Here is a 56,951-nt window from a genome sequence, read left to right on the forward strand (position 1 = left end):
CGCGGGGGTACAGGGACCCTTCGGTGATCCCGGCGACCTCACCGCCGCCGACGCCCGCGCCGTCCTCGACGTCAACGTCATCGGCGTCGTCCGCACCACCACCGCGTTCCTGCCACTGCTGCGCCGCTCGGACGACCCCGTGATCATCAACGTCAGCAGCGGCATGGGCTCCCTCGCCTTCACCCACGACCCCGGCCGGTCCGAGTCGCACGTCGTCGCGCCGCTGTACGCCTCCTCGAAGGCGGCGCTGACGATGTTGACCACGCAGTACGCCAAGGGGCTCAAGGGCATTCGCGTCAACGCCGCCGACCCCGGCTACACCGCGACCGACATAAACGGTCACAGCGGCTCCCAGACCCTCACCGAGGGCACGGACGCGATCGTCGCCCTTGCCACCGAGGAGCCCGTCGCCGGCACCGGACGCTTCATCGACCGCCATGGCGAGATCGCCTGGTCCTGACACCGGCGGGGCCGGTTCGCGCTGAGCCACAGGTGGGCGGGCATCACCCGGGCGTGGCTGATGGAGTTCGGGTCGCTGACCTGCTCTTCCCGGGTGTCGGGGTGGAGATCGAATCTGACGTCCCGACACGCTCGCCGAACGACCGGCCTCACCGCTCAACTCACCGATATCGCACTGTTCCTAGGAGGACGGGCCGGAGCCCGGCTCTCGGGACGCCTGGCCATGACCACCTGCAGGGACACCCTGGCCCCGCTTCCTCGCTCGACCGTGCGCCGCGTCACGGACTGGATCATGCGCCGACCCGACCGGCTCGGCGACACCGAACGCAAGTGCCTTGAGGAGCTGTGCGAGCGCAGCCCCGCGCTGGCCACGACCACTGAGTACGCCCGGCGGCTGGCCACCATGGTGCGCGAGCGCCGCAGCGAGCATCTGGCCCTCGACGTCTGGCTCGCCGATGTCCGCCTCGACGGACAACAAGAACTCCGCTCGCTGGCTGGCGGGATCCGACGCGACCGCGCAGCCGTCCTCGCCGCCCTGACCACCACCCTCACCTCAGGAGCGGTGGAGGGCAACGTGACCAGGGTCAAGCTGCTGAAGAGACAGACGTACGGCCGGGCCAACTTTGACCTCCTGCGACGCCGCATCCTCCTGTCACCGTGATCAACAAGGAGGCACCCCTCAAACAGCGACAGAGCCCAGGAGTTGAGCCAGAACCACAACTCGTGAAAAGCCAGGCCGGTAAGCTCCCATTCGATTACCGGTGAGTAGGATTCGGTGTGCGGCGCATTGCGGGGGTTCCTGGCGGGGTCCTCCGTCCGGACGCCTTGGAGGCTTGGGAAGTGGGGGGTGGGCGGGTGACGACGTTCGGCGAGATGTTGCTGGAGTTGCGCCGGGTCGCGGGGCTGACGCAGGAGGAGCTCGCCGAGGCCGCCGGGCTGGCCGCCCGGTCGATCCAGGATCTGGAGCGCGGGCGGCGGGAGCGCCCGCAGCACCGCACGGTGCAGCGGCTGGTGTCGGCGCTGGGGCTCACGGACGCCGACGCGGCCGCGCTGCTGGGGGCCGGCCGCTCGGGCAAGCGAACGGGCCGGAGCACCGATGACATTGCGAGGGGTTCCGGGCTGCTCGATCGCCAGGGCCAGTTGGCGGTGCTGGAGCGTGCGGCCGCTGAGGCCCGGGCGGGCCGGGGCGCCGTGGTACTGGTCCGGGCGGGCGCGGGGATGGGGAAGACCGCGCTGCTGCATGCTTGGGCGGCTGTCCAGCACCCGCGGGAGATGCGGGTGGCGTCCGCGAGTGGGGCGGAACTGGAGCAGGACTTTGCCTTCTCGGTGCTGCGGCAGCTGGTCGAGCCCTTGCTGGCCCGGGCCGGTCATGCCGGGCGGGAGCGGCTGCTGTCGGGGCCGGCGCAGTTGGCGTCGCACGCTCTCGGCGCGCAGGGGGCCGGCGGGGCCGGGGGGTTGTTACCCGAGGCGTCGCTGGGGCTTCTGCACAGTCTGCACTGGCTGATGGTGCATGTCACTGATGACGGGCCGCTCGCCTTGGTGGTCGACGACGCGCACTGGGCGGACCTCCCCTCGCTGCGGTGGCTGGAGTACCTGGCGCGGCGTCTGCACGGTCTGCCGCTGCTGCTGGTGCTGGCGGGCCGGCCCGACTCGGGGCCCCAGGCCGGAGCGCTGCTGGAGCAGATCGCCCGGCAGCCGTACTGCCTGCCGGTCGAGCTGCCGGCACTGGGGGCTGACAGCGTGGCCCATCTGGTGCGGGCGAGCCTGGGGCCTGCCGAACCCGGGTTCACCACTGCCTGTGCGGATGCGGCCCAGGGCAACCCGCTGCTCCTGCGCGAGTTGCTGCGGACCCTGGCGGACGGCGAAGTCAGCCCCTCCGACGATCAGGCACACCTGGTGGAGGAGTTCCGCGGCCGGATCCTGGCCGGCACCGTCGTCCAGCGCCTGACCGGCCAGCCGGAGCCCGTCCTGCGCCTGGTCCGCGCCCTGGCAGTGCTCGGAGACGGGGCCGCCTGGCCCGTCGCGGCCCAGCTGGCGGGACTGGGGGAGGCGCAGGCCCGCCAACTCGGGCGCCGACTGCAGCGCACCGGTGTGCTGGCGCCCGGTCAGGCGGCACGGTTCGACCACCCTCTGGTCCGCGCGGCGGTCGCCGAAGCCGTCCTGGAACCGGCGGGACTGGCCGCAGAACATGCTCGGGCAGCCGAACTGCTCCGGTGCGACGGCGCCGCCGACGATCTGGTGGCAGCCCACCTCCTGCTGACCGAACCGGCCGGTGAAGCCTGGCGCGTGGCCGCCTTGAGGCAGGCAGCGCGGACAACACGCGACCGAGGGGCCCCGGAAACCACCGTGACCTACCTGCGCCGGGCCCTGCGCGAGCCCGTGTGCGCCCAAGAGCGCGGTCCGCTGCTGCTGGAGCTGGGCAAGGACGAGCTGCAAGTCGATGCCGCAGCGGCCAGGCACCACCTGGCCCAGGCCGCGGCCGCGCTGGCCGACCCCTACTCCCGGGCCGAGGCAGCCTACCGGCTCGGTACCTCCCTGTTCCTGGGGCATCAGCACCACAGCGCCGTCGACGTCCTGGCTCGGGCGGTGGAGGACCTGCGGCACACGGACGACGGCACCGGCCTTGCGCGCGAGGTGTCATGGTTCCTGCAGGCGCAGATGGTGCTGATCGGCTACGACCAGCTGTCCACCCTCCCCGCCGCCCGACAGCACGCCCAACGGCTGTGGGAGTACAAGCTGGCCGGCGACACCCCCGGTGAGTGCGCGGTCCTGGCTGCCCTGTCCGCCTCGGCCGTCACCGGGTACGCCAGCGCCCAGGTCACCAACGACCTCTTGGACCGGGCCTTGCGGGGCGGGCTGGCGGGAATCGACGCCTCGCAGATCCTCGTGAGCCTGGCCGGGCTGGCCTTCGTGGCCACCGACCGCCTCGACGACGCGGCCGCGCAATTCGGCCAGATTGCCGACGTGGGCGGTCGGTTCGGCTCCTTCCTGATGGTCTCGGCCGCCATGACCTGGCACCTGCTTGTCCACACCCGCCGAGGTCAACAGCTTCCCCTCACCGCCGATTTCGGGCACCCCGGCACAACGAGCGTAGAGGGCATGGAGTCGGTCCAGCTGGCGATGACTGCCCTACTGGGCGAGTCACTGCTGGAGCGCAGTGACCTGCCCTCGGCGACGGCCGTGCTCGCGCCGGACGCCGGCCACGACAAGGCGGGCTGGGCCTGGCAGGGCCTGGCGCACCTGGCCCGCGCCCGCCTGCACGAGGCGCGCGGCAACCTTGCCGCCGCCCTCGCGGTCCTGCTCGAATACGGCGCGCAGGAGAAGCGCGCACAGGTGGCGAACCTGGCCATGACGCCCTGGCGGTCCCGGGCAGCAGCGCTGCACCTGGCCCTCGGACAGCGCACCGACGCACTCCAACTGGCCACCGAAGAGCTGGAACTGGCACACCGGTGGGGCACCGAACGAGCGATCGGCGTGGCCTCACGAAGCCTCGGCGCCGTCCAGGGCGGCCGGGAAGGACAGGCGCTCCTGCGCGACGCCGTGGACCTGCTCAAGCGCTCCCCCGCACGCCTCGAACTCGCCCGCGCCCAGTACGACCTGGCGACCGCCCTGACCCACACCGGTGAAACCGACCAGGCCCGCCAGATCCTCAGCCAGGCACTCGACCTCGCGGACACCTGCGGCAGCACCCTGCTGGCCGGACAGGCACGCAGCGCACTGACCGCACTCGGCGAACACCCGAAACCGGCACCGGCCCCAATTCCGAGACTCTCCCTGACCGAGCACCGGCTGCTGGAGCTCATCCGCGCCGGCCACACCGACCGCCAGGTCGCCCAGGCCCTGCTCCTGACCCCCCAGGAGGCAACCAGCATGGCCAAGCAAATCAGCCGCAAACTGGGGATGACCAGCAGAGCGGAGCTGACACACCCCGCACAGACCGACCACCCTTGTTGAGCACCACTCAAGAGAGGCCGTCAAAGAACAACACGGTGGTCTGGGTTCGCTCCGGAGGACCGGGTCTTCCTCGCTGCGCTCCTCGCCCCGCTGCCGCGCGATGTCCTGCGGCGACTGCGGCTGTTGGTCCAACCGGACACCGTGCTGCGCTGGCACCGCGACCTGATGAAGCAGCGTCACGCTCGCGCCTGCCGGCCGAAGCGACCAGGGCGCCCGCCCACCGTCCGCTCGATCCGCGTGCTGGTCCTGCGCTTGGTTCGGGAGAACCCGGCGTGGGGGTACCGGCGTGTGCACGGCGAACTCGCCACCCTGGGCATCAAGATCGCCGCGTCCACCGTCTGGGAGATGCTCAAAGCCGAGGGCCTTTACCCGGCACCCGACCGCAGCGCCACCACCTGGGCCGACTCCCTGCGCTCCCAAGCCGACGCCATCCTGGCGTGCGACTGCATCGAGACCGTCACCCTGACCGGCCAACGCCAGTACATCCTCGCGGTCATCGAGCACGCCACCCGCCGCGTCCTCACACTGGGCACCACCGCGCATCCCACCGCCCACTGGGTCGTCCAGGCCGCCCGGAACCTGGCCATGGACCTCGAGGACACCGGAGTCACCGTCAGCTACCTGATCCGCGACCGGGACGCGAAGTTCCCGGCGCTCTTCGACCAGATCCTGGGCGATGCCGGCATCCAGGTCGTGTTCTCCGGCATCCGCATTGCCGCGGATGAACTCCGTCATGGAGCGCTGGGTGCAGACCTGCCGCCATGAGCTGCTGGATCGGACCTTGATCTGGAACGAGCGCCACCTACGCCACGCGCTGCGCGAGTTCGAGCACCACCACAATGCGCACCGGCCCCATCAGGCCATGAACCAGGCGGCGCCCCTACGCGCGGTCCCCGAACCGATCACCGATCCCAGGCGAATCGCCCGCCTGGACATACGCCGCCACGACCGACTCGGCGGAGTGATCCACGAGTACCGGCATGCCGCCTGACCTGGCCGGATGACGTATTCGGCAGGCGCAGGGTTGGTCGTGATGTCGAAGATGCTGGCAAACGGCGACCGGGCCGTCACGCTCACCAACGAGACCACCGCGACGCAGGCCGTCAGCACCACCGCCTCCGCCGTGGGAATCGGAGGTGCCTCCTCCTACACGCTCGAAGACCTGGCTACCTGGCACAACAGCACCAGCAGCGGCAGCATCAGCGCCTCCGTGCCGGCCCACGGCACCGCGACGTACAGGGTCAGCCGCACCTGAGGCAGCACCGTCCCGTCGGCCCGCGAAGCCAACGCCGTACCACCCGATCACCCTCACGGCCCGCACGCAGCCAAACGGACGCACACCCCGCGCTAAAGGCTGTCTCGTAACTTGGCCGGCGATGCGAGGGCATGCGCCCGCCGGGCGCCTGCCTTCTCAGTCGGCGAGGGCGAGGTTGTGCATGCGGGCGATGCCGCTGGCGGCCCAGTAGACGGCCTGGCCCTTGCGGCGGCAGGCGCGGAGGATCTTCCAGTTCTTCCTGCGGGAGATGGCATGTTCGACGCGGGCTCGCACTCGGCGGTGGGAGCGGTTGTCGTCCTTCTGCCAGTCAGCCGGCTCCTGGCCTGGCCGGCGGCGGTGCGGGATGAGCGTGCCGGTGCCGCGATAGGCGCCGTCCGCGAGCACAACGGCGTTGCCGCAACTGGGCCGGGCGCAGCCCGGTGAACACCTCGATCAGCTCACGACGCTCCGCCGACAGCACCTGCACACCCAGACCAACGCGGCCCGGCCTACAGAGTTAAGAGACAGCCTTTGGTCTCTCCTGTGAGGTACGAGTCAAGAGGCTCGGTACTTGATGTTCGACGACGTCAACGCCCCGAGCTACACCGGAGGCCCTGTCTTCATGCGCGCCGCCACCACAGTCACCCGAACGAAAACCCGCCCATATCCCATGTTCGGAAAGCAGTTCCCGCAAGGGCAGCGAGGACGCCGACCACGATCGCGGGCCGGGAGCAGGCCGCGATCGAGTAAGAACGACCCCGCTCCAATTCGCGAAGACAGTCACTGCCACGGCGATCGGGACGGGTGAGAGTTCTTTGTGGGCCTCCTCGGCTCGCCGGAGACCAAGCTGGTGTCAGGATGGTGTCTGGGTATGGGATAGCAGCCAGTCCAGGAGCAGCTCGTTGAGTTGCTCTGGGGCGTCGAGCGGGATCCAGTGGCTTGCGTCGGCAATCACTTCGTGTCGCCACGGTCCGCTGACGAAGTCACCTGACTGCGCCATCCGCTCGCCGTCCAGGTGGTGATCGCCGGTCGACCAGACTCCCATAGTGGGTGCTTTGACCGGCGGCAGTTGTGGAGCGGGGCCCGGCAGGCGCGGGGGAAGATTGGCTCGGGCCCAGTTCAGCGAGGCGGTTAGCGCTCCCGGTCGGGACAGGTCGGCGATGGCTCGATCGAGATCGCCATGGTTGCGGGTGAACCACCGGAGCCAGGCCCAGTTATCTGCCTGGATTGTTGCCTCGGCTATGCCTTCGAACTGGAAGAAGAGTTGGTACCAGAACAGCTCGGACTGCCGCAGCGTGTACGGCGCCAGCGGGTGCGGCACCGACAATGCTGTGAGCGTTCGCACCCGCTCAGGGTGCTTTATCGCGAGCGACCATGCGACGGTGGCGCCCCAGTCGTGCCCCACGACGTGCGCGGTCGGCACGTCGTGGGCGTCGAGCAGCGCAACCATGTCTTCCGTGGGCCGGGCTATCAGGTAATCCTCGACTTCCGTCGGCCGGCTCGATCGGCCGAAGCCACGCTGGTCCGGCACGATCACCCGGAATCCCGCCTGAACGAGGGCCGGGATCTGCCGATTCCACAAGACTCCCGAGTCGGGCCAGCCGTGGATCAGCAGCACAGGAGTCTGATATCGCTGCTCTCCGACGTACTCCGCGACGTACAGTTCGACGGAGCCGGAGGAGACGATCCCGCTGGTCTCTCGATAGGGTTCCCGCCCGGTCAGGCCTCCGTCGTTCATACCGGTACCTCCAGGGTTCCGCAGAGTCTCGTGGATCGATGCTGCTGCCTGGCCAGGTCGGGCGCCATCCGACCGCGATGGTGGGTCAGGGGATGTAATTGAGGGTGTCCGGGTCGGGCCCGGTGCGCGCGTCCCGGTTCAGTCCGGTGATCATGGCCACGTCCTGTCCTGTGAGCTCGAAGTCGAACAGGGAGAAGTTCTCCTTCACCCGCGAGAGCGTGACGGACTTCGGGAAGACGATGTTGCCTCGCTGGATGTGCCAGCGCAGGACGACCTGCGCGGGCGAGCGCCCGATACGGTCCGCGATGGCGTTCACCGTCGAGTCGTCGAGCAGGCGGCCCTGGGCGATCGGGGACCATGCCTCTGTGGCGATTCCGTGCTCGGCGTTGAAGGCGCGCACCGACTCCTGCGTGAGGTAGGGATGCAGCTCGATCTGGTTGACCGCCGGGACTGTCTCGGTTTGATCGATCAGTTTCCGCACGTGGTGGGGGTTGAAGTTGGAGACGCCGATCGCCTTGGCCCGGCCCGATCGGTAGATCTCTTCCAGGGCTCGCCAGGTCTCGACGTAGTCGCCCCGGTCGGGCGTCGGCCAGTGGATCAGGAAGAGGTCCAGGTAGTCGAACCCGAGGTCGTCGAGCGTGCGGTCAAAGGCAACCAGTGCGTCCGCGGGTGCGTGGGCGTCGTTGTCGAGCTTGCTGGTCACGAACACGTCCTCGCGTGCGAGGCCGGACTCGCGCACCGCCTGGCCGACCTCTTTTTCATTGCGGTACAACTGCGCTGTGTCGAGGTGCCGGTATCCGACCTCGAGGGCGTGCAGTGCGGCCTCGACGGTGTCCTCGGGCTTGATCTTGAAAACGCAGAACCCGAGCTGCGGAATCCGCACTCCGTTGTTCAGCGTGATGTCCGGAACTCTGGTCACGGCCCTGCTCCTTCGCATAGTCCGAGATCACTGGCGTCAGGTCCGCTGGCGTGGTGTAAGGCCGCCCGCTCCGGATGGAACGGTCAACTGGGCAGGACTCGCGTGTCGTTCAGACGTCCTCGCTCTGCCGGGCCGTCCGGAGCGGACGCGAAAACGATCTCCTCGCCCGCGGGCACCGCGACGTGATGTTCGGATGGGATCACGTAGGCGCGAGCAAAGGACGTCCCGAGGTAGGCCCGGTGAAGGTGCCCGCCGATCGTCCGGTCCCCTTGAACAGCCATCACGGCATGGATGTGCGGCCTGCCGGCGACGAACTCCCCGGTAGCCGTCATCTCCGCCGGAAGCGCGTATTCGGAATAGGTGTGTGCGGTTGCGTCGGCGGCAGGATTGGTGGAAACGGTGAAGCTGTCGATGGCCCCGATCAGGGCAACGATGGCGGCGTTGGTGATACCGAGCTCGGCGGCTTGCTGCGTGAGCGAGTCCATCAGCTCGGCGTGCCGGACTTCCAGAACGTACATAACCTTGAGCTCTTCAGTAACCTCGGCCAGCGGACGGCGGATTGCCGAGCCAGGGGTGGGCAAGAAGACTCGAATATGTCGACGGCGACGACGCCCTCCGCGGGCGTGCGTCTCGGTCTGGAGTCCCTGCTCCACTCGCGTCCGAATCAATTTTCGAAGACGTTTCAGATCCCCCGAACAGTTATGTTGTAGATACACTACTTCCCTTGATTCGCAGCTGCAACAGGTACGACCCGTTGCGACTCGGTGCATGCTGTCGCTGCCAATACGAATGCCCTGCGCCTCTACGAATCTCTTGGATTCCGCGCCCGTCGGCCCATCGCCTTCACGGTCGCCAAGCCGCCGCAGCAGGCCCTGGTCGCCTGACCATGGCCCCGCACCTCGGCCCGGCGATCAGGGTGCGGGCACATCGTCCGAGCTGCTGCTGCTCGCCAGGCGGCGCCGGCCGCCGGTGTCCGCGTCCGATCGTGCGGGCCGGGCACCGCGTTCATTGCTCCGTGCGGATCGATTTCCCGTCTGTCCTCGCCAGGATTGCGAAGCTGCCTGGTCCAGCCGCTGTTCTAGTGCGCGGGTTCGTCGAAGTATTGCTTGTTGCGTTCGATGAAGGCGGCGACGCTGAGCGGGTCGCGGCCGGTGAGCGTGCGGACGACGTCGTTGGTTCCGGCGAAGATCCCGTTGCGGTAGTCGACGGCGACGTTGGTCAGGTGCTGGATCTGGTGGGCGCCCATGCCACGGTGTTCTAGCTGGGAGCGGAACTCGTCGATCTCGATGGGCACGTACGTGATCTGTCGTCCCAGGGTCTGGGTCATGATTTCGGCCATCTGGCAGTGGTCGAGCTCAGTCGGCCCGCAGAGCGGGTAGGTCATCCCGGCGTGGCGCTGGGGGTCTTCGAGAAGGGCGGCGATCACGCGTCCCTGGTCTTCGCCGGCGATGGGGGCGTGGTGTGCCTTGGCGAACGGCAACCGAAGCTCACCGCTTTTCGGGTCCCAGAAGGTGAGGAGCCATTCGGCGAAGAAGGTGGGCCTGATGTGGGTGACGGCCCCGTTGAAGTGGTCCAGCATGCGTTCGGCGATCCAGTGCTGCCGGGCGGAGTTGCTCACCGCGTCGCGCCGGGCCGAGATCTGCGACATGTTGACCAGTGCGCCGACCCGGTTCTCCTCGGCGGCCTGCAGCATGATGGCGGAGGCTTCCATCAGCCCCGGGCGGATCGGGTAGGCGAAATAGACTCCGTCGATTCCCGCAGCCGCCCGCACCACGGCGTCCAGGTCCAGCATGTCCCCGACGACGATCTCGGCGCCGGCCTCGGCGAGCTGGTCGGAGCGCTCGTCTTTGCGGTGGACCAGGGTGCGTACGCGGTGGCCGTGCTCGAGCAGCGTGGTGGCGGCGCCTGCGCCGGTCTTGCCGGTGGCGCCGGTGATGAGGAAATGGCTTGTCATGACGGGGACCCTTCTTTTGGACATGGGGCGCCCTGGCGGGCCGCCCGGTAGAGGAATGTGCCGACGGTGGTGGTCGGTTCGGGCACGGTCTCGACCGCAGCTAAGACGCGGGGCGGATTATCGAGCCTGCCGTGTGCCCGGCTGCAGTTGTGGCGCGGTCGGCCCGGGTCGGTGATGGCGCTCCCGGCCCCAGGGCGCCGATGACCTGTTCCGTTCGGGCCGGTAACGCCGCACATCGCTGCTCCGCGCCGCTATTCGACGGGTAGCAGGGTCGGCGCGACGACGGTCTCGACTCGCCCGGTGTCGACGTCGTACACGAGGCCTGACACCCAGTACCCGGCGGCCCGGATGTGGGCCAGGACCACGTCGACGTCGACACGGACCGAGCCGATCGGATCACTGACGGACTTGGCGTCGAGCTGGTCGGTCGGGATCTCGAAGTACTCGGCGAGGAGGTCGGGGAAGGCGGCCAGGTCGGTCATGCCGCAATCAGTGTGGTGCAGGATGACCAGGTTCCAGTCCCCGGGTGGGCGGCTCTCCGCGTTGGCTTGGCCGACCTTGGCCAGCATGCCCATCGTGCGCAGCGTGGCGGAGGTTACCCGTCCTCCGACATTGCGGATCACCGCGGCCTCGCCGTTGTTGAGGCCCAGGACGTGCGCGGGGTCGACGCGCGGGTCGACGCAGCCGATGACCATCATGTTGCCGGATGGGCTGAGCCGCAGGTCGGGGTTGTAGGCATCGGCCGCGAACACGGCGTTGCGCTCAATCAGATCGCGCGTGTCGGTCATGAGATTCCTTGTCCGAGGGGGTTGCGGCACTTCGGCCACTAGGCAGCCGCTTCTTCGAAGACCTTGACCATCTCCGCGTCGAGCCTGCCCGGGACGTCTGAGGGGGCGACTTCTGGGAACTTGCTGAAGAACGCGGTGACTTGGTCCAGGTCGATGCGCGTCTGCTCGCCGTCGCGCTGGGAGACGCAGATGCGGACCGGCGCGCCCAGGCCGGCGGCGCCGGAGTATTGGAACAGGCCTCGCGCGATGACGGCGTTGCCGACCAAGTAGAACTTGGACTCGACCGGGATCCCGGCGAGCCTCATCGTCGAGCCCTGCTCGAAGTCCCAGAAGACGGAGAACCCGGTCGGCACCGAGACCTCGTCGACATAGGCCTCGAGCCCCTCGCGGTCCGAGTGCGTGACGTACTCCATCAGCTTCGGGATCGAGAAGCGCTGCAGGCGCGACTCGATGGCCTTGACCACCTCGGAGTACGGCTTGTCGGAACGGATCGTGAGCAGGACGGCGTCGTAAGGAGTCTGCGTGACCTGAGCTGCCATGGGTCTCTCACCACCATTTCATCGGAAGAAGAGCGTTGCCGGTGTCGTCAGCTGCGTGGACCACCGTCGGCTAGCAGAGCTCGAACCGGAGGACAGTGGCTGGGTCGGCCCGCAGCCTCAGGTCTGCGAACGCGCTCACCAGGAACTGCCGCGTGATCCAGGCTCGCTCGGGCGAGGGGCGGGTCGTGAAGCCCCCGTCCGCTGCACGAGCCAGCCGTTGTCGGTGCCATGCTTCGGATTCTCCCGACCCAACGGGCCAATGTGTTGTATATACACTACGTTCGCGGGCCGCAGACATGCAACGGCTGGGGCCAGTCTTCACTCGAGCCGCACGCGAGCCGAGCGCCTCGGTTGCGCCGGCAATCCGGCGCTCGCCAGGGCTCACCCCATCAACGACGACGGTGTGGCCAGTCCGGCCCTTTCTCGGATAGTGACGCCGCTCGTGCGCCCGGCAAGGCTGGTGCGGGAGCGTGATCATCGGGAGTGAGTCTGGGGAACAGGCGCGTGGTCACGCATGCTCAACTTCGCGTGAGCCCTGGCTCGCTCGTGGACGCGCATCGCCGCGTAGTCACTGTCGAACCCCAGGAGCTGATCAAACAGGGAGACATGCCAGAGATTCCCTCAACCAACTGCTGTCGAGGTACCCTTTCGCAGCAGAGATGTAGCTGCAACACCTTGGGCAGTCGGATTCGAGGCAGGCATGGAGCAGTCGGTGATAGCGGTTGACCTCGCGGCGGAGGTGGGCGGCGCTTGCCTGGGCATGCGAGTGGCCCGGCTCCACAGGGTCGTCACGCGCTGCTACGAACAGGCGCTACAGACGGTAGGGCTCAGCCAGCCTCAGATGGAGGTTCTCACCTGCCTCGTCATCGACCCCAAGCCCGTGAGGCCGGGGACGCTGGCCACGCAGCTGATGCTTGAGCGGTCCACTGTGAGCCGGAACCTCGCGCTCATGCAGAAGAACGGCTGGATCGCGGCGGCGGAGACCTCGGCCACCGGACGTGCAATGTCAGTGACAATTACCGAAGCCGGAGTAGCTGCGTTCGCCCGTGCGGGTAGCGCATGGCGCCGCGCGCAGGCCGACGCGGTCAAGATGCTCGGCCCGGACGCGGTCACGACGCTCAACCAGTGGCTCGGCTTGAACACACCATCGCCCGCAAGCGAGAGCGACGTGGATGCCGTTGGCCCGCGAAGCCGAGCATCATCAGGCAAGGACGGCTGAGGGATGTGAGCGTAGCTGTTGCGCTGGGACCGCGCCCCAGCCAGCCACGCCTCCTTGCACGATCCTCTCGATGGCGACCTCCGCAAGTCCCCGTGGTGCAATGGGGCATGTCTTTGGGTGAGCTTCGCGAACTGCTGGAACGGCATGCGCGTCCCGATCCGGCCACGGCCGTCGACGGCGTCCGGATCTGCAGGACCGACCATGCCGCCGGGCCGCAGTCCTCAATGTCTGGCACAGTGCTGGCGGTCGTCGCCCAGGGCGGCAAGCGTCTCGCACTGGGCGACCACTTCTACGACTACCGGGCCGGTCAGTACCTCGTCGCCTCGGTCGACCTCCCGGTGACGGGGCACGTCATCGACGCGGCCCCGGGCCGCCCCACGCTCGGCTTCGGGATGACCCTGGAACCTGCCGACATCGCTCAGCTGCTGCTGCAGGCCGGGCCGGGGGATCTGCCGCGGTCCACCGGCACCGCGCGCCCGGGCATCGCCGTCAGTGACGCCCCGGACGAGTTGCTCGACGCGATCGTGCGGCTGCTGCGCCTGCTCGATCGGCCACGGGACCGCAAGGCGCTGGCCCCGTTGTTCAAGCGAGAGATCCTCTGGCGGTTGATGACCGGGGAACAAGGTGACGTCGTCCGCCAGCTCGGCCTCGCGGACAGCAGCCTGAGCCACATCACGCGGGCAGTGCGGTGGATCCGGGAGAACTACACCCGGCCGTTCCGCGTCGAGGAGATAGCACAGCTTTCGGGGATGAGCGTCTCCGCGTTCCACCGGAACTTCCAGGCGGTGACGGCGATGAGCCCGATCCAGTTCCAGAAGCACATCCGGCTGCAGGCGGCGAGATTGCTCCTGGCGAACAGCCCCAACGACGTCACCGGCGTCGGCAGTCACGTCGGATACGACAGCCCGTCCCAGTTCAGCCGGGAGTACCGGCGCCTGTTCGGTGCTCCGCCAAGCCTTGACGCGGTACGCATGCGTGATGGTGCAGGGGGCGCGGCCGCGGCATTGCCCTGAAAGTCGCGCATCCGAAGAGGATTGTGCAACCACGCGAGAGGATCTTGCTAGCCCCACATTGGCGGGCCCTGTTTTCCTGGAGTCACCGGAACGTTCCCTGCGATTCCGGACTATTCGCCGAGGATGCAGGAGGCCGGCCATGGAGGTCACCGAATACGCGGATGACGCCGTCGTGCGCGCGCTGGCCATCGGACCTGACTCGTCTCCGGCCGAGCACACCATCGAGATCACGACGCTGGGCCGTCACAGCGGCGTCCCTCGCCGCATCGAGATCTGGTTCCACCGCGTCGACGGCCGCTGGTACCTGACCGGCATGCCCGCCCCTCGCAGCTGGTATGCGAACGTGCTCGCCAACCCGCGGCTCATCGTGCACCTCAAGCACGGGGTCACAGCAGACCTGCCCGCGACGGCGGCGCCGGTCGATGAGGCGACCCGGCGCCGGGTGATCACCGCGGTCCTCGCCCTGCAAGACCGGCCCGAGTACGCGGCGCGCGTCAGCCAACGCCAGAACTTCGACGCCTGGTTCGCGAGCAGCCCGCTGGTCGAGATCGTGTTCGACGACGAGCGGTTGTGGACGCCGTCCTCGGCACTCGACTGACGCTTCCCGCGCAACGAACCCATGCAAGGAGAACCATGAAGTACCGCACGTTGGGCCGAACCGGAATCCTGGTCAGCCCCTACGCCCTGGGCACCATGATGTTCGGAGCCATGGGAAATCCCGACCACGACGACTCGATCCGGATCATCCACAGGGCGCTGGACGCAGGGATCAACTTCGTCGACACTGCCGACGTGTACTCCGGTGGCGAGTCCGAGGAGATCGTGGGCAAGGCGCTCAAGGGCCGCCGCGACGACATCGTGCTCGCCAGCAAGATGCACTATCCGATGGGCAACGATCCGAACCGTCGGGGCAACTCGCGACGCTGGATCATCGCGGCAGTTGAGCACTCCCTGCGCCGTCTGCAGACCGATCACCTCGACCTCTACCAGGTCCACCGCCCCGACCCGACGGTCGACGTGGAGGAGACCCTGTCCGCCCTGTCCGACCTGGTCCGCAGCGGCAAGGTGCGCGCGATCGGCACGTCGACCTTCCCGGCATCGGACATCGTCGAGGCCCAGTGGGTCGCTGAGCGGCGCGGCCTGGAACGCTTCCGCACCGAGCAGCCGCCGTATTCGATCATCAACCGGAGCATCGAACGCGAAGTTCTGCCCGTGTGTGAGCGCTACGGCATGGGCACGCTGGTCTGGAGCCCGCTGGGTCAGGGAATGCTCACCGGCCGCGTGCGCAAGGGGCGGCCGACCGATACCCACCGGTCGGGTGGCCGCCCGCAGCACTTCAGCGACGAGCGCAAGCTCGACGTGGTCGAACAGCTCGTGCCGCTCGCGGAGAAGACCGGCCTGCGGATGACCCACCTCGCGATGGCGTTCGCGATCGCCCACCCGGGTGTCACCTCGGCGATCATCGGGCCGCGCACCATGGAACAGCTCGATGATCTGCTGGCCGGCGCCGACGTCACCCTGGACGACGAAGTCCTCGACCGGATCGACGAGATCGCTCCGCCCGGCACCGACACCGGCCCCAACACCGTGGCCTATACGCCGCCGGCCATCTCGGACGTGAGCCTGCGCCGCCGGGCAGCCGGCGAGCGCTCTGCCGCCTGAATGACAGCCATGTGAGGGTCCGTCACCGTCATTCCTGACATCAGCACAGTGGCCTCCGGCCGCTACACGTCACCCCGAGACCGCGCACCCCAGTCCCGTCGGCCTGGGGTGCGCGCTGACGACTGACGGGGCAGTTGCTGGAACCCGGCGGTGATCTCGTAGTGGCGCGGGCACCGTGTTGTAGCCACGTCGGACGAAGAATTCGAGTCGACTTCCGCTGTTGCGGTAGGCACAGGGGACTGTTGCCTGGGCTACCTCGACGGCGATCACCTTCTTGCCGTGGTCGGCGGCGGTGTTGGCCGAGGCGTTTCCTGGTCGCAGCACACCGGCCAGGGCCTCGCCGGTGTTGTCGAGGAAGCACAGCAGCGGGTGGTAGCCGAAGCCGTGCTTGTAGGTCGGTGCGGCGTTCCCCTTCTCGGAGTGGCAGGTGACGTGGGTGGCGTCGATGTCCAGGACCAGGTCGGGCAGTTCACGTCCGCCCGCGTGGGAGGCAGGGATGCCGTCGCGGGTCTCGCCGGCCTGCAACCAGGCGATCTCCCGGGCGGCGGCGCGGGCCGCGCGCAGGGCGCCGAGCGCGGTCGCATCGATGCCGGCCAGCAACCGCCAGGCGATAGGAGTAGAGGCGACCGCCCCGAAGACCTCAGGCCGGTTGCGAAGCAGTGCGAGGTCGGCGATCGCCTCGCCGCCGTCGGCGAGCATCACCGCCAGGTCGACGGCGATCCGTCCCGGATCGTAGCCGGTGCCCCGCGGACGCAGCCGGCACAGGGCATCACTGAAGATACCGGTGAGGCCGGTGGCGTCGGCGAGATCGGCCAGCAGTCGGGATCCAGCGTGGCTGACCACCCCTCGCCCATCGGTGGAGACGAGGAGCCGGGGACGTGACCCGGTAGTGTGCACATAGAAAGTGCCTTCCTGCTGGGCTGACGGAGACCTTAGACAAGCCTCATCATCCCGGTTCAGAAGGCACTTTCGCGTTTTCGATCACGACGCGGATGCCACCGCAAGTGAAACGCGCAGGCTAAGGCATGATCAGCTTCACGATGGTCGAGTTCCCCACTGCCTCGGCTCGGGGGTGGGCAGAGTTCTTCGGGGCCATCTTCGGCTGGGCGGCGACCGGGTACGGTCCGGAGTACACCGACGTGGACTGCGGCGGCGGGGTCAGCCTCGGCTTCCAGCAGGACCGCGCAGAAGCCCCGACCGGGCCGCTGGCCGTGATCCAGGTGAACGACCTGGAGACGACGCGGAACGCGGTACTCGAGGCGGGCGGAACCATCACGGTCGAGGCGTTCGACTTCCCCGGCGGCAGGCGCTTCCATTTCCGCGAGCCGGGCGGCAACGAGCTTGCCGCATGGACCCCGACGGGACACTGAACCTCGTAGCGCTCCAGAATGACTTCACAGGGCCTGACCTGGCCTGACGCGGTCGCGGTCGGTTGCGGCAGGATCATGCCTCGTGATGGTCAGGATGTTCTACCTTGTCGCCACGCGGGTGTTCGCGTGGCTGGTCCTGCTGGCCCGGTCCTCCGCAGCCAAGAACACGGAGATACTGATCCTGCGGCATGAGGTCGCAGTGCTGCGCCGTCAGGTCGCCAGGCCCAAGCCCGGCTGGGCCGATCGGGCACTGCTGGCCGCCCTCGCCAGCTGCTGCTGCGAGCCCAGCGTGCGCACCGGATGGTCTCTCCGCGCACCCTGCTTGCCTGGCACCAGTGCCTGGTCAAGAAGAAGTGGACGCAGCTGCCGTCCCCGGGACGGCCACCGCTGGCGGCGGAGCTGCGCGACCTGATCATCCAGCTCGGCGTGGAGAATCCGCGCTGGGGATTCCGGCGCGTGCATGGCGAACTGCGCCGCCTCGGGTACCGCGTCAGCTCGGCCACCGTTCGCAGGGTGCTCCGCGCAGCCGGGATCGGGCCGCCACTGCGGCGCCGCGCAGCTCGAGGCGAGTGGCGCGCATTTCTCCGGGCCCAGGCCGATGGGCTGCTGGCCACGGACTTCTTCCACGTGGACACCATCGGGCTCAGGCGCCTGTACGCGCTGTTCGTCATGGAGGTCCGCACCCGCCGGGTGCACATCCTGGGCGTCACCGCCCACCCCACCGCCGCCTGGGCCACCCAGCAGGCCCGCCAACTCCTGTGGGAGATCGGGGACCGTGCCGATCAGTTCCGCTACCTGATCCGGGACCGCGACGCGAAGTTCACCGCCGCCTTCGACACGGTGTTCGACAGCGAGGGCATCGCCATCGCCAAGATCCCTCCGCGCAGCCCCAACTGCAATCCGCACGCGGAACGCTTCGTGCGCTCGGTACGCGAGGAGTGCACCGACCGCGTCCTGCTGCTCGACCGCGGCCACGCCGAGAAGATCCTTCACGACTACGCGCGCCACTTCAACGAGCACCGGCCCCACCAGGGCCGCGGCCAGCTCGCCCCGAACGACGACCCCACCGTCATCCCCCTGCCCCCAATCCGGATCGAACGCCGCCAGGCCATCGCGGGCCTCATCAACGAGTACCGCAAAGCCAGCTGATGTCCCACCAGAAGCCCCAGCTCCGAGCCTGTGACGACATTCTGGAGCGCTACGGGCTTCCGTGAGCACGTCGGGGACTGGCGGCGACGTGGGTGGGGTTCCGACCCCGTGCACCGGGGCGGTCTCCGGCCGGCCCGATCTCGCCAGCGCGGCGCCCAGTCGGAGGTGCTCCCCCGGCGTGAGCTCAAGTGCGGCCGCCAGTAGGTTCATCGTCTCGCGCCCGGGATTGAGCAGCTTGCCGGTCTCCAGCCGACGGATGGTCCGCACGTCCACCCCTGACCGCTCCGCCAACTGCTCCGCGGGGAGCCCCGCCCGTCTGCGGAGGTCACGTAACAGGGCGCCAAGCTGATCGGCCACCAAAGCCTCCCCTCCTGTCACGACCGCCGTGACAGCCGCCGGCGAGCCTACCCTGACGACCAGTCACACCTGGCCGAGCTTCAGCCTCGTTTCGTCGGGGTCGCCTTCACCAGCACCTCTGCCCTGCTGCAGGGCGGTGGCGGTACTCCTATCGCACCGGCGGTTATGTCCATCGGCACCCGCCGATGGATCAGTGGCCACCTATAGCGGAAGACCTCGTTCGATGGCGGGGCGTCATCTCGAAAAGCAGCACGTCACACCTGGCCAATTGGCCACCAACCGAGAGAACCTACAACTTCGCCGAGTACGACGGCAGCCGATCCCTGGATGAGTTCGCGTTGGAGGCTGCCCGGCCGGCTCGCCCCCGGATCGAGGACATCACCACGGACGAACTCGTCGAGATCATCCGCAGACTCCTGGCCGGCGGCCCGGAGAGCGACTACTACCTTCGACTTCTCGAAGCGAACGTTGCGCATCCTCGGGTCAGCGACCTGATCTTCCAGCACTCGGCCGAGCTGCCGGACGCCTCGGCAGAACAGATCGTTGATGAGGCTCTCAAGTACCGGCCAATCGCCCTGTGAGTGATGGCCCGTCAGCTCGCGCCTGCCGGCAATTCGGCTCGGACGCGGGTGCTGACGGGCGATGGCAGTCCGTGCCGCGAGCTGTTCCTCGGCGGCGTACGGACCCTGGTGGCTACAGCAGGGCTCCGAGGTCGCCGTTGATGACGGTCTCGGTGATCGGAGGGCGGTCCCAGAGCGCGAGGATCTCGTTGGCCAGGGCCATGATCGGGCGCGGGTCCCGGCCGCTGTGCGCCTGGATCGCGGCAGCCGACAGGCTGCGCGGGGCGGCGCCGGCGTCGAGCAGGACGCGCCAGTCCTCCGGTGTGAGTTCAAGGAACTCCAGTCCGGTCAGCTCGGCTATCTCCGTCGGGTCGGCGAGCGTTCCGGGGTAGGCGGAGAGCGTACGAAGACGGGGCAGCCCGACGACGGGGGCGAGGCTGAACGGTTCACCGTCCCAGACACCGAGGCTCAGGACTTCCAGGTCGGCGTGGGCGGCGGCCTCGATGGTCTTGAGGCTCTGGTGGTGGACCCTTGCCACATAGGGCAGTTGATCCAGGCGGCGGCCGGAGTACCAGCTCCGCTCCGACTGCAGCACCAGGTCGGTGAGCGACTCGGCGAACAGGTTGGCGCCGACGCTCTGCTCGTGGTCCAGCACGATGATCTGCCCGAGGTGGCCTCGCGGACCCGGTGTCAGGTCGACGGCGACCTGGTCGCCGTACCCGGTGCCGCCGATGACGATCCATCCGGGCGAGCCGACTAGGCCCTGCACGGCATCGTCGGGCGGGGTGACGGCCACCTCCAACGCCGCATGCCCCCAGTAGAACGACCGGTTCGATACGTCGGCAACAGCCAAATGGTCCAAGGAAGCCAGCTCGAACCCGACAACGTCGAAGACGTGCTCCGCCACCTCGTAGTCGTCACCCCAGTCCTCCCACCGTGCGCGCGTCACCCGGTAGAGCACCTTGATCTCCTCGGGCAGCGCCACACCCAGGCGGGCCTCCGCAGTGGCGATCTCCTCCTCGGTGGCGCCGATCGCGTCAGGCAGACGCTCACGGAGCGTGCGCTCCAGCAGGTCCACGTCGACGGACGGGGCCGGTTGCGCCCCAGGTACGGCCTCAGGCAGGCGGCGCCAAGGCGCGGGCACCGCGTTCTCGACCAGGATCAGCGCGCCGGGGAGGGCGTTGCCGATACCGGGAGCGGTGGCGGGGCCGAAGTCGAACAGGTGGAGTACCGCCTGCCCGCTCGGCGGGATCTCCGCGGTGAACGCGATGTCCTGGAGGCCGGCCTCGGTCAGTGCGTCCTGTACGCGCTTGATCGCGTCGAACTCCTCCTGCATGTCCGACATCAGCATGGCCTGCCCCGGCCGAGGCCGCCGACGCTGCACGGGAACGCTCCACGAGCCGTGGCCGATACTCCCGGCCACGTGGCCGCCCGGCGCGGCCAAGCTCTCAGCGTGGGAGGTGCGCAGAAGCCTCAGCAGCGGCTCCCAGGTGGCGAAGTTGTGGAGCGGGGACAACAGGGCCTCCGTCGGGGAAGGTGATCATGACGGTGGCGATTATGTCTTCCACCGCCGACAGGCAGGACAACGCCCAAGAGAGCCATGCACGGCCGGGCCTCGTTCCGACTCATCCCCGTTCGGATCCTCGACTGGCCGTGACCCAGGTGTCCCGCCGACTGCAGCTCAGAGCTGACCGCTGATCCGTTGAGCGAGTATCTCGAGGAGCTCTTGAAGGCTGGCTGCGGCAAGATCGAACTGATCGAACCAGGACGCTGTGGTGGACCTCCAGACCCGTCCGGAGCCTGCCAGCGCGAACAGATGGCCGCCGCCGTCGCTGGCGAAGACCAGGGCAGGCTCTTCCCCGTCGATCTGGATGGAGCCGTACTCGCGGAAGTGCCCTGCGACCATGGACGGCGGGTGGATGAAGTAGCCGATGTCCACGTCGGGCAGGGACACCTCGTCGATCACCCAGTACATCGTGGTCAGGTCCGAGGGGATCGGCGTCAGGTCCACGAGTGCGTCCGTCGCCTTGGAACTCGCCTCCGTTGCGAGCGAGACTGCGTTCCTGTCAGTTGGGAAGCCGTGCCGTGCCTCGAACGACCGCATCAGTTCCGTGAGTGCAACATTCGCCTGCTCGCACCAGGCGCGGACCCACTCGGCACCAAGCCGTTCAGCAGCCACGATCGACCTCTTCAGCCCCCGAGGATCTCGCCCTTCGCGAGTCCGGAAGAACATACAGGGGCGGTCACGCGGATCCGGGCAGAGCCGTCTTCAGAGAGCCCTGTCAGTGCGGCTGGCCCGAACCAGAAGCCCTGGGATTGCCTGCTGTCGGTTCCACCTTGCATGCCGGTGGTCACAGTTCGATGCGGTACCAGGTGCGGTCGTCGTGGAACTGCAGCCAGGCCTGATTGCCGCGGCAGACCGTGCGGCGAGCCCATGTGTCGGGCCGTGTTCCGTCCGGGAGGAGAAGCGGGGCTGAGGTCACGGTTTCGAGGGGGCCGTTCTGGCTCAGGGCCAGAGTGACGGTGTAGTGGCCGGGGGTCTTGTGAGGGCCGGTGTCGGCTGCGAGGAAGGCGACGTTGTCGCCGTCGACCAGGACGGCCGAGGCGAAGTGGATCGGTGCGCGCCGGGTCCAGCGGATGCCGGTGGCATCGATCGCCACCAGAGGGAATCCGGTGTAGGGGTAGGCCCAGGTCTGGCCGGCGCCGACGTTGAGGGCGTAGCAGTCGGCCCAACTGCCGGGACCTGCGCCGTCCAGCGGCGCGTACCAGGCGGGCTCGCCGGCGCTGGTCCAGCGGATGAGACCGGGCATCGACATGGTCATCCGCGGTGCGGGCCAGGGCGTGGTCCCGGAGCCACTGGTACGTCGGCGGTTCGCAGGCAGTTGCGCGCAGATGGCTGCCTCGTCGCCGTAGCCGATCCAGATGTCGCCGTTCGTGTCGGTGAGCAGGTGTTGGATGTCGTCGCCCGCGTGGAAGGTCGTCAGCCGGGTGCCGTCGTCGTCCACGACGAGTGCGTTGTGGGTGATTTCCGTTTCGATGGCATCGAAGGTGGCTGCTGGTGGCCCGGAGGGCATGCGGCAGCGTGCGGAGGCCAGGACGAAGCCGCTGCCCAGCGAGTCGATCCTGGGAAAGTGCACGTCGAGGTCCACCAGGTCCACTTCGTGGACATCTGTGCCATCCAGCACCACTGTGAGCGCGTCGTAGCGCAGGCGTTGGTCCGGGGGGACACGGCGAGTGCAGGTGGCCTCCGGTGGGACAAGCAGAGTGACGACGCGTCCGAGTGCGTCGACGGTCGACGCCGCGACCTGCCGGTCGCTGTAGCGGTCGGGCAGTTGGGCGTAGGGCTGAAGGCGGTGAGGAGTTGCGGTCACGGGCGGGTCTCCTGGGGGTCGTGCGGCTGAGGCGTCCGGGCGGTGCGCAGGTGGTCGGCGGCTTCTTGGGTGAGGACGTCGGCGGGCCATCCGGCGAGGGCGGTCAACGCGGTGCGGCGCACTTCGGGGGTGCTGGAGGTGCGTGTGGACCGCAGCAGGGGCCAGCCGTGTTCGGGATGGCAGCGCAGGAAGTGCGCGAACAGCAGGAGGGCGTGGTCGCGTTCGGGTCGAGGGGTGGTGGCGAGGCGTCGTTCGGCCAGTTCGAGGATGTGTGCGGCGTGCCGTTGGTCGCTGTGGCGCAGCGCGTGGGCCCAGGTCGGGTCGAGCAGGGACGGTCCGGTTTCCAGGCGTGCCAGGAGTTGGGCCGTCGGGCGCAGGTGTAGGACTACGGCGGGTCTCAGGGCGAGGTGGAAGTCAGGACGCCGGGGGTCGGCGAGGTGGTCCACGACAAGCGCACGCCAGCGGGGTTCATGGAGCAGGCCCTCGTAGCGTGCTGTCAGGTACTCGATGTCGGCGGGCGGCCAGGGCAGTTCCTGGGGCGGGTGGCGGAAGAACATGGTGATGCTGATCAGGTTGAGCAGCGTGGCGATGGCGGGCGTCCGGGCCTGGACCAGGTCGGCGTAGCGGCGCAGCACGGGGACGGCGTCCGGGTAGTCGGCCAGGCCGGGTGCGGGACCGCCTTGGCTGTCGGCCATGGCGGCCAGGATGCCGCCGGCGCCGTCCAGGAGCGGGGTGTCGACGTGCGGGTGGCTCAGTGCGCTGTGCAGGTCGCCGGTGGTCGCGGCGAGGTGGGCCAGGTACTCGTTCATGATGGTGTTGCGGAAGCCCTCGCGCAGCAGCCACGCCCTGATACCGGAGTCGGTGGTGTCGCGCAGCGTCCGCACCGCCTGGACGCGTCCCCAGCCCGCGACCCTTTGGGCGAGGGTGTGGACGGCCAGGTCTGCGTCGGGCTGGGAGCGGTGGAGTGCGACGGCCGCGTAGAGGGTGAGCTCGTCCAGGGTGCCGAGCAGGAGCAGCAGTTCGCGGTCGCGGGTGTCTCCGCCCAGGCCCAGGAGCACCAGGCCGATCTTGACCGGGGCTCGGTGGGTGCCGTGTTCTGCCATCTGCCGACCCAGTCGGCGCAGGCTGTCGGAGGGGATGCCGCGGCGGCGGACCTCGGCGCTGAGCTCGTCGGCGACCTCGATCGGCGAGCAGGCAGCGAGGAGGTCGTGGAGACCGCTGAGCCTGTCGCCGCCGATGCCGGGCGCCGGTGCCGACAGCAGGTGTTCGAGGTGGTCGGCGAGTTCGACGCCGGTGGGAGGAACGACACCGTCGCCGTCCGGGGTACGTCGGACCAGGGCGTCTTCACCGCCGCCGACGAAGGCGAGGCGAGCGTTGTCCGGGTGCGCGTCGGGAAGCGGATCGCCGAACCCGGGCCACGGACCGGGACCGTAGCGGCCACGGAGGGTCCGTGCATGGTTGAGGAGGGTGGGAGTCTCGCCGGCTGCATCGCCGTTGCGTACCCACCACGAGCCGGTCAACGACCGGAGGGCTGGCTGCCCTTTCGTGTAGTCATGCAGTGGATGGTGCCCAATGCGGCTCGTCTTGGCAACCGAGTTCTTCGCCGGCGGGCCTCGCTGCGCCAGGCGTCGCGCTCATCCGACAGTCAGAAGCAATCGAGTGTCCCCTGAAGCCACCCCGAGGCAGAATGATCGCTATGACGACTTGAAGAGCACCGGCCGGACGGCAGTCCTGGCGCAAGAGGGGGACTGGGTGGACCGCCTGCGACGGTGAGCGCTGGACCTGCGTTGTGTGCAGGGAACCTGTCCGTTCCTACCAGTACCGCTTCCATCCGCCCGAGTCCTCCAGCTTCGAGCGCTGCATCGGGCTGGCGTGGTGCTCGGGGTGCCGGATCTACTCGGGCAGCATGGTTCACGTTCCTCGCAGGCGGGTCCTGGTCGACGACCTTGCGTCGCTTCCTGCCGATGATCGCGACCGGTTGCTCCGAAAGGAAGCCGCGCTGATCGACTACCTTGACCGCCGAGGCGTTGGTCAGCAATGAGCCGAGCACCACGCCGAGCTGGCCCCGGGGAGCAGGAGTACCGGAGCGATAGGCCGTCAAAGATCTACTTCACGAGTCCTGCGAGCGTTCGCGATCGGCGACTTCAGCACGACCGAGGCGAACGGGCGCTGCTGCTGACCCCCGACAGTAGGACGACGTCGATGGCGCCCCGTGGCGGTTCGGCCTCCTTTTGGTTCTTCCGGACTGGCGGAGGGCGAGTGCCTTGTGGGGCTGAAGACGTGCCGGCGGACGAGGGTGATCAGCGGGCGTGGCACCGTGGGGACTGTCGTCACACCTTGGCCAACGACCACCCAGGATCAGGGCTGGTCGGATCCTGGGAGGTCTGCAGTCAGAGGGGTGTGTCAGAGTCTGCGCATGCTCGAGATCGCGGTGAAGACGGAGAACTGGAAGCGGCACGTCCGTGTGTCCGCCGAGGAGCTGGCTGGGTTGGTCCGGCGAATCGGTGGTGACGGTGACCGGTTCCTGGTGGTCCAGCGGATACCCGACCTGCCTGACGTGTTCGCCCAGGTCTGGCACAAGGCCGGTGGTGACTACACACTGGAGTACCGCGACGGTGCCGCTGACCGGCACTTCCAGGCGATGGCCGACGGGCCCGAGGTCGTGATTGCGGCGATTACCGGGTGGGCCCGCCAGGAGGCCGGTTGGGACGGTGGCCTGGCTTGGTCGCTGCTGGACATGGGCCCCGCCTGCGATGTGCCGCCGCTCGACCTCGACGAAGACGAGCGCGAGGAGTTGGAGAAGCGCGTCCGCGAGGTGCTGGTTGGCGGCTACGCCTCCCGCGCCGAACTGGCCGAGCTTGCTGAGGAGTACCTGGTCACCAAGGAACGCCGGCCCGTTTCGCGGGAGCAGGCGGAGGCGCTGGCCGACCGGTTGTGGCTGGAGCGGGTCGCGGAGCAAGCCGCATGGCAGGGCGAGACCGACCCCGAGCGGCTCACTCGCGCGTTCACCGCCCTGCAGGAGGTCGGTGTCACCGCCCGCGAGAACTTCACCTGTTGCCGTAGCTGCGGCCAGTCCGAGATTGGCGGTGAAGGCGGGCCCGATGCGCGCGGCTTCGTCTACTTCCACACCCAGTGCACGGATTCCGCCGCGGCCGGCCACGGACTGATGCTCCTTTACGGCGGCTTCGACGGCTCGTCCGAGACGACTGCAGCCGTCGGCCACGAGGTCGTGGCTGCCCTCGAAGCAGTGGGCCTCCACGCCGAGTGGGACCGTGACCCCGGCCGGGCCATCACCGTCGCTCCCCTGGACTGGCGCCGCCGCCTCGTGGGTTAGGGACCGGCGTTAAAGATCAGACCCACGAGGGGAGTGAGGCGAGGGTACGGGGTGTCCCTCGCCGGCGTTGCCGAGTATCCGGTCATGGTCGGCCCTGCTGTCTGACCCACGGGGTGGACTCCGGTGCCCGCTCTGGTCGCGCGAGGATCGGCACGACAGGGAAAGCCGAGGAGCCTGGGTGGTTGGTCAGACGGCAAGGATCGAAGTGCGCTGTAGTGCCTGCGCGGGCACTATGGTGCGCCAGGTGAATCAGTTCATCCAGAGTGACGAGCTGTGGTGGGACTCCGAGATCTCGTGTGCGACCTGCGGCCTGGCCGGGTGCGAGAACGCCGGTCCTGGGAGGCCGCCCGAGGATGTCCGGAACGCTCTGCTCGCGGCTCACGGGGCTGCGCGGCTGCGGGTGGCTGGACCGATGCCGAGCCTGCTCTCTGCCCTGAAAGTCCTTCGGGAAGTCTTCGGAGCATCGTTGCGTGAGGCCCGCGAGCAGGCCGACGAGCTGAGACGCGAGGGCCTGGTCGGGACACGGGCGGAGATGGAGTTCCTGGCGGTTCGCCTACGCAGGCGGGGAGTTCCTGTTGGCGTCGAGGCCTGCACGAACTGATCCAGGACAGCCTCAGCTCCTCAATGTCACTGGAGCGTGATGACGGATTTTGAGCTGCGCACCTCCCGCTCCGTTTTCAGGGCAGGCCGCTGAGGTCGTCGTCCATGGTGTTCCAGAGTTTGCGGACGAAGGTGGGGCTGCGGTGGGCCCAGCGGGCCGTCTCACGTTGGCTCAGGCCGTCGAGCCGGCCTTGGAGGATCCGTGATCGCGCCTCTTCGGCGTCGGCTGGCGGGTCGGTTTCGGGGGTGCGCACCTCGGGGATGAGGTGCGCACCCCGGTCATCTGGGGTGGTGCTTGATGCGCTCATGGGGTGTGCACCTTGGCGGAGGTTGACCAGTTGGAGTTGCCAGGCGGGGCCGGCTTCGCCGAGGACGAGGAGGAGGGCGGGGGCGATCAGGTGGACGACGATGCCCACGGGGTCGTGGTGGAGGGCGGCGTCTCCGATGTTCACGAAGACCGAGAAGGCACCGGTCAGCAGGCGGAAGGCGGCGGGCCAGTGGCCGCTTCTGACGCCGTATCGGGCGAGGGTGGCGTCGGTTTGGAGGGACATGACGAAGGCGACGTCGATGCTGGTGGCGAGGATCCAGCCGGACCAGTGCCAGGGGGAGTGCGCACCGATGAACTGAGTGCCCGTCATGGCAGAGAAGGTGCACACCGCGATGATGAGGATCCAGGTGCCGGCGCTGAGCACGAGCCCGGTGCGGCGGATCTCGGCAGGCGTCGGGGGCGAGATCGGGTGCGTGTCGCTCACGGTCGTGCTGCTCCTGGGGGTGTTCGGTTCGGTGGGTGCGCACGTCTCGGCTGCGGGTGTGCGCGCACCTACCCGTTTGGCGGTGTCCGCCCGGTGGTTGGGTGCGCTTCTTGGTGTGCTCAGGGGGCTGGTCGGGTGGCGCCGACGTAGTGGTCGCCGGGATGGCGGTAGGGCTCGGTGCGGACGGTGGTTCCTGTGTGGGCGGCGTCGATCATCTGTCCGGCGCCGACGTAGAGGCCGACGTGGGTGATGTTGGCAAGGGAGGTGCCGTAGAAGACGAGGTCGCCGGGCAGGAGCGGGGCGGTGTCGGGGACCTTGGGGGTGGCGTCGTACTGGTCTTGGGCGACGCGGGGGAGGGTGATGCCGGTTGCTGCGTAGGCGGCTTGGGTGAGGCCGGAGCAGTCGTAGCCGTGGCCGGGTTCGCCGGTGCCGCCCCACTCGTAGGGGGTGCCGGTCTTTGAGCGGGCGAAGGCGATGGCGGTCGCGGTGGCCTGGTTGGGCGGTGGGGCGGGGGTGGTCTGCTGGTCGGCTGCTTGTGCGTACTGGTGGGCCTGGGCGAGAACTTGGGTGACGTACCAGTCGGCGTGGTTGTAGGCGTAGATCGCGGCGTGCAGGTCGCGGGCGTCGCGTGCACCGTTGTCGCAGAGGAGGCGTGCGGCGGCGTAGACGGCGTCGGCGGGATCCCACGGGGTGGGCGGGTTGGCGCCGCCGGGTGGGACGGGTTGGGCGTACTGGTCGAAGGTGTCGGGAAGGAACTGCATCGGCCCGACGGCTCCGGCGGTGGAGACCATGGTGGGGGCGCGGCCATGGTCGGTCTCGACTTTTCCGATCGCGGCGAGAATCGTCCACGGCAGTCCAGGGCAAGTGGGAGCGGCTTGCTGGTAGAGCGTCAGCATCCGCGGCGGGATGTCGGCACGCGCGGTAGCACTGGTCCCGGCGGTGCCGGTGAAGGGGTCGAAGAGGCCGCCGGTGGTGGCCGAGACCACGGCGGTGGCCGCGGCGATGAGGACGAAGGCGGCGGCGAGGCAGCCTGCGGCGGCCGCGGTGCCTGCCCGGGCCGCTGCGGACTCCACGAGTGCTGGTGGCTCAGGCTCGTGGCCGGGCGGGGTGACCGGGGGCGAGCGGGTTCGGCGCGGGAACGGCGGCTCGGTTGGCGGCCCGGAGCAGGCCGGTCGTCGGTGGGGCTGTCGCGGGGCGCCGGTCGGTGGGCCAGCCGTCGGGGAGGTCGGCGAGCGGCAGCCGACGGTTTGCAGCCCCGAGTGGCAGCCAGACGGGTCCGGCGGGGGAGAGGGGCTGGTCGCGGGTGTGGGTGGCGACGGCGAGGTGGTCGAGGGCGCGGTGGGCGGCCAGGCGCTGGTGGAGGTTCACTTCGCGGCGCTGGCTGTGGAGGCTGAACAGGACGAGTGGGCGGCTTCGGGTGGCGAGGGCGAGTTCGGCGTAGTCGTCGAGCTTGGCTGCCAGCCTCGTCAGCGACTCGGTGCCGGTGTCGTGTTCGAGGAAGAACGCGATGCTCCCGGCGCGGGTGGTGCTGGTCGCGTAGGCGTCGGGCTGGGCGAGGTCGCCCCACTGTTCGCGGCAGCGTTGCTCGGACCACCAGGCGCTCAAGTACGAGGCGGAGGTGGAGTCGTGGGCGAGGGTAGTGAAGAAGGTGGCGACGCCGAGGTTATGGGTGAGGGTGGGGGAGAAGGCGATGCGGGTGGGGGCGTCGGACTGCCAGCCGAGGGCGGCGGGGGTGGTGGCGAGGCGGGCGGCGAGCAGCGCGGCGCCGGAGCGGCCGAGGGTGAAGTGCGTGGGGGCCGAGCCGACCGGGAGTTGGGGGCGGAAGGTGGTGAGGAGGTCGAGGTCGGTGAGGGCGGCCAGACGGCGGTTGGCCGAGCGGCGGGAGGTGTAGGCGAGGTCGGCGATGTGATGGGACGTCAGTACGTGGTGTTCGAGCAGCATCTCCAGCAGCCACAGGTCGCGCTCGGTCAGTCGGGAGGCGAGGGTGTGCAGCGGCGGCTGGCGGCGCGCCGTGGAGGCGGTTCGGACGCGGGGTTCGGCGGTCGTGGTGAGGCGCATGGGCAGGCTCACTTTCGGGTGACGGGGCCGTAGGTGGCGCGGGATGAGCGGCGAACTTCGCCGGCGCGTCCGGGGATGGGCGCGGGCAGGGGCGTGGTGCGCAGGGTGAAGGCGGGGGCGTCGGCGGCGTGGGTGACCAGGCGGGCGGCGGCTTGGTAGGCGCCGAGGTGTGCGAGGTCGTGGGCGGTGAGGTTGGGGCGCATGTGGCGTTCGAGGTCGCGGGCGTCGTCGGGGGAGGCGTTGAAGACGATCTTGGATCGGGCGTTGGCGGAGATGCCTTCGCGCAGGTCGTGGGGGAGCTGGGCGAGGTTCTGGTGGGCGAGGACGAGGCCGAGCCGGTAGCCGCGGGCTTCGGCGAGGATGTCCTCCAGGGGGTAGGGGAGGCTGAGGAAGTTGTGGGCCTCGTCCAGGTACATCGCGGCGTCGCGTCGGGCGCCTTCGCGTTGGCCGGCCCGTTGGGTGGCGGCCTGCCAGGTCTTTGCGACGACGAAGGAGCCGAGCAGTCGGGCGGTGTCCTCGCCGAGCACGCCCTTGGGGAGCCGGACGAGCGCGAGGCCGCCGTCCAGGACCGTGCTGAGGTCGACGGTGGAGGGGCCGGCAGCGATGGTGTGCTGGACGAAGGGGCGGAGCAGGAACGCGCGGAGCTTGTTCATCAGCGGGGCTGTGACGGCGGCGCGGGCGGGTTCGGAGAGCTGGTCGTACCAGGCCCAGAAGCCGCGCAGCACCTTGTCGTCGACGCCGCGGCTGACCCGGCGGCGGTAGAGGGGGTCGGTGAGCAGGGGCGGGAGGTCGGCGAGTGTGACCGTGCTTCGGGTGGCGGTGGAGGTCATGAGGGTGAGGCAGGCGGCGCGCATCACGTCGTCGGTGCGCGGTCCCCAGAAGGCGGCGAAGATCCGGCGGAAGATCCCGGCCAGATTGTCGACCACGACGTCGGCATCCGGTCCTTCCAGGACGTTGAGGTGAGGCAGGCGGCGCGCATCACGTCGTCGGTGCGCGGTCCCCAGAAGGCGGCGAAGATCCGGCGGAAGATCCCGGCCAGATTGTCGACCACGACGTCGGCATCCGGTCCTTCCAGGACGTTGAGTCGGGGTGGCAGGGCGTGGTCGTCTGGGTCGATCAGGACGGTTCGTCCGAGTGCGGATTCCGGTAGGCGGGTGAGGAGTTCGTGGATGAGGTCGCCTTTGGGGTCGATCACCACGGTGCCGCGTCCGGCGCGGGCGTCGTCGAGGATCATGGTCGCCATCAGGGTGGACTTGCCGGATCCGGTGGCGCCGACGATGTGCAGGTGGTGCCGGGCGTCGGCGATTGCGAGGCCGATGGGCCGGGCGGGGCCGGTGTCGGCGGTGCCGAGCGGTTTGACGGACGGGCCGGGCAAGGGGATCGCGGGGACCGGTGGGACGGAGCGGGCTCCGGCTCGCTGGACTCCGGGGGCGGCAGGGTCGGTGGGCAGGTGCGCGAGTGCGGCCAGCTCGGGCACCGACAGGAGGTCTCCATGGCGCGGGAAGTGACGAGCCGTCATAGTCTCGGCGGGGTGGCGCAGTCGGTGGCGGGCGTACCAGTTCCGCCCGGAGTACACCGCGAAGGCCGAGGCCACGGCATGGGCTCGACTTCGGCCGCGAGCCCGGGCCGCCGCGACCGCCGCTTCACCGGTCCCCTCCGTCGGGATGGTGACGCTGTACCGGATAGCGGCTTCCCACTGCGGTCCGGCCGCTTTCGCGAGGGCGGCCCGAAGCTCGCTGCTCTGCTCGGGATCCCGGCCGGCGGGCGTCGCGCGTGAGGGTTGATGGGTGAGCAGGTCGAAGAGGTGGGCGGGTCGGCCTGGACCGCTGGCGCCGCTGCTGGTGCCGAGCTGTCGGAGCTGGTGCTTGGCGCGGCGGATCCGGGCACCCGTGGCCGGGCGGGCGAGGACGCTCACCGTGACTTCGTCGCCGGCTGCCAGGCCGAGCCCGGCGCCGAGGAGCGCTCGCAGCGGGTCGGCGCCATGCTCGGTCTTGAGCGGGAGGATCTCGGGGCGGGCGAGGCGCAACGTGCCGCCGGTGACGAACGGGTGGTCCTTGCCGAGCTCAGGGGCTGGCCGTTCGAGTTTGGTGTGGGTGCCGGGCCAGGCCGATTCGACGGCCCGCCGCAGCAAGGAGGACGGGATCACGCCTGGTGCCCACAGGCGGATGGTCAGGCCGGCGGAGGTGAAGCGGTACTCGAACGCGATGTGTGGCTGGCCACCGGCCAGGCGCTGCCACCAGGGACGGAGCAGGCCGACGAGATGCCCCCACAGGACCTCCGCCGCGCGCGGCTCGACGGTGGGCGGGGCCAGGATCACCAGGGTGGTCCCCTCGGCCGTGAGGCGACGCTGACGGGAGCGGTGGACCCACCACCGCACGCTCCACCGCAGCGTGGCGCCTCCGACCAGCATGGTGCCGAGGGCCGGCCAGTTCCGCACCGCGAGGGACCAGAGCAGCTGCGCGCTCTGGCTCCACCAGCCTCCGGGGTTGATCAGGAACGGGGCGGCGGGCCCGCCGGGTGCCGGGCTCACCGCGCCTCCTCGGCGGGGTTGGTGGTGGCGAGCCGGTGCTCGGCGGGTGAGGCGACGCTGCTGAACGCGGCTCGTTGCCCGGGCCCGGCGCAGAGCAGGGCCTGGCCCGCCGGCGCGGCGAGCAGATAAGCGGCCTCGCCGGCGGACAGGCGGAACGCGTCGGCGACGGCGTCGATGGCCTGCGGTGCTTGGCGGAGCAGGATCTGGGTGGCCGCGTTCGCGACGACGGCCTTGCCGAGGTCGGTGGCCAGCAGGTCGGCGGTGTCCTGGGTGATCACGGACAGCCCGGCCCAGTGCTTGCGGGAGGCCTTGGCCATGCGGTTAAGGAAGCGCGCGCCCTGCTCCTCGCGCATCAGCAGCCACGCAACGTCGATGACGACCAGCCGAGGCCGACGCTCGCGCGGGTTGGTGACGGTACGCCAGGCAGCGTCGAGGGTGAGCATGGTGGCGGTGGCCTTCAGCTCCTCGGGCACCTCGCGCAGCGAGTAGACCGTCAGATGACTTCGCGTCGGGTGGGTCGTTGCTCCGTCGAAGAGCTGCCGGTGGCTGCCGGTCGTGTACGGAGCCAGCCGCTGTGCCAAGCGGTGTGCCGCGGGATCGGCGGCCTCGGTGAGCGCCTGCGCGAGGTCGGCCAGCAGCGGGGCCGGCCGGGCGTGGGTGCGGGGGTCGGAGGTGATGCCGGCGGCGCGGTAGGCGGTGAGGATCGCCGTGTCCAGCAGCGCCTTGTCGGATGCGTCGAGGGTGCCGCCGAGCAGGACGGCCAGGAAGCTGTGTAGGAACAGGGCCCGGCGCGTCAACCCGTCTGGGGCGTCGTCCTCCTCGGTGAGGTCGAGCGGGTTGATCCGCACCCCGTCGGCCCCGAGGCGTACGGTAGTGCCGCCCACAGCCTCGGCGAGTCGGGTGTACTCGTCCTCCGGGTCGATCACGAAGATCTGCACGCCCCGGTAGAGGAGGCGGAGCGCCTCGAGCTTCGCGAGGTAGGACTTCCCGGCTCCGGAGCGGGCCAGGGTGACCGAGTTGTGGTTGTCCTGAGCGAAGCGGTCCCACAGCACCAGACCGGAGGCCGAGGTGTTCAGGCCGAGCAGCACCGGCCCCACGGCCGACGACGAACGCGAGTCGGTGGCGGGAAGATCGGGTGAGGTGAAAGGGAAGCAGGCGGCGAGCGCTGCGGTGTCGAAGGTTCGCTTCGCGCCGAGCTGGTCGATGCCGAGCGGCAGGCAGCTGGTCCAGCCCTGCAACGCCCGCCACGTCGCGACCTCGCAGCGAAGCAGCATCGACTCGGCGATCGCCCGCACCGCCGACAACTCCTCGGCCAGCTGCGCGCGATCGGCGGCGTAGACGGTCAGGTAGAGCCCGAGGCGGAACAGCTTGCCCTCACCCCGTGCCACGCGCCAGGCGAGCTCGGCGGCGTCTTGAGCTGCGGCTTCGGTCTCCGGGTCCTCCAACTGCCCGCGCCCCGCGCCGCTGCGCCGGGTCGCCTCCAGGCGGGCGCGCTGCTTGCGCAGTCGGTCGGCCGCGATTCCGGCGGGCACTGGGTCGATGTGGAGGCTGACGTCGAGGCGGCCCGGGTAGGTCAGGAGCGGTTCCAGCCAGCCCGGGCCGACCTCGGCCGGGTAGCCGGTGACGAGGAGTGTGGTGGCGAGCAGATCGCCGACGGCCAGCACCCGCGCTTCGATCTGGACACTGTCCGGGCCCAGACCAACGAGAGCGGGTACCGTCTGGGGGAGCTTCACTGGACATCTCCCTGGTCGGAGAAGGTGACCGGCGTGTTCGGCAGCGCCGGATCGGGGTGCAGGGGTGCGTCCGGCGTGGTCGCGGCGGCCAGCTGAGCGAAGGCATCGCCGCCGGACAGCGTCCGCAGCGGGACCTCGGCCGCCGCGAGCAACCCGGCCGCCTCCTCAGCCCTGCGCAGCGCGTGCATCCCGGCCGCGCGATCTGTGCCGGTCTCGCGATGCGCCACCAGCACCTGACGCGACAACAGCTCCTGCTCAGCGGCCAGGCCTGCGAGGAAGGCGGCGTGCTCCCGGCACGCCACCTCCAGCCACGGGTGTGGCAGCGCGGCCGCCGCCTGCTCCAACTCTGCGACGGCAGGGCCGATCTCCAGCCGCTGCGTGCGCACCAGGATCTGCACCGGACCGGTCAGGGCGTTCAGCCAGCGCGCGAAGGCGGCGACGAGCGCCCGCTGCTCGCCCCCGGTCCGCAGACCGAAGTTGACGGTCCCCGCCCGGCTGAGCACGACCCGCCCGCCCCCGGCCACCTCCAACACCCCATCTGGTCTGACGTCCGCGATCGGCAGCCGCAGCTCGGCCAGGGGCGGCGCCGGCTGCGCCTGCTGAACGGCGGCCTGCCAGGGCAGCATTTCGTCGCTGGTGGCAGCGGCGGGGATGAGTCGTCGCGGGGAGCGGTGGTGGTGCCAGGCGGCCAGCAGCCAGCGGTCGAGCGGCAGACCTTCGCGGCGGGTGAGGACCGCGAGACCGGCCGCAGTGGCGAGCGGGACAGCGGCCGCCAGGTAGAACAGGGGCGGGATGAACCGCTTCGTCGCCTGGTAGCCGAGCCACAACACGACTACCACAGCGCCAAGTTGCACAGTCTGACGTGCCGACAGCGGCCCGAGGACAGCGTCCTCTCGTTCTACCTCGGCGGGGATCTTGACGGGCGGCGGCCAGCCGTCGTCGTGGGAGTACGGGCTCACGGTCGTTCAACTCCTCTTGCGGCGGCCGTCGTCGCCGTCGTCGTCCAAGGGCGGGCGCAGCGGCGCCGGGCGGGGGATCGGGGGCGGGAGGTTGGCGCGAGCGGGGCGCAGATTGGTGGCGGCCGCGGGCCGCACGGCGGGCGGCGGTGGGACGGTGCGGCCGGTACCAGTGCCGGGTTTGGGCGATTGGGAGCTGGGGTTGCCGGGGTTCGGCTGTGGCCCGGTAGGCCCGGAGCGGCTGCCCGGCGTGGTGGCACTGCCGGACGGTAGTGCGGAGCCGGGCGGTGGATTCGGCGTGGTCATCTGGTTGCTGGGAGCGTTCCGGCGGGGCTGCCCCCACTGGTATGACGGCGCTGCGCCAGCGCTCGGGCCGGCACTGGGGCCACTGCCGCCGGCGGTCCCGGGACTACCGCTGGCGGGCGGAGTGCCACCGGGGCGCGGACCGCCACGGCCCGGCCCGGGACGGCCTGCGCCGGGGCCGCCTCCGGGACCACCGGGCCCCCCGGGGCCGGGGCCGCCTCCACGAGGAGCACCGCTCGGGCCGCCGGTCGCCGCGCCGCCGGTAGTGGACGCTGCCCGGGCTGCTCCTCGCGCCGCGTGGAACCGGCCGGCCAGCCGAGCGCCGAAGGCGTACGGTCCCAGCGGCATGCCGAGCGCGGCACCGATCGCGATCTTTCGCAGGATTCGAATCCCCGGCATCCTCGGCCCTGCCATGCTGCCGGTGATGGTGCGGGCGGGGGTGGTGACGATGCGTCGGATCCAGGACGGGATCTTGATCAGCAGGTAGAGAGTGCAGCAGATCAGCATCAGGTTGATCAGCGGCCTGGCGCTCACGTTGGGGACGAGGCCGTAGTTGTCCGGGTCGAGGAGTGCCTTGACACAGACGAGGAACGTGACGGCCTGGGCGATCTCGGTTCCCAAGCAGCCGAGGTAGGCGCGCCACCACAGCCGGGCGATGCCGTCACTGACCGGGTGGGCGTGGCAGGCGAGCATCAGCGGCGACGCGACGGTGAGAACGATGATCGCCGCCGTGCGCACCAGCACGGTGACCACCAGTACGGCGGCCAGGGTGAGCGCGACGAGCTGGAACACCAGCATGTACGGCGCGGCAGTGCCCGAGAGATTGGCGAGGAACAGCCCGATCATGGTCCCGGCGACATCGTTCGCGCTGACCCCGTCGCCCAGGATCGCCGCGGTGATCGCGTTGGCGATCATGGACATGGTGCCGCACAGCGTCAGCGAGAGGTTCGAGGCGGCGATCCCCAGCACCAGACGGGGCAGCAGATCGCCGACTCCCCAGCGCTGCTGGACACTCCCGTGGGTCATGACGGTCAGACCGGCGGCCAGGACGAAGAACCCGTAGCCGGCCAGTGCGATCAAACGCATGGCCTCCCACAACTCCCGCACCCGCGTGAACGCCGCAGCGTCGGGGGTGGCGAGCAGGGCCGGGACCAGGGCGTTGAAGATCGGGTCGACGACGGGCTTGATGAGGTCGCCCAGCCAACCTGTGATCGCCTCACGGACCTGCCCGGGAATGTCCCACCATGACGCGGAGCCCCCGTCGCCTGATCCAGTGTCAGGAACTGGTGAAGGTGCAGGTCCTGGCGACGCGGTCGGAGTCGGTGTGGGCCGTGGCGTCTCGCCGACCGATGGCGAAGGCGTCAGACCGGGCGACGGCTCCTGCGCGCTCGGCGGCGGCCCGGGATCCGCCCGAGGCGGCGCCGACACCGGCGCCGCCGGACTCGCGCCAGGCGCGGGCTGCGGCCAGCCCGGGTCGGCGTGGGCGGCCTGCTGCGAGCAGAGCAGGACGACGGTGAGCATCACCAGCACGACCCACACCAGCCGCCGCGAACAGCGCTGACATGGCGTCATTTGCTACCGACCAGGCCCTTGAGCACGTCCAGAATCACCGGGGCGAGGATCGCCAGCATGTAACCGATCCCGGCGGACTTGACCGCGCCCTTCGCCTTCATCACCTCGCCCGGGTCACCCCCGGCCAGCAGGTAGCGCAGCCCCCCGATGGTCAGGAAGGTCGTGGCCACCGTGGCGACGATCCCGGTGATCCACAGCGTGATGTTCCCGAAGACCTGGTCGATCGTCGCCGGACCGGCCACCACCACCGTCATCGCGAACGCGTCGCCTGCCTCCGCGAGCGTCAGGAACACCGTGCTGGAGACGACCACCACGGACCACGGTGGCCGACGAGGCTGCAGCAGACGGGCAGAGCGCATGGACAACTCCCAAGGAAGAGGAGGGGCCGTACCGGGCTGGGCTCGGTCGACGGGGGAGAGGGGGCGCGGGTGGTCGGGCGCTCGGCCGGGGGCTCCATCGGGCCGCACCTCCCCTCGCGGGTCGGGCGGCGGGCAGCGGGTGTCAACGTCCGCGGCGAGGCCCCTCGATGCCAAGCGCCGGCCCCACCGCAGTGGGGCCGCACTCCCTTCTCACCCAGTCAAAACACTCTGATCAGCGCTTTCTAACGCTCGCTCATCAGATCGACCGTCGTCGTGCAGTCCAGCCGCCCCTCCCGAAGCGCCGCGACGAGCTTCACCTCGGCCCGCCGACGCCGCATCCCAACCGACTCCGGCGAGCACCCCGACCGCTCGGCCAACACCCGCACCGGCACCCCCTCCAGCCGGGTCACCGCGATCAGGTCAGCCGCCCGCTGCGACAGGACACCCTCGGCAACCGCCAACCCCAGCACCGTCTCCGGGTTCAGCACCGCACCTTCCTGCCGCTCCCCGTCCCGCAGCCCGCTCGTGCGGCGCCCGTGCTCCGTCTCCCGGTCACGGAACGTCCGCGCCGCCCGATCGGCGGCCCAACACAGGCTCGACGGGATCCGCCCGGGCTCCGCCATCACCTCCGTCCGCTCCCGCACCGTCACCAGCGCGTCCCAGAACCCGGCCAGCATCACCTGCTGCACCTCCACCGCCAGCTCCGGCACCTCCCGCCGCAACCGAGCGGCGATCCGCCACAGCCCCGGCAGCGCCATCGCGCACGTCGCGACCCGCCAGTCCTCACCGGTCTGCCCACCGGCTCGGGTCAGCCGCAGCAGCCGCACCCAGATCGCCCCGCGCGCCGCGAACCCGACCGTCGGGTGCAGCAGCAGCGCCCGCAACGACGCCATGTCCAGCCAGCCGTCCGGCAGCGCGGCATCGAGGTCGGCCACGTACAGGGTCAGCGGCACGCGCCGCTCGACGAGCCTGCGCATCTCCTGCTCCACGAGCTGAAGCGGCTCCACCGGCTTGCCAGAAGTCGTACGCATGTCCACGGCTGTGCTCCTTCGATCCGAGGTCATCGGCGGTGATCGCCGAGTGGATCGAGTGCGCCAAGGGCCTCGGAGTCGCCCCGGAGACGATCTTGGGACGGGGCGGAGCAGCCGCGGAGCCACCCTGGGGACGGCACGGAGGTGGGGTGGAGGCAGCCCGCCTCCACCCCACCTCCATCACGCCGCTGACCTGCGTAAAAACCCGCCTCCGGGGCGATGCGGCGACCTCGCCCCGGGCCCGGAAAACTCGTCGAAGAAATTCTTCGGAGCCTCTTGAAGAAGGCTCCTGACGGCGGCTCACTGTCAGAGGTGGCCGCCATCATCGACGCATGACCTCGTGGAACGCCGAACTGTCCGCCCTCGCCCACCAGCACCTGCCGGCGGACATCGCGGAGAAATGGACCAGCCTGCTCCGGCCATGCGCACGTCTCGCGGCCGGAGCCGACGGGAGGTCAGCCGGCCGGCTCGGCGGTGCCCCCGAGCTGCCGCACGGAACTGAGTGGCCCGTCTGGGAGGGGCACGGGCCACTGTCCTTCGTGGCCTCCGTCGACTGCGCCGCGCTGCCGACGGGCGAGCTCGACATGCCGCTCCCGCAGGACGGCACGCTGCTGTTCTTCTACTTCGACGGCCAACTGGACGACGGCGACGCCCTGGTCCTGGCCGATGACCGGGACAGCTGGGACGGCGCCCGGGTGCTCTACGTGCCCGCCGAAACGGAGACCCTCGAGCACCCCACCCCCGAAGGCCTGACGGCCTATCCGGAGGTCCGGCTCACCGCGCAGGCGACCGCCTCCGACCTCGGCCCGTGGCACCCCGACACCCAGAGCGCTCTCGGCAGTGGCCCCGGCTGGGATCCGCGCGACCACCCGATCTGCTCCGAGCCCTTCGTTGAAGCCGTCGGCAAGACCTGGCACGGCCCGAGCCACCGCATCGGCGGCCACCCGATGTCCGTCCAGAACCCGGTCGAGTACGAGGTCGCCCACGCCCTCCTCGGCGGTCAAGCGGCATGGGATTCCCCGGAGCTGACGAGCGAGGCCCAGAACTGGGTGCTGCTCGCGCAGATCGACAGCGATGATGACGCCGACATGATGTGGGGAGACGTGGGCTCCCTCTACTGGCTGATCCGCCGAGAGGACCTGGCCGCGAAGCGGTTCGACAAGGCGGTCTTCACCTGGCAGTGCTGCTGAGCGAGACCCGTCGGTTCAGCCGAGGGCTTCGCACATGGCGTGGGAGATGTGGGCGTTCAGGCGGTCCCAGACAAGCACGGTCGGTGCCTTGACCAGGTGGTGGACGCCGTCAATCAGTGCGATGAAGTCGCGCCCGCCACGCTGCGGTGCTTGCCTCTGCCCGCGGGGTGCGTGAGCAGGCGGTGGCACAGCCGGGTGAGGGAGCCTGGCCGCATGGCGATCAGCCCGGCCACCGACAGACGTCCCGAGCGGCGGCCGCTGACCGTCACGACCGGGGTGCGGCTTCGCCGGCCCCAGGTGCGTCCTTTGGGCGGATGGCGGGTGAAGCCTGCCTCGTCCTCGAAGCAGATGCAGCCCCGCAGGCCGCCCCCGCTCTTCTCGGTGACCAGGCCATCGCGTACTGCCACAGTAGTGTTACGGTCAGAAAATCAGACATACCAAGGGGGGACAGCTGATGGGACTGAACGCCGTCCAAGGAGGCGGCTTCCAGGTAGACCCGGGGACCGTATTCCAAGCCTCAGTCCAATTCCTCGACACCAAGGGCTACGTCTTCAACATAACTTCTGGCGTCGCAGGCGACCTCGCCGCGACCGCCGGCATGGCAGGAGACGACAGCACCGCCCACTCCTTCGCCTCCAAGTACGAACCGGCCGCCACGGCCATTGTGAACGCGATCGACAAGGCCGGGCAGGGCATGGCCGCGATCTCCAGCCGCTTGCTGACCATGGCCAGCAACTACCTCGCCGTCGAGGACTCCATCGCCGCGGCGCTCACCGGAAATATCAATACTCAGTCCGGGCTGCAGCAGTCCTCGGACCAGTGCGAGCCAACCAACGCCGCCGCCACACTGCCGATGGTCACCGGCTCCAAGCAGGTCCACGAGATTCCCGTCATCGGAAAGTTCTGGCCCCAGGGCGACCCGGACAAGCTGCGGCACGCCGCCGGAGTGTGGGCGAACTGCGCCTCGCTGATCGACGACGCGCAAACCAACGCCGGCCGCCACGCGAGCACCGTGGTGGAGGAGTGTTCCGGAGCGGCGTTCGACGCGTTCCAGGCGTACGCGGCCACGATCTACACCGCGCACCCGCACGGCGGTACAACGGTCGCCAACTCGCTGCCGCTGATGGAGAACCTGTCAGCCGCGTGCCGGACCATGCACGACACCTGCCAGCAGTACGCGGACGCCATCGACAACTGCCGCGACACACTGATCGGCCTGGCGACGGCTGCCGGCGTCATCACCACCGCCGGGGTCCTGCTGACCGTCTTCACCCTGGGCGGCTCTGACGCTGCCGCGGCCGCAGCGGACGCGGGCCTGGCCGCCGATGCGGCAGCCGCCGCTGACGCACTGGCGACAGCCGAAGCCGACGCCGCCGCAGCCACCGCGGTTGCCGAAGCGGAAGCCGTGGTCTCGCAGTTGGCGGCGAAGCTGGCGGTGACCGCCGGCCTTGCCACCGCAGCCGCCGCCACCTCGACGGTCACCGTCGACGCGGCCACACCGACGAACCTGGCGGCCGTGACACCGCCCGTGACGCCGAGCGGGAACCTGATCTCGGCTCCGGTCGCCCCACCCGTTCCGCCTCCGTACCCGCTGTACACCCCGAGCCAGCAAGCGGCGGCTGCCGCCTGGGCGGCTGGGCTGCCCGACCGGGGCGCGAACTATGGCACCGCTGCCGACCGCGCCTACCAGGTCCGGGTGGCAGGCAGCCCCGAGCGGCAGGTGCCCGGCGCCAACGGCGAGACCGTGTGGGCGGACGGCTACCGGCCGGCCGACGGGGCTTTGATCGACGCGAAGAACGTGCGCAAGATGGGCTGCAGTCCGCGGACCCTCCAGGGCCTCCAGGAAGACAACTTCATGAGCAACATCTTTCTGGGCAAGGACTCTGACGAGTTTTCCCGCTACCAGGCCGCCATCGACAACCCGGCTAACCACGCCCAGTACCTGGAAGTCGACACCCCAGACCCAGCAACGGTCGGATACTGGCAGTACATCCTCGCGGCGCAGCATGTCACCAAGAGCAACGTTCGTGTCGTCCCCTGACCCGACTTAGCCAGACCAAGGAGCACAGCACATGGACGGAATCTTCGTCGCGGCACCTCCCGGAGCCGCCTGGCAGCTCAGTCGCGATGAGTTCCAGGCCCATCTGCGCCAGCGCTTTCCCCAGGCCCGCTGCTACGAGAAGCAGGAGCCCATCACGAGGCAGGACTACCTCGGCTTCTACGTCGAACTCGACAATACGGAGCGCCACGGCAGCTACTTCGAACACCGCAACCTGGTTCTTGAGGATGCTCTGCCCGGCGAATGGGCCGACACGATCGCCTGGTTCCTGGGGCTCCTGCCTGCCGATGCTCCGGTGGTTGCCGTGCTTGAGTCGAATCCGGAGACGATGGCGCCGGTCCCGGCACGCGCTGATACCCAGACCATCCGGGACCTGCTCGATGCTCTCGCAGAAGACTGAGCGCCATCGAAATCTGATGTGCGTGTGCGGTGAGCGCAGGCCAACCGCCGGAACTGCCGAACAGTTGATCGGCTAGAGATCGTCCGCGTCAAGGTCGGCTCGGATCCTGACGGCTCGCGTCTGGTGCCTGAACCTCGCGACCTCCGGCGGCGCGGCCTGGTCTGCTTCGATCTCCACCATCAGCGTCGGGTCGACCGGCAGGTACGGGATGGGGTCGGCGCCGGGTAGGCCGCCGACGGTGCGCGGCGCACCGTCAGCGGGGACTGGGTCGTGCACAGGTGGGGCTTGAGTGAGAGGAACACGGCTGGATCCGGCACAGCGACGGCCCGGTCGTGCCAGCCGAGCCGCCGAAGAGCTGATCAGGGGCCGTCCGCCGGGCTTTTCCTGTGGTCCCGAAAGGGCATGTCCAGCGCAGCAGCGTCCTCAATGTTCCGCAGTCGTTCCGAAACCTGCTGAACGTGCGCCGCATGCGACTCCGCCGACTCGCCGCTGGGGGCGACGAGTTCGATGTTGCTCCGGATCAAGGCGCATTCACCGAGGAAGTCCGCCACCCGGTCCGGCGCCACCTTGAGCCAGTCACCGCTGGCCAAGACCGGGAAGAACGTCGCCCCCAAGGAGCGCACAGCCTCGGACCCCCCACACTGAGGTACGCGAGCGCTCGAAGCCGGCGAGGTCGGAGCTGCCCTCCGGGGACATCCAGCAGGTCCATCTTGCCGTCTTCGCCGACGACGAACACATCTACCGACACGCTCATGGCTTCAGTCGATCACGGCTGTGGAGCACGGGTCGACGCGGTTTCGTGCCAGCGTTCTCGCTGAGTGCTGTTAGAAACCGGACCGTATCGCCGTTTCCCTGGTTGTCAACGTCCTACGGTGACCATCGGGCCGACGCCCATGAGCGAGCCCACTACCGCCACCAACACCGACCACTGCCCCAACTCCCGCACGTACACGACGAGCAAGCCCGTACCGCTCTCGGTCTGGCTGACCGAGCCCTTGGCCGGCTGTTGCCCGGTCTGCGAGACCCCGATCGGCGCGGCGTGCGCCAACCGCCTGCCCCTGGGCCTGGCTCGGCAGATCGTGGAGGCGTTCACCGCTCCCGGCGACCTCGTCTACGTCCCCGAGGCCGGCAACGGCTCCTGCCTGATCGCCGCCGTCACCACCGGTCGCCGGGTGCTCGGCTTCGCCCGCACCCGCCACGACGCCGACCTCGCCTACGCCCACCTCCAGCAGGAGGCCGCCCGGGTCGCCTCCCTCGCCCTGCTGCGCCGGGGTCACCCCGACACCCACTCCACCAGCGCTGACCACCACCACGGCAGCGCCCAGCTCGCCATCGCCGCGCCGCACGCCTTCACCACCCACGCCCAGCTCGCCGCCCTGACCGACGCCTGCGCCCACGCGCTCAGGCCCGACGGCGTCATGGTGATGACGTCCCGTCAGAACATCGCGCAGGACACCGCCGGCTACCTCGTCGCCCACGCCCGGGCCAGCGGACTGGTCTACCTCCAGCACATCGTCGCCGCTGAAGCCACCGGCACCGACGGTCGCCTCACCCCGGCCATCCCGGCGCGTGTGCGGCACCGCCAGGACTGCGTCTGCCACCACACCCAGCCCTGGCCCGGCCGACACAACGTCATCCACAACGACCTGTTCGCCTTCATCAAGCCGTGAGTAGTCCCCGCCCCGCCCAATTCCACCGCGAGGAGCTTGCGATGACCGCCCAGCCTCAGGACCTTCCCACCGCCGCCGCTCCGTCGTTTGCCCGGCCCCCGGGCACCCTCGCGGCCCCGGTGATCCTCGCCTCGCTGCCCACCTCGGTGTGGGTCACCGCGCAGAACGACGCCCGCAACCAGCGCCGCGACCGCTACACCCCCGCCTCCGCAGCCCACCCCGCCAAGATGCTTCCCGCCATCGCCGCGCACGCCGTCACCACCTACACCAACCCGGGCCAGCTCGTCCTGGACCCGATGTGCGGCATCGGCACCACACTGGTCGAAGCCGTCCACTGCGGCCGCGACGCCGTCGGTGTCGAGCTCGAGGGCCGCTGGACCGCCGTCGCCCGCGCCAACCTTCACCTCGCCCGCACCCAGGGCGCCACCGGCCGAGCCAGCGTCACGACCGGCGACGCCCGCCACGCCCATACCCTCCTCGGCGCCGAGCATCACGGCCAGGTCCAACTCCTGCTCACCTCCCCGCCCTACGGTGCCTCCGCCCACGGCCGGGTGAACGCCACCCGCGACACCCACCGAGCGGGCATCAACAAGTTCGACGCCACTTACGGCACCAACCCTGCCAACCTCGCTCACGCCCCCACCGACGAACTCCTCGACGCCTTCACCGCGATCCTCACCAGTTGCCTGCCGCTGCTCGCGCCGGGCGCCCATGTGGCCGTCACCGCCCGACCGTGGCGCCACCACGGTGAACTCGTCGACCTGCCCGCCGCTGTCCTCGCCGCCGGACAGGCCGCGGGCCTCACCCCCGTTGAGCGGTGCGTGGCCTTGCTCGCGGGCGTGCGCGATGGTGAACTGGTCGCCCGGCCCTCCTTCTTCCAGCTGAAGAACGTGCGTGCCGCTCGTGCCGCCGGGGTCCCCATGCACCTCATCGTGCACGAGGACGTCCTGGTCCTGCGCTTCCCGCGAACTCCCTCCAACAATGCAATGGTGACGGCCCGTCAGACTGCTGAGGCCGTCCCCGCTGGGGGTGCGACCGCGTGACCGTCACCACCGCCTGCGGGTCGGTCAACCCCGGCCCGCAGGCCCCCACTCCGACCGGGCCCGCGCTGCGGATTGGGAGCCTGTGCACCGGGACCGCCGCCCTCGACCTCGCCGTCGAAGCCGTCCTCGACGCCCGCCTTGCCTGGTGCGCCGACAACGACCCCGCCGCCGCCCTGCTCCTGTCACACCGATTCCCGCACGTCGCCAACCTCGGTGACCTCACTGCCGTCGACTGGCACACCGTGCCGCGCGTGGACATCGTGACCGCCGGGTTCCCATGTCAGGATATTTCGTATGCCGGACGCGGTGTCGGCCTCATGGAAGGCACCCGCAGTGGACTCTGGCGCACCATCGCTCAGGCCGTTCGCGTACTGGCACCCCGCTTCGTCTTCGTGGAGAACGTACCCGCTCTGCGCCGACGCGGACTCGACACCGTCACCGCCGACCTGGCCGCGAGTGGGTACGACCTCGCATGGCGCTGCCTACGAGCAAGCGACGTTGGAGCACCCCACCGCCGGGATCGCCTGTTCCTGCTGGGGATATCAACCAGCGCGGCTGCTGGTGACCCCCACCGCCTCCGACTCCACCGGCCCCAACCGGACCCGGCCCACCGGACGCGGCCTCAACCTCCGCACGCAGATCGCCCTGACCCTGTCGCCGGTCGAAACACCCGCTGCTCCGTACCGGACACCAGGCCCGAATCCGGATACCACCGGTATCACCGCGGCGGACTGCGACGTGAGGGGTCTCGGCGCCACGGTGCCGGTCCTGCTACCCACCCCGCTGGCCGGCGACGGTGCCAAGGGCAGTCCGGGACAGAAGGGCTCGAAGGGCGACCTCTCCCTGCCCTCGGCGATCGCTGCCATCACCAACAGTCCCTCCAAGCAGAAGAACTGACATCACGTCATACCAACTGGCGGGAGTACGAGCCGGCGATCCGCCGCTGGGAGGGCATTCTCGGCCGCCCGGCACCCCCACCGACCTGCCCGGGACGAACCGGCAGTCCGGTCCTGGCGCCCGAGTTCGTGGAGTGGATGATGGCGTTCTCCATTGGCTGGACCGCGGTGCCCGGGATCTCACGATCAGCTCGGCTCCGGCTACTTGGGAACTCCGTCGTCGTCAACCAAGCGGCCTGCGCACTCGCCGCCCTCCTCCAGCAACACGCCGCGTCGGACCGGGACTGACATGCCCGGTACGCCGCCCACCGAGGACCGCCACCCACCGCCCGCACCCCCGAACCAGCAGCACACTGGCGCCGAGGGCACGCGGCCCAACGGGCACCACCGCGAACTCCCACCCGTCACGGTCACAGTGATCCTCCCCGAACACCCACCGCACCTCACCGGTCCCGCTGCCGCCGCCCTCCTCGCCTTCCTCCAAGCCGAACGGGCCCACGCCACACGATCCCGGCCACCAGCTGACACACCGTGAACTCGCCGCACCGGCTGGCCCTTCGCCCCCGTCCGAGTTACGACGGGGGCGTACCAACCGCCAACCGTCCCGCCCGGAGCTGCCCATGCCCGCCACCCCCAGCACCACCGCCCTCGCGTTCGCGTTCGCCGGACGCGTCTCCACCGAGGACCTCCAAGACCCCGAGACCTCCCGCAACTGGCAGCGCACCCGTGCCGAAGCCCTCATCACCCCCACCGGCGGCCGCATCGTCGCCGAGTTCTTCGACGTCGGCTACTCCCGCTCCCTGCCCTGGAAGCGCCGCCCCCAGGCTGCCACCCTGCTCGCCGCCCTCAAGGACCCCGACCGAGGGTTCGACGCCGTCGTCATCGGGGAGCCCCAACGCGTTTTCTACGGCAACCAGTACGGCCTCACCCAGCCCGTCTTCGCCCACTACGGCGTCCAACTCTGGGTCCCCGAGGTCGGCGGCCCGATCGACCCCGACAGCGAAGCCCACGACCTGGTCATGTCCGTCTTCGGCGGCATGTCCAAAGGTGAGCGGACCCGCATCAAGATCCGCGTCCGCACCGCCATGGCCTCCCAAGCAGCCCTCGAAGGCCGCTACCTCGGCGGCCGCCCGCCCTACGGCTACCGCCTCACCGACGCCGGACCCCACCCCAACCCGATCAAGGCCCGCGACGGCAAGCGCCTGCAGTGCCTCGAACCCGACCCCACCGCAGCCCCCGTCATCCAGCGGATCTTCCACGAATACCTGCGCGGCAAAGGCCTCTACGCCATCGCCGAAGGCCTCACCCGCGACAACATCCCCTGCCCCTCCGCCCACGACCGCGCCCGCAACCCCCACCGCCACGGCAACGCCTGGGCCAAGAGCGCGATCCGCGCCATCCTCCTCAACCCCCGCTACACCGGCCACCAGGTCTGGAACCGCCAACGCAAGGACGAAATCCTCCTCGACGTCGAAGACGTCGCCCTTGGCCACGTCACCAAACTGCGCTGGAACGACCCCGACAAGTGGATCAAGTCCGCCGGCCTCGCCCACGAACCCCTCATCACCACCGGCGACTTCGAACAAGTCCAGCTCAAACTCGCCACCAAATCCGCCGCACCCCACCCCGTCGAGCGCAAACCCCGCCCGACCAACCGCACCTACGCGCTACGCGGCCTCATGCGCTGCGGCCTTTGCGACCGCAAAATGCAGGGAACCTTCAACAACGGCCACCCCCACTACCGATGCAGCTACCCCGCCGAATACGCCAAGAGTCGAGCCCTCGACCACCCGCCCACCGTCTACCTGCGCGAGAGCGTCATCCTCCCCGCCCTTGACCACTGGATCGGCACCGCCTTCGCCCCCGGCCGCCTCAAGCGCACCATCACCGAAATCCAACAGGCGCAAACCGCCAACGCCCCCGACCCGGTCGCCGTCCAGGCCGCCCGAAACCAGGTCGAGGCCGCGCTTGCCAAGATCACCCGCTACCGCGCCACCCTCGACGCAGGAGGCGACCCCGCAACCGTCGCCCAGTGGATCAACGAAGCCCGACTCCAACAGGCCACCGCCCAGCAACGCCTCAACCAGCTCACCGCCGAAACCCCGACCCCGCTGACCCACCAACAGATCGAACGCCTGATCAGCGACCTCGGAGACCTCACCGACCGTCTCCTCCAGGCCGAACCCGAACGCAAGGCACCGATCTACGAGAGCTTCGGCCTCACCCTCGTCTACGACATGAAAAAGCGGACCGTGACTGTTGAGTCACGACCCGCAAATTTCATGTACGTATCGAAGTGTCCGAGGGGGGACTTGAACCCCCACGCCCGATAAAGGGCACTAGCACCTCAAGCTAGCGCGTCTGCCATTCCGCCACCCGGACAGGGTGTGTGCCTCGGGGTTCTCTGTGCTGTCCCCGCGGCGACAGAGAGAACACTATCAGGCTTTCGGAGTGGTCCTCACGCCCTTTCACCTGCGCTTCCCCGGCGACGCCGGCCGGCGGTGGGGCCCTCGTGACCGTGTGCGGTGCCCCGGTGGGGTGGGGGTGGTTCGGGGGAAGTGGCGGTGGATGAACGGTCCTGCGCTGGCGCTGTGGGGAAAGGTGGGCAGGGGTGGGCCGATGTGGTCATGGTCGGTCGGAAACGGTCTGGCGGGGGCAAGTTCTTCGACCGGGCACGGGGATTCCGGTGGCTCTCCTAGCCTCGGAAGTGAAGGGGAGCCCTGAACGGAACGCCCCGTTCCCGGATGGTCGGCCGGAGTCGGCCGGCGCCGGCGATGCCTCCCGAGGCCCGGACGAAGGGTGGCAGGACGTGGAGCGGACGAGCGCTACGACGCCGACAGTGCTGCAGCAGCCACAGCAACTGCAGCAGCCACAGCAACTGCAGCAGCCACAGCAGCCCCAGCGGCAGCGCGCACCGATGGTCGCCGAGAGTGTCGAGAGCGTCGAGAGCGTCGAAGTGGAGCTGGCCGGTGAGGGGTTGTGGCGGATCGTCGCCGGGGCGCGCGAGTGCTCGGTGCCGCGGGTGCGGCATGTGGTGCGTGATCTGCTCCGGGACCGGGGGCTGGTGGGGGAGCGGTACGAGGAACTGACCGACGGGCTGCTGCTGATCGTCTCCGAGCTGGTCACCAACGCCGTGACGCACGCGGCGGTGCTCTCGCCACGGGTGACCACCGAGTTGGCGATCGGCGGCGGGCAGGTGCGGGTCTCGGTGGAGGACGGGCATCCGCACCGGCCCAAGGCCGTGGAGAGCGATACGGAGCAGACCGGCGGCCGCGGACTGATGCTGGTCAAGAGCATCGCGCTGGCGGCGGGCGGCTCCTGCGACGTGGAGCAGACCGGGGACGGCGGCAAGGTGATCTGGGCCTCCCTGCCGCTGCCGCCCCCGGTCCAGCTCTAGCACCGCCGCAAGGCGGATCGAGCGGGACTACCAGTCCCGGCCCGCGATCTCCCGGATCCCCGGCAGCGCCGCCTCGAACACCGTGTTGAACCAGACCGAGAACGGCTTCGCCGCCTGGAGCTCCTTCAGCTCGCCGGCTGTCACGAACCGGGTGTCCTCGACCTCGGCCGGGTCGGGCCGCAGGTCGTCCGTCATCAGGCCGACGAAGAGGTGGTTCCACTCCCGCTCGATCAGCCCGGAGGCCTCGTCGGGCAGGTCGTAGCGCACGGTGCCGGCGGCGCAGAGCAGGGCGGGGGCCGTGCCCAGTTCCTCGGCGGTGCGGCGGGCGGCGGCCACGAACGGCGGCTCGCCGGGGTACGGGTGGCCGCAGCAGGTGTTGGACCAGACGCCGGGCGAGTGGTACTTGCCGAGCGCCCGGCGCTGCAGCAGCAGGCGGCCCTGCTGGTCGAAGAGGAAGACCGAGAAGGCCCGGTGCAGATGACCCGGCTGCTGGTGCGCCCAGAGCTTCTCGGCTGTGCCGAGGGTCACGCCCGCGTCGTCCACCAGCTCGAGCATGATCTCGGGTGAGTCGGAAGAAACCCCGGAAGCAGGATGGGAAGCACCGGAAGGACCAGCGGCGGGAGTGGCGGGAGCGGCGGCCGACTCTGCGGCAAGGCTGGTCGATCGACTCTCGGACATGGCGCCTCTTTCGGCACGGGGACCGGCGCCGCCACCCGGATGTGCCACCCGGGCAAGCCCCCCCGGTCCAGCGGACGGCAGCACGCCCCCGTCGCGGTTGGTGCCATGGCGCGTACGGAGGGCGTCGGCTGTCCAGTCTGCCGCATGGCCGGGGCGCTGGGACCGATTCGACGCACCAGCCCCGGGAACACCGGTGTGTGCGCACTTGCGAGCGCCTTGGATGCGCACGGGTGTGCTGAGTAACGGCAAAAATCGAACACATGTTCTGCATGGTCCTGTCACGCCCCGACCACCACTCGCCCTGGCACCTCCGGCGTACCGTGGGGCGGCGTTCGGGCAGGTCGCGCCGGTCGCCTACCATCACATACGACACGGTGCTCCGCCGAGCGGTGGGACCGGGGAGTCGTTCCGCGGGTGGGCATCACGCGGTGTGGGTGCGGGCGCGGACTGCGCGCCGGGGCCAGGCACGGCGAGGGTGCGCGATCCGCGGGCCGGTACAAGGGAATCCCAGGGCAGCACGCGCGCACCCGGCGAGTAGGACGTGTCCGCAGGCAGCACGTGCATGCAGGCAGCACGTGTACTCAATGCAGACGAGCACAGGAGACCCCGCATGATCGGCCTCGTTCTGGCGGCCGGAGCCGGCCGCCGGCTCCGCCCGTACACCGACACGCTCCCCAAGGCGCTGGTGCCGGTGGACGGCGAGAAGACCGTGCTGGACCTCACGCTCGGCAACTTCGCCGAGGTGGGCCTGCGCGAGGCCGCGATCGTCGTGGGGTACCGCAAGGATGCCGTGTACGAGCGCCAGGAGGCGCTGGAGCAGAAGTACGGCGTCAAGCTCACCCTGGTCGAGAACGACAAGGCCGAGGAGTGGAACAACGCCTACTCGCTCTGGTGCGCCCGCGAGCTGTTCAGCGAGGGCCTGCTCCTGGCCAACGGCGACACCGTGCACCCGGCCTCCGTCCAGCGCACCATGCTGGACGGCAACGACCGGCTGATCGCCGAAGGGCGGGCGCCGGGCATCCTGCTCGCGCTGGACACGGTGAAGCAGCTGGCCGACGAGGAGATGAAGGTCGTCGTCGACCCGGTCAAGGGCATGCAAAAGATCACCAAGCTGATGGAGCCGGCCGACGCGACCGGCGAGTACATCGGCGTCACGGTGATCAACCCCTCCGCCGCCGCCGAGCTGGCCGAGGCGCTGCGCACCACCTTCGAGCGCGACCCACAGCTGTACTACGAGGACGGCTACCAGGAGCTGGTCAACGGCGGCTTCCGGATCGACGTGCAGCCGATCGGCGAGGTCCCCTGGGTCGAGGTCGACAACCACGCCGACCTGGCGAAGGCCCGGGAGATCGCGTGCCAGTACTGACCCGGCTGATTCCCTCGCCGCTCTTCGTCGAGATCCGTCCGGGCGCCCTGGACTCGCTGGCGGGCATCCTGGCCGACCAGCGGCTGTCGACCGGCGGCCGGGTCGCGGTGGCGATCAGCAACGGCTCGGGGACCCGGCTGCGCGAGCGGCTGCTGCCGGTGCTGCCGAACGCCGACTGGTTCGACGCGGCCGACGGCACCCTGGACGGCGCGGTGCGGCTGGCGGACGAGGTCCGTGGCGGTCACTACGACGTCCTGGTGGGTCTGGGTGGCGGTAAGATCATCGACGCCGCCAAGTACGCCGCCGCGCGGGTCGGGCTGCCCGTGGTCGCCGTCGCCACCAACCTGGCGCACGACGGCATCTGCTCTCCCGTGTCGACGCTCGACAACGACGCGGGGCGCGGCTCGTACGGGGTGCCGGGGCCGATCGGCGTCGTGGTCGATCTGGACGTGATCCAGCAGGCCCCGCAGCGCTTCGTGGCGGCCGGTGTCGGCGACGTCCTCTCCAACATCTCGGCGTGTGCCGACTGGGAACTCTCCCAGCGGGTGACCGGCGAGAAGGTGGACGGACTCGCGGTGGCGATGGCCCGTTCCGCGGGCGAGAGCCTGCTGCGGCACCCGGGTGCGCTGGAGGATCCGGACCTCCTTACCGCGCTCGCGGAAGCACTGGTACTGTCCGGCATCGCGATGAGCATCGCGGGCAGCACCCGGCCTTCCTCGGGGGCCTGCCACGAGATCTCGCATGCCTTGGACGTGCTGCATCCCAAGCGCTCCGCCCAGCACGGCGAGCAGGTCGGCCTCGGGGCCGCCTTCGCGAGCTTCCTGCGGGGCGAGCAGGAACTGACCAGGCTGATCGTCGACCGCCTGCGGGCCCACGGCCTGCCGGTGACCGCCGATCAGATCGGGTTCACCGAGGCGGAGTTCACCGAGGCGGTGCACTACGCTCCGAATACCCGGCCGGGCCGCTTCACCATTCTTGAGCACCTCGACCTCTCCCCATCTGCGATCAGGGACGCGTACGCCGACTATGTCCAAGCCGTCAACAGTTGAGTCCAGCTCCTCAGCCGCCCGCCCCGAAGCCGCCGAGCGGCCGCCGGTCGACCTCACGGTCCGCCCCTCGATCGAGGAACTGCGCGCCGTCATCCACCCGGAGGGGATGCTCCAGCGCCGCAGCGCCGAGCACTGGGCGGGTCGGCTCTACATGCGCAGGATCTCGCTGCGGATCACCCGGATCCTCTCGACGGTCACGGCGATCACGCCCAACGGCCTGACCTACCTGATGATGTTCACCGGCATCCTGGCCGGTGCGGGGCTGCTCATCCCGGGCATCGGCGGCGCGATCGTCGGTGCGCTGCTGATCCAGCTCTACCTGCTGCTGGACTGCGTGGACGGCGAGGTGGCCCGCTGGCGTCGGCAGACCTCGCTGACCGGCGTCTACCTGGACCGGGTCGGCCACTACATGTCGGAGGCCGCGCTGCTCACCGGCCTCGGCCTGCGCGGCGCGGACCTGTTCCACCACGGCGGCTCGCGCTGGGAGTGGGCCTTCCTGGGCACCCTGGCGGCGCTGGGCGCGATCCTGATCAAGTCGGAGACCGACCTGGTCGACGTGGCCCGGGCCCGCAGCGGGATGACCGCGGTCGAGGACAGCGCCTCGGTGCCGCGCTCCTCCGGGGTGGCCAAGGCCCGCCGGGCGGCCTCCGTCCTCAAGTTCCACCGGCTGGTCGGTGCGGTCGAGGCCTCGCTCTTCATCCTGGCGGCAGGGATCGCCGACCAGGTGCACGGCGGCCTCTTCTTCACCCGGCTCGCGATCGTGCTGCTCGCCGCCATCGCGATGCTCCAGACCGTGCTCCACCTGCTCAGCATCGTCCTCTCCAGCAGGCTGCGATGACCACCACCGACAACCAGGCCACCGAGAGCGCCGCCGGCACCGCCGCCGACAAGGCCACCGGCACTGAGACCGACGCCTTCCGGCTCGGCGCGGTGATCATCACCATGGGCAACCGCCCGGCCGAGCTGAACGCGCTGATCCAGTCCGTGCTCGACCAGCAGGGCCCGGCCGTCCAGCTGGCCGTGGTCGGCAACGGCGCGCCGCTGCCGCCGCTGCCCGCCGGGGTGCGGTCCGTCGAGCTGCCGGAGAACCTGGGCATCCCGGGCGGGCGCAACGTCGGCATCGAGCTGTTCGGCCCGGACGCCCGCGACGTGGACGCCGTGCTCTTCCTGGACGACGACGGCCGGCTGCCGCTGACCGACTCGGCCGAGCTGCTGCGGGCGGCGTTCACCGCCGACCCGGGCCTGGGCATCGTCAGCTTCCGGATCGCCGACCCGCAGACCGGTGAGACCCAGCGCCGCCACGTGCCGCGGCTGCGCGCCGCCGACCCTCTGCGCTCCTCCCGGGTCACCACCTTCCTCGGCGGCGCCAGCGCCGTCCGCTCGACGGTCTTCGAGCGGGCCGGGCAGTTGCCCGCCGACTTCTTCTACGCCCACGAGGAGACCGACCTCGCGTGGCGTGCGCTGGATGCCGGGTGGTCGATCGACTACCGGGCCGACATCGTGCTGCACCACCCCACCACCTCTCCCGCCCGGCATGCCGCGTACTTCCACAACGTGGCGCGCAACCGGGTGTGGCTGGCCCGACGGAACCTTCCGGTGCCGTTGGTGCCTCTCTACCTGTGCACCTGGATCCTGCTCACCCTGGCCCGCCGCCCCCCGCGGGAGGCACGTAAGGCCTGGTGGGGCGGTTTCCGGGAAGGCTGGCGCACACCGTGCGGTGAGCGACGGCCGATGCGATGGCGTACTGTATGGCGCTTGACCAGGTTGGGCAGACCGCCGGTCATCTGATCACCTGGTCGGCGGAACACCACACCGCCGGCCGTCCCCCCTGTGATCCGCTGGAATTCTCCTGGCGGGAGTCGATCCCGTCGGCGAGAGCCCGGCTACTGCCCCCCGGCCAGCAGCCGGACTTCCGATCCCGTGAAGGACGAATGTGTCGACAGTGAGTGAACCGATCAACCTCTCTCTACCCGGGGGTGTTGATACCGGGCTGACCCCCAAGCAGCTCGCCGATAAGTACGGTCTGACGGTCAGTGGCCGTCGGCCAGGGCTCCTCGCCTACACCAAGCAGCTCTGGGGACGCCGACACTTCATCGTCGCGTTCGCCACCGCGCGACTGGTGGCGCAGTACACCACGGCGAAGATGGGCCAGGTCTGGCAGGTCGTCACGCCGCTGCTGAACTGTGCGGTGTTCTACCTGGTGTTCGGCCTCATCCTCAGCGGCAACTCGGTGCCGAAGTACATCCCGTGGCTCTGCGTCGGGGTGTTCATCTTCCAGTTCATCCAGAGCGCCATCCAGTCCGGCACCGGCGCGATCTCGTACAACCTCGGGCTGATCCGTGCGCTGCACTTCCCCCGTGCGTGCATGCCGATCGCCTTCACGGTGATCCAGCTCCAGCAGCTGCTGATCTCGATGGTCGTGCTGGTCGTGATCGTCCTGAGCAACGGCCTGATGCCGGGGCTGACCTGGTTCCAGGTGATCCCGGCGATGTTCCTGCTCTCGCTGTTCAACACCGGCCTGGCCCTGATGATGGCCCGGATCGGTGCCAAGACCAGTGACATCTCCCAGCTGATGCCGTTCGTCCTGCGTACCTGGATGTACCTGTCCGGCGTGATGTACAGCATCGCGGACCGCGTCCACAAGTGGCCGCACTGGGTGCAGCAGGTCGCCACCGCGAACCCGGCCTCCGTGTACATGGAGCTGTTCCGGCACGCGATGATCCCCAGCATCTACAGCAAGAAGCACTACGGGAGCAGTGCCGAGAAGCTGCCGCCCCACGTCTGGGAGATGGCGCTCGGGTGGGCGCTCGTAGCCTTCGTTATCGGTTACGTGTTCTTCTGGAAGGCCGAAGAGGAGTACGGACGTGGCTGAGACCACCATGATCACCGACCGCGAGGAGCGCGACGCCCGGGCGATCTCCGCAGCCAAGGAGACCCGGACGCCGACTGTCGTCGTCGACGACGTGCACATCGTCTACAAGGTGCACGGCGCCTCCGCCGGCAAGGGCAGCGCCACCTCCGCCCTCAGCCGGCTGATCTCCCGCAAGCGCTCGCCCGCCATCACCGAGGTGCACGCGGTGCGCGGTGTCAGCTTCACCGCGTACAAGGGTGAGGCCGTCGGCCTGATCGGCTCCAACGGCTCGGGCAAGTCGACCCTGCTGTCGGCGATCGCCGGCCTGCTGCCCACCGAGAAGGGCGGCATCTACACCAACGGCCAGCCCTCGCTGCTCGGTGTGAACGCGGCGCTGATGGACGACCTGACCGGCGAGCGCAACGTGGTGCTCGGCTGCCTGGCGATGGGCATGAGCCCGGCCCAGGTGAAGGAGCGCTATCAGAACATCGTCGACTTCTCGGGGATCAACGAGAAGGGCGAGTTCATCAACCTGCCGATGCGCACGTACTCCTCCGGCATGGCCGCCCGCCTGCGGTTCTCGATCGCGGCGGCCAAGACCCACGACGTGCTGCTGATCGACGAGGCGCTCTCCACCGGTGACCAGGCCTTCCAGCGCCGCAGCGAGGCCCGCATCCGCGAGCTGCGCAAGGAGGCCGGTACGGTCTTCCTGGTCAGCCACAACAACAACGCGATCCGGGACACCTGCGAGCGGACCATCTGGATCGAGACCGGCGAGCTGATCATGGACGGCCCGACCGACGAGGTCGTCGGCATGTACGAGCGCGGCGAGCGCCCGTAAGACGCCCTCGCCCGAAGCCCGCAGAGCCGGTGTCCGAAAACGCGCGAGCGTTTCGGGCACCGGCTCTGGCATTGTTGCCCTCGGCAACGAGATGAATGAGATGGTCGTCCGGTTCCCTCGGGCCGACCTCGGCGCGTGCCCTGCGTTCGCGCCCCCCGCGTGTGCGCCGGGAGGGTGAGCAGCGTCGGCGCGCCGGGGGGTGGTCTTTTCGGCTGGTGACCGGAAGTGAAAGGGTGAGGGTCCGGGAGCGGCCCAGCCTGCGGGGGAAGCGTGTCCGAATCGGGTCCATGGTCCACACCGGTGTAGAACGGGGGAGTGACGGCAGTGACGACTTCGGCGCAGTTCTCGGCCCGGCCGGGTGGTGGTGCGGCGGACGGTCCCGGCCAGGACGACACGCTGGCCAAGGCGGCCCGGGAGAACTTCCCGGTCGCCCCGGGCTTCCTGCCCGCGGCCTGGCGCGACGACCTGATGGCCGTCTACGGCTACGCCCGCCTCGTGGACGACGCCGGTGACGGCGACCTCGCCGACCCGGCGGCCACCGCCGCGCTGCTCGGCGCGCCCGCGCACGGCGGTGACGAGACCGCGTTCCGGCTCGGCCTGCTCGACGCGCTGGAGCGCGATCTCGACCGGGCGTTCGAGGCCGCGCTGCCCCGCACCCTCGGTGCCGCCGGCGAGCCCCCGCACCACCCCCTGCTCGCCGCCCTGGTCCCGCTGATCGGGCGGCACGCCGTCACCCCCGAGCCGTTCCGCCGGCTGATCGAGGCCAACCGGGTGGACCAGACCACCACCCGCTACCCGACCTTCGAGAGTCTGGTCGGCTACTGCACGTTGTCCGCCGACCCGGTCGGCCGGCTGGTGCTCGCGCTCGCCGACGTCGCGACGCCGGAACGGATCGAGCTTTCGGACGCCATCTGCACCGCCCTGCAAGTCATCGAGCACCTCCAGGACGTGGCCGAGGACTTCGCCCGAGGTCGCGTGTACCTGCCAACCGAGGATCTGGCCAGGTTCGGCGTCACCGAGGCCGACCTGGCCGCCCCGACCGCCGGGGCGTCGGTGCGCGAACTGGTCGCGTTCGAGGCGGCCCGGGCCCGGACCCTGCTCGATCACGGCGCGCCGCTGGTCGGTACGGTTCGGGGAAGGCTTCGACTGCTCCTGGCGGGATTCACCGCGGGCGGGTACGCGGCCCTGGCGGCCATCGAAGCCGCCGGGTACGACGTGCTGGCCCAGCAGGCCAAGCCCGACAAGCGCCGCCTGGCGATGAAGGCGGCGGCCATCTTCGCGAAGGGAAGGTGAGCGCCCGAGTGGCGGCATCACCACTGGCGTCGGCACCGGTCATGGCGGCGTACCGGTACTGCGAGGCGGTCACCGCCCTGCAGGCCCGCAACTTCAGCTACGGGATCAGGTTGCTCCCGGAGTCCAAGCGGCTGGCCATGTCCGCGCTCTACGCGCTGGCCCGCCGGGTCGACGACATCGGCGACGGCGAGCTGTCGGCCGACCGCAAGCAGGAGCAACTGCTCGCCACCCGCGCGCTGCTCGACGAGATCCGGGCGGGCGCGGTCACCGAGGAGGACACCGACCCGATCAAGGTGGCGCTGGCGGACGCCGCCCGGCGCTTCCCGGTCCCGCTCGACGCCTTCGACGAGCTGATCGACGGCGTCGAGATGGACCTGCGCGGCGAGGAGTACCGGACCTTCGAGGACCTCAAGGTCTACTGCCGCTGCGTGGCCGGCTCGATCGGCCGGCTCTCGCTGGGTGTCTACGGTTGCGCCGACCCCAAGCGCGGCGCCGAGTACGCGGACACCCTGGGGCTGGCCCTGCAGCTCACCAACATCCTGCGCGACCTGCGCGAGGACGCGGTCAACGGCCGTACCTACCTGCCCGCCGAGGATCTGGCCAGGTTTGGCTGCGAGCAGGGCTTCGCCTCGCCCACGCCGCCGGCCGGCGCCGACTTCGCCGGCCTGGTGGCCTTCGAGGCC

At 69.8% G+C, this 56,951-nt stretch carries 52 protein-coding genes, 1 tRNA gene and 4 pseudogenes (2 of these 57 cut by a window edge); 30 read left to right on the plus strand and 27 right to left on the minus strand.

From position 1 onward, the window contains the following. The 5 genes and pseudogenes from P3T41_RS22740 to P3T41_RS22760 form a co-directional block, all read left to right on the plus strand. Window positions 1-460: the 3' portion of an SDR family NAD(P)-dependent oxidoreductase gene (locus P3T41_RS22740; protein WP_280691842.1), read on the plus strand. Its footprint begins 239 nt before the window's first position; the window shows 460 of its 699 coding nt (coding positions 240-699); its start codon lies off the left edge, out of view; it ends in the stop codon at window positions 458-460. Between the two features lie 222 nt (window positions 461-682). Continuing rightward, window positions 683-1,120, plus strand: a complete 438-nt coding sequence (locus P3T41_RS22745) for a transposase (RefSeq protein ID WP_280691843.1) — start codon at window positions 683-685, stop codon at window positions 1,118-1,120. Window positions 1,121-1,314: 194 nt separating this feature from the next. Continuing rightward, entirely contained in the window at window positions 1,315-4,413 is a 3,099-nt protein-coding gene (locus P3T41_RS22750; RefSeq protein WP_280691844.1) for an AAA family ATPase, read from the plus strand. Window positions 4,414-4,503: 90 nt separating this feature from the next. Then, window positions 4,504-5,404: pseudogene (locus P3T41_RS22755) on the plus strand (integrase core domain-containing protein). Between the two features lie 42 nt (window positions 5,405-5,446). After that, window positions 5,447-5,668 (plus strand): hypothetical protein, encoded by a 222-nt coding sequence (locus P3T41_RS22760; protein ID WP_280691845.1) that lies wholly within the window; start codon window positions 5,447-5,449, stop codon window positions 5,666-5,668. 156 nt (window positions 5,669-5,824) lie between these two features. On the opposite strand, the pseudogene P3T41_RS22765 reads toward P3T41_RS22760, so the two are convergent. The 7 genes and pseudogenes from P3T41_RS22765 to P3T41_RS22795 all read right to left on the minus strand — a co-directional run. Beyond that, window positions 5,825-6,073: pseudogene (locus P3T41_RS22765) on the minus strand (transposase family protein); the annotation flags it as partial. 448 nt (window positions 6,074-6,521) lie between these two features. Then, window positions 6,522-7,406 carry an alpha/beta fold hydrolase gene (locus P3T41_RS22770; RefSeq protein ID WP_280691846.1) on the minus strand — a complete coding sequence of 295 codons (885 nt, stop codon included), beginning with the start codon at window positions 7,404-7,406 and terminating at the stop codon, window positions 6,522-6,524. Window positions 7,407-7,491: 85 nt separating this feature from the next. Continuing rightward, the gene (locus P3T41_RS22775; RefSeq protein ID WP_280691847.1) at window positions 7,492-8,325 is read right to left on the minus strand and encodes an aldo/keto reductase; all 834 of its coding nucleotides are present in this window, start codon (window positions 8,323-8,325) and stop codon (window positions 7,492-7,494) included. An 83-nt stretch (window positions 8,326-8,408) separates the two neighbouring features. Next, complete coding sequence (locus P3T41_RS22780) at window positions 8,409-8,843, minus strand: DUF296 domain-containing protein (protein WP_280691848.1); 435 nt, start codon at window positions 8,841-8,843, stop codon at window positions 8,409-8,411. 560 nt (window positions 8,844-9,403) lie between these two features. Then, on the minus strand, window positions 9,404-10,279 hold the full coding sequence (locus P3T41_RS22785) for an NAD(P)H-binding protein (protein WP_280691849.1): 876 nt from the start codon (window positions 10,277-10,279) through the stop codon (window positions 9,404-9,406). 251 nt (window positions 10,280-10,530) lie between these two features. Further along, window positions 10,531-11,067: a carbonic anhydrase gene (locus tag P3T41_RS22790; protein ID WP_280691850.1), complete on the minus strand. Its 537-nt coding sequence runs from the start codon at window positions 11,065-11,067 to the stop codon at window positions 10,531-10,533. Between the two features lie 38 nt (window positions 11,068-11,105). Further along, the gene (locus P3T41_RS22795) at window positions 11,106-11,606 is read right to left on the minus strand and encodes a hypothetical protein (protein ID WP_280691851.1); all 501 of its coding nucleotides are present in this window, start codon (window positions 11,604-11,606) and stop codon (window positions 11,106-11,108) included. Window positions 11,607-12,306: 700 nt separating this feature from the next. Between P3T41_RS22795 and P3T41_RS22800 the strand changes: the two genes are divergently transcribed. The 4 genes from P3T41_RS22800 (at window position 12,307) to P3T41_RS22815 (ending at window position 15,500) form a co-directional block, all read left to right on the plus strand. Next, window positions 12,307-12,825, plus strand: a complete 519-nt coding sequence (locus P3T41_RS22800; RefSeq protein ID WP_280691852.1) for a MarR family winged helix-turn-helix transcriptional regulator — start codon at window positions 12,307-12,309, stop codon at window positions 12,823-12,825. Between the two features lie 107 nt (window positions 12,826-12,932). After that, a complete protein-coding gene (locus P3T41_RS22805) occupies window positions 12,933-13,838 on the plus strand; it encodes an AraC family transcriptional regulator (protein ID WP_280691940.1) in 906 nt (301 codons plus the stop codon). Between the two features lie 139 nt (window positions 13,839-13,977). Continuing rightward, on the plus strand, window positions 13,978-14,436 hold the full coding sequence (locus tag P3T41_RS22810) for a nitroreductase/quinone reductase family protein (RefSeq protein ID WP_280691853.1): 459 nt from the start codon (window positions 13,978-13,980) through the stop codon (window positions 14,434-14,436). A 35-nt stretch (window positions 14,437-14,471) separates the two neighbouring features. Continuing rightward, window positions 14,472-15,500: an aldo/keto reductase gene (locus P3T41_RS22815; protein ID WP_280691854.1), complete on the plus strand. Its 1,029-nt coding sequence runs from the start codon at window positions 14,472-14,474 to the stop codon at window positions 15,498-15,500. A 279-nt stretch (window positions 15,501-15,779) separates the two neighbouring features. Here P3T41_RS22815 and P3T41_RS22820 read toward each other — a convergent pair. Next, window positions 15,780-16,460 (minus strand): annotated as a pseudogene (locus tag P3T41_RS22820) (transposase); the annotation flags it as partial. 65 nt (window positions 16,461-16,525) lie between these two features. On the opposite strand from P3T41_RS22820, the gene P3T41_RS22825 reads away from it, so the two are divergent. Together P3T41_RS22825 and P3T41_RS22830 are read left to right on the plus strand one after the other, a co-directional pair. After that, window positions 16,526-16,870 carry a VOC family protein gene (locus tag P3T41_RS22825; protein ID WP_280691855.1) on the plus strand — a complete coding sequence of 115 codons (345 nt, stop codon included), beginning with the start codon at window positions 16,526-16,528 and terminating at the stop codon, window positions 16,868-16,870. Between the two features lie 300 nt (window positions 16,871-17,170). Further along, complete coding sequence (locus P3T41_RS22830) at window positions 17,171-18,019, plus strand: integrase core domain-containing protein (protein ID WP_280691856.1); 849 nt, start codon at window positions 17,171-17,173, stop codon at window positions 18,017-18,019. 177 nt (window positions 18,020-18,196) lie between these two features. Here the strand turns inward: P3T41_RS22830 and P3T41_RS22835 are convergent. Further along, window positions 18,197-18,397, minus strand: a pseudogene (locus tag P3T41_RS22835) (helix-turn-helix transcriptional regulator); the annotation flags it as partial. A 164-nt stretch (window positions 18,398-18,561) separates the two neighbouring features. Between P3T41_RS22835 and P3T41_RS22840 the strand changes: the two are divergent. Beyond that, window positions 18,562-18,957 carry a hypothetical protein gene (locus P3T41_RS22840; RefSeq protein WP_280691857.1) on the plus strand — a complete coding sequence of 132 codons (396 nt, stop codon included), beginning with the start codon at window positions 18,562-18,564 and terminating at the stop codon, window positions 18,955-18,957. Window positions 18,958-19,069: 112 nt separating this feature from the next. Here P3T41_RS22840 and P3T41_RS22845 read toward each other — a convergent pair whose 3' ends face one another. From P3T41_RS22845 to P3T41_RS22860, 4 genes are all read right to left on the minus strand, one after another. Further along, on the minus strand, window positions 19,070-20,452 hold the full coding sequence (locus P3T41_RS22845) for an SMI1/KNR4 family protein (RefSeq protein WP_280691858.1): 1,383 nt from the start codon (window positions 20,450-20,452) through the stop codon (window positions 19,070-19,072). Window positions 20,453-20,617: 165 nt separating this feature from the next. Further along, the gene (locus P3T41_RS22850; protein WP_280691859.1) at window positions 20,618-21,115 is read right to left on the minus strand and encodes a hypothetical protein; all 498 of its coding nucleotides are present in this window, start codon (window positions 21,113-21,115) and stop codon (window positions 20,618-20,620) included. Between the two features lie 172 nt (window positions 21,116-21,287). Beyond that, window positions 21,288-22,307, minus strand: a complete 1,020-nt coding sequence (locus P3T41_RS22855) for a hypothetical protein (RefSeq protein ID WP_280691860.1) — start codon at window positions 22,305-22,307, stop codon at window positions 21,288-21,290. Further along, window positions 22,304-23,827 carry a hypothetical protein gene (locus P3T41_RS22860; RefSeq protein ID WP_280691861.1) on the minus strand — a complete coding sequence of 508 codons (1,524 nt, stop codon included), beginning with the start codon at window positions 23,825-23,827 and terminating at the stop codon, window positions 22,304-22,306. Before P3T41_RS22860 ends, P3T41_RS22855 begins: the two co-directional genes overlap by 4 nt. A gap of 896 nt (window positions 23,828-24,723) precedes the next feature. Here P3T41_RS22860 and P3T41_RS22865 point away from each other — a divergent pair. Beyond that, window positions 24,724-25,641 carry a hypothetical protein gene (locus P3T41_RS22865; protein ID WP_280691862.1) on the plus strand — a complete coding sequence of 306 codons (918 nt, stop codon included), beginning with the start codon at window positions 24,724-24,726 and terminating at the stop codon, window positions 25,639-25,641. 244 nt (window positions 25,642-25,885) lie between these two features. After that, window positions 25,886-26,242: a hypothetical protein gene (locus P3T41_RS22870; RefSeq protein ID WP_280691863.1), complete on the plus strand. Its 357-nt coding sequence runs from the start codon at window positions 25,886-25,888 to the stop codon at window positions 26,240-26,242. A gap of 76 nt (window positions 26,243-26,318) precedes the next feature. On the opposite strand, the gene P3T41_RS22875 is transcribed toward P3T41_RS22870, so the two are convergent. The 10 genes from P3T41_RS22875 to P3T41_RS22920 form a co-directional block, all read right to left on the minus strand. After that, complete coding sequence (locus tag P3T41_RS22875; protein ID WP_280691864.1) at window positions 26,319-26,993, minus strand: hypothetical protein; 675 nt, start codon at window positions 26,991-26,993, stop codon at window positions 26,319-26,321. A gap of 119 nt (window positions 26,994-27,112) precedes the next feature. Continuing rightward, window positions 27,113-28,066 (minus strand): bifunctional lytic transglycosylase/C40 family peptidase, encoded by a 954-nt coding sequence (locus P3T41_RS22880; RefSeq protein WP_280691865.1) that lies wholly within the window; start codon window positions 28,064-28,066, stop codon window positions 27,113-27,115. Window positions 28,067-28,079: 13 nt separating this feature from the next. Continuing rightward, a complete protein-coding gene (locus P3T41_RS22885; protein ID WP_280691866.1) occupies window positions 28,080-29,051 on the minus strand; it encodes a replication-relaxation family protein in 972 nt (323 codons plus the stop codon). Between the two features lie 8 nt (window positions 29,052-29,059). Further along, window positions 29,060-29,977, minus strand: coding sequence for a type IV secretory system conjugative DNA transfer family protein (locus P3T41_RS22890; protein ID WP_280691867.1), 918 nt, complete (start codon window positions 29,975-29,977; stop codon window positions 29,060-29,062). Further along, window positions 29,905-31,581 carry a type IV secretory system conjugative DNA transfer family protein gene (locus P3T41_RS22895; RefSeq protein ID WP_280691868.1) on the minus strand — a complete coding sequence of 559 codons (1,677 nt, stop codon included), beginning with the start codon at window positions 31,579-31,581 and terminating at the stop codon, window positions 29,905-29,907. Before P3T41_RS22895 ends, P3T41_RS22890 begins: the two co-directional genes overlap by 73 nt. Then, the gene (locus P3T41_RS22900) at window positions 31,578-33,314 is read right to left on the minus strand and encodes a DUF87 domain-containing protein (protein WP_280691869.1); all 1,737 of its coding nucleotides are present in this window, start codon (window positions 33,312-33,314) and stop codon (window positions 31,578-31,580) included. Before P3T41_RS22900 ends, P3T41_RS22895 begins: the two co-directional genes overlap by 4 nt. Further along, complete coding sequence (locus tag P3T41_RS22905; RefSeq protein ID WP_280691870.1) at window positions 33,311-34,273, minus strand: PrgI family protein; 963 nt, start codon at window positions 34,271-34,273, stop codon at window positions 33,311-33,313. Before P3T41_RS22905 ends, P3T41_RS22900 begins: the two co-directional genes overlap by 4 nt. Before the next feature lie 6 nt (window positions 34,274-34,279). Further along, complete coding sequence (locus P3T41_RS22910) at window positions 34,280-35,659, minus strand: hypothetical protein (RefSeq protein WP_280691871.1); 1,380 nt, start codon at window positions 35,657-35,659, stop codon at window positions 34,280-34,282. Between the two features lie 482 nt (window positions 35,660-36,141). Then, the gene (locus P3T41_RS22915) at window positions 36,142-36,504 is read right to left on the minus strand and encodes a pilin (RefSeq protein WP_280691872.1); all 363 of its coding nucleotides are present in this window, start codon (window positions 36,502-36,504) and stop codon (window positions 36,142-36,144) included. Between the two features lie 242 nt (window positions 36,505-36,746). Then, a complete protein-coding gene (locus tag P3T41_RS22920) occupies window positions 36,747-37,535 on the minus strand; it encodes a hypothetical protein (protein ID WP_280691873.1) in 789 nt (262 codons plus the stop codon). Between the two features lie 332 nt (window positions 37,536-37,867). Between P3T41_RS22920 and P3T41_RS22925 the strand changes: the two genes are divergently transcribed. Continuing rightward, window positions 37,868-38,725, plus strand: coding sequence for a YwqG family protein (locus P3T41_RS22925; RefSeq protein WP_280691874.1), 858 nt, complete (start codon window positions 37,868-37,870; stop codon window positions 38,723-38,725). Window positions 38,726-38,838: 113 nt separating this feature from the next. Here the strand turns inward: P3T41_RS22925 and P3T41_RS22930 are convergent, their stop codons facing one another. Further along, window positions 38,839-39,132: a hypothetical protein gene (locus tag P3T41_RS22930; protein ID WP_280691875.1), complete on the minus strand. Its 294-nt coding sequence runs from the start codon at window positions 39,130-39,132 to the stop codon at window positions 38,839-38,841. 47 nt (window positions 39,133-39,179) lie between these two features. Between P3T41_RS22930 and P3T41_RS22935 the strand changes: the two genes are divergently transcribed. After that, window positions 39,180-40,766 carry a restriction endonuclease fold toxin-2 domain-containing protein gene (locus P3T41_RS22935; RefSeq protein WP_280691876.1) on the plus strand — a complete coding sequence of 529 codons (1,587 nt, stop codon included), beginning with the start codon at window positions 39,180-39,182 and terminating at the stop codon, window positions 40,764-40,766. A gap of 31 nt (window positions 40,767-40,797) precedes the next feature. Then, complete coding sequence (locus P3T41_RS22940; protein WP_280691877.1) at window positions 40,798-41,184, plus strand: hypothetical protein; 387 nt, start codon at window positions 40,798-40,800, stop codon at window positions 41,182-41,184. 359 nt (window positions 41,185-41,543) lie between these two features. Here the strand turns inward: P3T41_RS22940 and P3T41_RS22945 are convergent, their stop codons facing one another. Next, on the minus strand, window positions 41,544-41,798 hold the full coding sequence (locus P3T41_RS22945; RefSeq protein WP_280691878.1) for a hypothetical protein: 255 nt from the start codon (window positions 41,796-41,798) through the stop codon (window positions 41,544-41,546). 279 nt (window positions 41,799-42,077) lie between these two features. On the opposite strand from P3T41_RS22945, the gene P3T41_RS22950 reads away from it, so the two are divergent. The 4 genes from P3T41_RS22950 (at window position 42,078) to P3T41_RS22965 (ending at window position 47,126) form a co-directional block, all read left to right on the plus strand. Beyond that, on the plus strand, window positions 42,078-42,854 hold the full coding sequence (locus P3T41_RS22950) for a hypothetical protein (RefSeq protein ID WP_280691879.1): 777 nt from the start codon (window positions 42,078-42,080) through the stop codon (window positions 42,852-42,854). Window positions 42,855-42,895: 41 nt separating this feature from the next. After that, window positions 42,896-43,897, plus strand: a complete 1,002-nt coding sequence (locus P3T41_RS22955; protein WP_280691880.1) for a DNA methyltransferase — start codon at window positions 42,896-42,898, stop codon at window positions 43,895-43,897. A gap of 498 nt (window positions 43,898-44,395) precedes the next feature. Further along, window positions 44,396-44,794, plus strand: coding sequence for a hypothetical protein (locus P3T41_RS22960; protein WP_280691881.1), 399 nt, complete (start codon window positions 44,396-44,398; stop codon window positions 44,792-44,794). Window positions 44,795-45,413: 619 nt separating this feature from the next. Continuing rightward, on the plus strand, window positions 45,414-47,126 hold the full coding sequence (locus P3T41_RS22965) for a recombinase family protein (RefSeq protein WP_280691882.1): 1,713 nt from the start codon (window positions 45,414-45,416) through the stop codon (window positions 47,124-47,126). Here P3T41_RS22965 and P3T41_RS22970 read toward each other — a convergent pair. Further along, a tRNA-Leu gene (locus P3T41_RS22970) sits at window positions 47,091-47,175 on the minus strand. The two genes, P3T41_RS22965 and P3T41_RS22970, sit on opposite strands and share 36 nt — an antisense overlap. A 457-nt stretch (window positions 47,176-47,632) precedes the next feature. Here P3T41_RS22970 and P3T41_RS22975 point away from each other — a divergent pair. Then, window positions 47,633-48,190, plus strand: coding sequence for an ATP-binding protein (locus tag P3T41_RS22975; RefSeq protein ID WP_348533685.1), 558 nt, complete (start codon window positions 47,633-47,635; stop codon window positions 48,188-48,190). Window positions 48,191-48,217: 27 nt separating this feature from the next. Here P3T41_RS22975 and idi read toward each other — a convergent pair whose 3' ends face one another. Next, the gene (gene idi, locus P3T41_RS22980; protein WP_280691883.1) at window positions 48,218-48,745 is read right to left on the minus strand and encodes an isopentenyl-diphosphate Delta-isomerase; all 528 of its coding nucleotides are present in this window, start codon (window positions 48,743-48,745) and stop codon (window positions 48,218-48,220) included. A 733-nt stretch (window positions 48,746-49,478) separates the two neighbouring features. Between idi and P3T41_RS22985 the strand changes: the two genes are divergently transcribed. From P3T41_RS22985 to hpnD, 8 genes are all read left to right on the plus strand, one after another. Next, window positions 49,479-50,234 (plus strand): phosphocholine cytidylyltransferase family protein, encoded by a 756-nt coding sequence (locus tag P3T41_RS22985; protein WP_280691884.1) that lies wholly within the window; start codon window positions 49,479-49,481, stop codon window positions 50,232-50,234. Beyond that, window positions 50,222-51,283 carry an iron-containing alcohol dehydrogenase family protein gene (locus P3T41_RS22990; protein WP_280691885.1) on the plus strand — a complete coding sequence of 354 codons (1,062 nt, stop codon included), beginning with the start codon at window positions 50,222-50,224 and terminating at the stop codon, window positions 51,281-51,283. Before P3T41_RS22985 ends, P3T41_RS22990 begins: the two co-directional genes overlap by 13 nt. A gap of 106 nt (window positions 51,284-51,389) precedes the next feature. Further along, window positions 51,390-52,121 (plus strand): CDP-alcohol phosphatidyltransferase family protein, encoded by a 732-nt coding sequence (locus P3T41_RS22995; RefSeq protein WP_280691943.1) that lies wholly within the window; start codon window positions 51,390-51,392, stop codon window positions 52,119-52,121. Window positions 52,122-52,225: 104 nt separating this feature from the next. After that, window positions 52,226-53,071 carry a glycosyltransferase family 2 protein gene (locus P3T41_RS23000; protein ID WP_280691944.1) on the plus strand — a complete coding sequence of 282 codons (846 nt, stop codon included), beginning with the start codon at window positions 52,226-52,228 and terminating at the stop codon, window positions 53,069-53,071. Between the two features lie 154 nt (window positions 53,072-53,225). Continuing rightward, window positions 53,226-54,155, plus strand: coding sequence for an ABC transporter permease (locus tag P3T41_RS23005; protein WP_280691886.1), 930 nt, complete (start codon window positions 53,226-53,228; stop codon window positions 54,153-54,155). 7 nt (window positions 54,156-54,162) lie between these two features. Then, window positions 54,163-54,975 (plus strand): ABC transporter ATP-binding protein, encoded by an 813-nt coding sequence (locus tag P3T41_RS23010; protein ID WP_280691945.1) that lies wholly within the window; start codon window positions 54,163-54,165, stop codon window positions 54,973-54,975. 396 nt (window positions 54,976-55,371) lie between these two features. Continuing rightward, complete coding sequence (hpnC, locus tag P3T41_RS23015; protein ID WP_280691946.1) at window positions 55,372-56,268, plus strand: squalene synthase HpnC; 897 nt, start codon at window positions 55,372-55,374, stop codon at window positions 56,266-56,268. 41 nt (window positions 56,269-56,309) lie between these two features. Beyond that, window positions 56,310-56,951 carry the 5' portion of a presqualene diphosphate synthase HpnD gene (gene hpnD, locus P3T41_RS23020; protein WP_280691947.1) on the plus strand. Its footprint extends 216 nt past the window's final position, so 642 of the gene's 858 nt are visible here — the first part of the coding sequence; it begins with the start codon at window positions 56,310-56,312; its stop codon lies off the right edge, out of view.

The sequence above is a fragment of the Kitasatospora sp. GAS204B genome (assembly GCF_029892155.1).
Classification (GTDB): Bacteria; Actinomycetota; Actinomycetes; order Streptomycetales; family Streptomycetaceae; genus Kitasatospora.

Coding starts and splice junctions, on each gene's coding strand:
- P3T41_RS22940 (WP_280691877.1), top strand. CDS start 40,798: ATGGACGGAATCTTCGTCGCGGCACCTCCCGGAGCCGCCTGGCAGCTC.
- P3T41_RS22785 (WP_280691849.1), bottom strand. CDS start 10,279: ATGACAAGCCATTTCCTCATCACCGGCGCCACCGGCAAGACCGGCGCA.
- P3T41_RS22935 (WP_280691876.1), top strand. CDS start 39,180: ATGGGACTGAACGCCGTCCAAGGAGGCGGCTTCCAGGTAGACCCGGGG.
- P3T41_RS22950 (WP_280691879.1), top strand. CDS start 42,078: ATGAGCGAGCCCACTACCGCCACCAACACCGACCACTGCCCCAACTCC.
- P3T41_RS23000 (WP_280691944.1), top strand. CDS start 52,226: ATGGGCAACCGCCCGGCCGAGCTGAACGCGCTGATCCAGTCCGTGCTC.
- P3T41_RS22825 (WP_280691855.1), top strand. CDS start 16,526: ATGATCAGCTTCACGATGGTCGAGTTCCCCACTGCCTCGGCTCGGGGG.
- P3T41_RS22810 (WP_280691853.1), top strand. CDS start 13,978: ATGGAGGTCACCGAATACGCGGATGACGCCGTCGTGCGCGCGCTGGCC.
- P3T41_RS22780 (WP_280691848.1), bottom strand. CDS start 8,843: ATGTACGTTCTGGAAGTCCGGCACGCCGAGCTGATGGACTCGCTCACG.
- P3T41_RS22865 (WP_280691862.1), top strand. CDS start 24,724: ATGCTCGAGATCGCGGTGAAGACGGAGAACTGGAAGCGGCACGTCCGT.
- P3T41_RS22910 (WP_280691871.1), bottom strand. CDS start 35,659: ATGCGTTTGATCGCACTGGCCGGCTACGGGTTCTTCGTCCTGGCCGCC.
- P3T41_RS22840 (WP_280691857.1), top strand. CDS start 18,562: ATGGATCAGTGGCCACCTATAGCGGAAGACCTCGTTCGATGGCGGGGC.
- P3T41_RS22760 (WP_280691845.1), top strand. CDS start 5,447: ATGTCGAAGATGCTGGCAAACGGCGACCGGGCCGTCACGCTCACCAAC.
- P3T41_RS22800 (WP_280691852.1), top strand. CDS start 12,307: ATGGAGCAGTCGGTGATAGCGGTTGACCTCGCGGCGGAGGTGGGCGGC.
- P3T41_RS22925 (WP_280691874.1), top strand. CDS start 37,868: ATGACCTCGTGGAACGCCGAACTGTCCGCCCTCGCCCACCAGCACCTG.
- P3T41_RS22830 (WP_280691856.1), top strand. CDS start 17,171: ATGGTCTCTCCGCGCACCCTGCTTGCCTGGCACCAGTGCCTGGTCAAG.
- P3T41_RS22995 (WP_280691943.1), top strand. CDS start 51,390: ATGCTCCAGCGCCGCAGCGCCGAGCACTGGGCGGGTCGGCTCTACATG.
- P3T41_RS22815 (WP_280691854.1), top strand. CDS start 14,472: ATGAAGTACCGCACGTTGGGCCGAACCGGAATCCTGGTCAGCCCCTAC.
- P3T41_RS22885 (WP_280691866.1), bottom strand. CDS start 29,051: ATGCGCCTCACCACGACCGCCGAACCCCGCGTCCGAACCGCCTCCACG.
- P3T41_RS22795 (WP_280691851.1), bottom strand. CDS start 11,606: ATGGCAGCTCAGGTCACGCAGACTCCTTACGACGCCGTCCTGCTCACG.
- P3T41_RS23010 (WP_280691945.1), top strand. CDS start 54,163: ATGATCACCGACCGCGAGGAGCGCGACGCCCGGGCGATCTCCGCAGCC.
- P3T41_RS22770 (WP_280691846.1), bottom strand. CDS start 7,406: ATGAACGACGGAGGCCTGACCGGGCGGGAACCCTATCGAGAGACCAGC.
- P3T41_RS22915 (WP_280691872.1), bottom strand. CDS start 36,504: ATGCGCTCTGCCCGTCTGCTGCAGCCTCGTCGGCCACCGTGGTCCGTG.
- P3T41_RS22790 (WP_280691850.1), bottom strand. CDS start 11,067: ATGACCGACACGCGCGATCTGATTGAGCGCAACGCCGTGTTCGCGGCC.
- P3T41_RS22745 (WP_280691843.1), top strand. CDS start 683: ATGACCACCTGCAGGGACACCCTGGCCCCGCTTCCTCGCTCGACCGTG.
- P3T41_RS22920 (WP_280691873.1), bottom strand. CDS start 37,535: ATGCGTACGACTTCTGGCAAGCCGGTGGAGCCGCTTCAGCTCGTGGAG.
- P3T41_RS22805 (WP_280691940.1), top strand. CDS start 12,933: ATGTCTTTGGGTGAGCTTCGCGAACTGCTGGAACGGCATGCGCGTCCC.
- P3T41_RS22985 (WP_280691884.1), top strand. CDS start 49,479: ATGATCGGCCTCGTTCTGGCGGCCGGAGCCGGCCGCCGGCTCCGCCCG.
- idi (WP_280691883.1), bottom strand. CDS start 48,745: ATGCTCGAGCTGGTGGACGACGCGGGCGTGACCCTCGGCACAGCCGAG.
- P3T41_RS22965 (WP_280691882.1), top strand. CDS start 45,414: ATGCCCGCCACCCCCAGCACCACCGCCCTCGCGTTCGCGTTCGCCGGA.
- P3T41_RS22955 (WP_280691880.1), top strand. CDS start 42,896: ATGACCGCCCAGCCTCAGGACCTTCCCACCGCCGCCGCTCCGTCGTTT.